Below are 44,703 nucleotides of genomic sequence, written 5' to 3' on the forward strand. Positions count from 1 at the left end.
GACGCGAAATCTTCCGCCTGGGGGACCGGGTGCGCGCTATCCTGCTGGAGATCCAGCCGGAAGCCCGCGGACCACAGCTGATGCTCAGCCGTTCCTGCCGGGAAATGCTGGTGGAGCTGTTCCGTATCGAAGTGCCGGAAATTGCCGAACAGGTTATCGAAATCAAGGGCGCAGCGCGGGATCCGGGCCTGCGCGCCAAGATCGCCATCACCACCAATGACGGTCGTATCGATCCGGTGGGGGCCTGTGTGGGTATGCGTGGCGCACGCGTTCAGGCGGTTTCCAACGAGCTGTCCGGCGAGCGGGTGGACATAGTACTGTGGGACGAGAACCCGGCTCAGTTTGTGATCAACGCCATGGCGCCGGCCGATATCGAGTCCATAGTCGTGGATGAGGATGCGGGTTCCATGGACGTTGCCGTCGCTGAGGAAAACCTCGCTATGGCGATTGGGCGCAGTGGCCAGAATGTGCGTCTGGCCTCCGATCTGACCCAGTGGCAGATCAACGTGATGAGCATCGAAGAGTGGCAGACCAAGCAGGAAGCCGAGTCCGGTGGCATCATGGAGACTTTCATGGCGCGCCTGGATATCGACGACGATGTGGCCGCCGTACTGGTGGAGGAGGGCTTCACCACACTGGAAGAGGTGGCCTATGTGCCGCTGGAGGAAATGCTGTCCATCGAGGGATTCGACGAGGAGATTGCGGAGGAGCTGCGCGCGAGGGCCAAGGATGCGTTGCTGACCCAGGCACTGGCTTCCGAAGAGCAGTTGGATGCGCTGGAACCGCAGGAAGACCTGCTCGGCCTGGAAGGTATGGATCGACAGCTGGCTTTCCAGCTGGCCAGCCGAGGTATCGCCAGCATGGAGGATCTGGCTGAACAGGCAGTGGATGACCTGCTCGATATCGAAGGTTTGGATCCGGAGCGCGCCGCCGCGCTGATTATGAAGGCACGTGAACCCTGGTTTGCGGGCGACAGCGACGAACAGGCATAAGCGGGCGGGTGAACGAATAATAGAATCCCCTCCGAGCAGCGAATTTTAGGAGAGAGAATGGCCGAAGTAACAGTTAGTGAACTCGCCAAATCGGTTGGTGCCACCGAGGATCGTCTGCTCAAGCAGATGCGAGATGCGGGTTTGCCTCAAACCACTGCGGATGCGGTGGTTTCGGATGAGGAAAAACAGGTCCTGCTCAACTTCCTGAAAAGCAGTCACGGAGAGCAGAGTGTCGCACCGCGCAAGATCACTCTGAAGCGTAAGACCACCACTACGCTGAAAACCGGCTCTGGAACGGGGCGCAGGACCGTAAACGTGGAAGTGCGCAAGAAGCGCACCTACGTCAAACGCCCGCAGGAAGAGGCGGCCACCGAAACAGTTGCAGAGCCGGCGCAGGCAGAGCTGGACCGGGCTCTGGAAGAGCAGTCGGCGATGGAGCAGGCCCGCGCCGAGCGGGTGCAGGCGGAAGCCGAGCGCGCCCAGCGGGAATCCGAGCAGCAGGCCGCACAGGAAGCCGCGCAAGCGGAGCAGCAGAAGTTAGAGGCCGCGGCTGTGGAGGAAGAGGCGGTGGCCACTGAGCCCGCCAGCGGCGCAGCCGAGCCACAGCCCTCTGCTGCAGCGACCCGCTCCTCCTATACAGATGACGTCGAAGCCATACGTATCGCTGCGATGGAGAGACGCAAACTCCAGGCCCAAGAGGAAGCCAAGGTGCTGGAGGAGAAGAAGGTGCGGGTCGAGGCCGACCGGCGCGCAGAGCTGGAAAGGCAGCAGAAAGCCAAGACCGAGACGGTCAAGCCGGCACTGCGGCGCAAGCTCGAAGCTGAAGCCGCTGAAGCGGGGACGGAAGCGGACGAAGGGGTGCGCAAGCGCCGCGGTCGCCGCGGAACCAAGAGCGGCCCGAAAAAATCCAGTAAGACGGCACTCTACGAGGAGGCGCTGGAGGTTTTCTCGGATGAGGAAGGCGGTGCGGGCGGTCGCCGCTCTCTACAGCGTCCGACACTGAAGGTAAAGAACACACACGGCTTCAAGAAACCGACGGGAAAACAGGTGTATCAAGTCCAGTTAGGCGAAACCATCACCGTAGGTGACCTGGCCAAGCAGTTGAATATGAAGGCCGGCGAGCTGATCAAGCATTTGATGAAGATGGGCGAGATGGTCACCATCAATCAGAGCCTCGATCGCGATACCGCCTCCCTGGTGGTAGAGGAGCTGGGCCACAAAGTGGTGTTGCGCTCTGAAACGGCGCTGGAAGACGAACTGGTGGCGCAGGTCGAGCAGGCCGAGGGCCGCAAGGTTGTCCGCGCGCCGGTGGTCACAGTCATGGGCCATGTGGACCACGGCAAGACCTCGCTACTGGATTATATCCGCAAGACCAAGGTTGCCTCCGGCGAAGCCGGCGGTATCACCCAGCACATCGGTGCCTATCGGGTGAAGACCAGCCAGGGGGAGATTGCCTTCCTGGATACCCCGGGGCACGCGGCGTTTACCGCCATGCGGGCCCGCGGCGCCCAGGCCACTGATGTTGTGATTCTGGTGGTGGCTGCCGACGACGGGGTAATGCCGCAGACCGAGGAAGCGATTCAGCATGCCAAAGCCGCCGGTGTACCCCTGGTGGTGGCGATCAACAAGTGCGACAAGGAGGGCGCCGACCCGGACCGGGTGAAAAATGAGCTTGCGGCCAAGGAAGTGATTCCCGAGGACTGGGGCGGCGATACACAGTTTATCGAAGTCTCCGCCCACACCGGCCAGGGCATTGACGATCTGCTGGAGGCGGTCTCCCTGCAGGCGGAACTGCTGGAACTGCAGGCCGAGGTGGATGTGCCCGCCCGCGGTGTGGTGATTGAGTCGCGCCTGGAAAAAGGACGTGGTGTGGTGGCGACGCTGCTGGTTCAGAACGGCGAGCTGAAACGCGGTGATATCGTGCTGGCGGGCCAGAGCTATGGCCGCGTGCGCGCCATGACCAACGAGTTGGGGAAGAGTGTCAAAGAGGCCGGCCCCTCCACGCCGGTGGAACTGCTGGGCCTGGATTCCACGCCCAATGCCGGCGATGACTTCATGGTGGCGGCGGACGAGCGCAAGGCCCGCGAAGTGGCCGAGCAGCGCGCCGACAAGGAGCGCCGCGAGCGTATGCAGAGGCAGCAGGCGGCCAAACTGGAAAATATGTTCGCCGACATGGCCGCCGGTGAGCGCAAGGTTCTGCCGGTGGTGATCAAGGCCGATGTGCGGGGTTCCCTGGAAGCCATCCTGTCCGCGCTGGCGGATATCGGCAACGAGGAGGTATCGGTCAATGTGGTGTCCAGCGGCGTCGGCGGCATCGCAGAGAACGACGTCAACCTGGCCCTCACCTCCGGCGCTATCATCATCGGCTTCAATACCCGTGCCGATGTTGCAGCGCGCAGGCTGGCCGAGGCCGAGAGTGTTGAAATCAGATACTACAGTGTGATCTACAGCCTGCTGGATGAAGTGAAGCAGGCTCTGTCGGGCATGTTGGAGCCGGAGGTGCGGGAGGATATCGTCGGCATCGCCGAAGTCCGCGACGTATTCCGGTCACCCAAGTTTGGCGCCATCGCCGGTTGCATGGTGATCGAGGGCACCGTCTACCGCAACAAGCCGATCCGTGTCCTGCGCGACAATGTGGTGATCTACCAGGGCGAACTGGAGTCCCTGCGCCGCTTCAAGGACGACGTGCAGGAGGTGCGGAACGGAATGGAGTGCGGTATCGGGGTGAAGGATTACAACGATGTCAAATCCGGAGACCAGATCGAGGTCTACGATATCGTCAAGGTGGCGCGCGAGCTTTAATCTCGAGCCAGACCCCGCCAGGGCCCGGCCCTGGCGGCAAGCAGCCATTGGAAATAGGTAACAGATGGCAAGAGAATTCCACCGCGCGGAGCGGGTCGCCGATGCCATGCGCCGGGAGCTGTCGCTGCTGATTCAGCGGGAAGTGCGCGATCCGCGCCTCGGCATGGTCAATATCAATGACGTGGAGGTCAGTCGCGACCTCACTTCGGCCAAAGTGTTTGTCACGCTGGTCGGCGAGGATGACGCGGCGGCGATTAAGACCTCCATGGAAGTGCTCAACAAGGCTGCGGGCTTCCTGCGCAGCCAACTGGCGCGGGAAATCCAGATGCGAACCATCCCCCGCCTGCAGTTCCGCTACGACGAGACATCGGTGCGAGGCCAGAAATTGTCGGCGCTGATCGACAAGGCGGTGCAGCGGGATCACTCCCTGGATACAGACAAAGACGACGGCGACAAGCAGTAGTTATGGGCCGCAGACCAAAATGGGGCCGACCGGTAGACGGGGTACTATTGCTCGACAAGCCGGCCGGTATCACCGCCAATGACGCCCTGCAACAGGCCAAGCGATTGTTTTTCGCCAACCGGGCCGGTCACACCGGAGCGCTGGACCCCCTGGCGACAGGGCTGTTGCCCATTTGCTTTGGCGAGGCGACCAAGTTTTCCCAGTATCTGCTGGACGCGGATAAACGCTATCGCAGCAGCTTTCGTTTTGGCATGACCACCGCCAGCGGTGACGCCGACGGCGACGTCATTGCCACTGCCGACGCCTCCGCCGTGACGGAAGCCGCTGTGCGAACCGCCATGGCGCAGTTTCAAGGCCGTATCGAGCAGGTACCCTCCATGTACTCGGCGCTCAAGCATCAGGGGCAGCCGCTGTACCGGTTGGCGCGCCAGGGGCTCGAGGTGGAGCGTGAGGCCCGGCCGGTGGAAATTTTCCAGTTTGAGCTGCTGGGATTCAGCGGCGGAAGCCGGCCCTGTGCCGAGGTGGAGGTGCACTGTTCCAAGGGCACCTATATCCGCAGTCTGGCGGAGGACCTGGGGCGGGCGCTGGGTGTCGGTGCCTATGTGGAGCAATTGCACCGGAGCGCTGCCGGTCCCTTCGATGAATCCGGCAGTGTGACGCTGGAGGAACTGGCGCAGGAGCGGGGCCAGGGCCGGGCGGAACTGCTGGACCATCACCTGTTGCCGGTGGATGCACCCGCCGCCGGGCTGCCGAAACTGACCCTGCCGGACAATGCCGGTTACTATGTGCGTCAGGGACAGCCGGTAATGGATCTGCGGGTCTATCGTATTGGCACGGAAGGTGATATGGTGCGCCTCTTCCTGGAAAGTGGTGATTTTCTGGGCATCGGGGAAATTACCGACGACGGGTGTGTGGCACCCCGGCGTCTGGTGAAAAGCGGTGACTGACCGACCCGTCGGCAGTCCCCTATCGCAGGCGGCCAAAGAGTGCGCCGCCAGCCGGCAAAGGCCGGTACTGGTCCGCTGGAGGAGGCAGTTTGTGCCGTCTCCGGCTGGCGGGGATTGAAAACGGCCAGGATGGCGATTTCGATCATTTGACGTTAGCTGGCCTGTAAATATGCGCGGGCCAGCCGAATATCCACCGCATATTGCAACGAGGTATTTCGTTATGGCACTGACTGCATCTGAAAAAGCAGCCATCCTTCAGGAACACGGCCAGTCTGAAAGTGATACCGGTTCTCCGGAAGTCCAGGTAGCGCTGCTGACCGCCAACATCAACAAGCTGCAGGGGCACTTCTCTGCGCACAAGCAGGATCACCACTCCCGTCGTGGTCTGATCCGCATGGTAAACCAGCGTCGCAAGCTGCTGGACTACCTGAAGAAAAAGGATCTTAACCGTTACGCACAGCTGATTGCCAAACTCGGCCTGCGTCGCTAAGACTCCTGAATGCCCGCCTCCTGGCGGGCATTCTTTTAATTGCCGGTTGCAATTCCACCCAGGTGGCGGCGCAACCGGTGTTTCGTTATGCCGACGGCGTTATCGATGCACTCGGCATAGCGGCCCGCGCTTCACCACATGCACTTAACAGGACGGTGAAGCTGCGGGGCGGGCTCTGCCCGCATTGCAAGTAGGGGTTGCTGGAATGGGCCAGTAACCGTAGGAAACAGGAAAAAACTAGTGAATCCAGTAAGCAAGACATTTCAGTACGGACAACAGCAGGTCACCATTGAAACCGGCCGCGTCGCCCGCCAGGCCACCGGTGCCGCATTGGTCACCATTGGCGAAACCGTGGTGTTGTGCACCGTTGTCGGTGCCAAAGAGGCCAGGCCTGACCAGGGCTTTTTCCCACTGTCCGTGCACTATCAGGAAAAGGCCTACGCGGCCGGCAAGATACCCGGCGGCTTCTTTAAGCGTGAAGGCCGCCCATCTGAAAAAGAAACCCTCACCTCCCGCTTGATCGACCGCCCGATTCGCCCGCTGTTCCCCAACGGCTTTATGAACGAAGTACAGGTGATGATCACTGTTCTGTCCGCAGAAAAGGATGTGGATCCGGATATTGCCGGAATGATAGGAACTTCCGCAGCATTGTCAGTATCCGGTATCCCCTTTGCGGGCCCCATCGGCGCTGCGCGTGTGGGGTACACCCAGCAAGAGGGTTACCTGCTAAACCCGAGCTATAGCGCTCTGAAAACTTCTGAGCTGGACATGGTGGTTGCGGGTACCAGGGACGCGGTACTGATGGTGGAGTCTGAGGCTAAGGAACTGCCGGAAGATATCATGTTGGGTGCGGTGCTGTATGCGCACCAGGAGATGCAGGCCATTATCCAGGTCTGTGAAGAGCTCAAGGCTGAAGCTGGAAAGCCCCAGTGGGACTGGCAGCCAGAAGCGGAAAACACTGAACTCAAAACCGCTCTGGAAGGGCAGTTTGGCGACAAAGTAGCCGAGGCCTACCGCATTACCGATAAGCAGCAGCGCACTACCCGTCTAGCCGAACTGCGCAATGAAGCGGTAGAAGCTCTGGGCTCTGAGGAAGTCGATGCAGGCGATGTAAAGAATTACTTCGGCAAGCTGGAAAAGAAAATCGTTCGTGGTGCAGTAGTGCGCGGCGAGCCGCGTATTGACGGTCGCGATACCAAGACAGTACGCCCGATCAGCGTAGAAGTTGGCGTGCTGCCAAAAGGCCATGGGTCTGCACTGTTCACCCGCGGTGAAACCCAGGCCCTGGTGGTTGCCACCCTCGGTGCTACCCGCGATGCGCAGATCATCGATGCCCTGGAAGGGGAGCGCAAAGACTACTTTATGCTGCACTACAACTTCCCGCCCTATTCAGTGGGGGAAGCGGGTCGAGTGGGCGCCACTGGCCGCCGCGAAATCGGTCACGGCCGCCTGGCGCGGCGCGGTATTGCTGCAGTGCTGCCGGATCCGGAGAGCTTCCCCTACACGGTGAGGGTGGTTTCCGAAATCACCGAATCCAACGGTTCCAGTTCTATGGCTTCGGTATGTGGTTCCAGCCTGGCACTGATGGACGCCGGTGTGCCCCTGAAGGCGCCGGTGGCCGGTATCGCCATGGGTCTGGTGAAGGAAGACCATGGTCACGCAGTTCTGACCGACATCCTCGGCGACGAGGACCACCTGGGGGACATGGACTTTAAGGTGGCGGGGACCGCCTCCGGTGTAACCGCGTTGCAGATGGATATCAAGATCGAGGGGATCACCGAGGAGATCATGGAAACTGCCCTGGAGCAGGCCTTGCAGGCGCGTCTGCATATCCTTGCTGAAATGAACAAGGTGATCGACTCTTCCCGCTCCAGTGTGAACGAGAATGCACCCCGTTACGCGACCCTGAAGATCCACCCGGACAAGATCCGCGATGTGATTGGCAAGGGCGGCGCCACTATCCGTTCCATCACCGAAGAGACCGGTGCCTCCATCGATATCGAGGATGATGGCACCGTCAAGGTGTTTGGTGAGGACGGGGAGAGTTTGGAAGCGGCGGTCACCCGTATCGAGGAAATCACCGCGGAAGCCGAGATTGGCGCCATCTATGAGGGAACAGTGGTGCGTATCGTGGACTTCGGTGCCTTTGTCAACTTTCTTCCCGGCAAGGACGGGCTGGTGCATATCTCCCAGATTGCCGAGGAGCGCGTTAACGCGGTAACCGACTATCTGAGCGAAGGCCAAAAAGTGTTCGTCAAGGTACTGGACGTCGATCAGCGCGGCCGTATCAAGCTCTCCATCAAGGAGGCCAAGGCAGAGCAAGCCGACCAGGCGGAGGCATCGGAGCAGCCCTCAGGCGAAGCCTGACAGCCCCCGGCCTAATCAGCCAGAAGAACCCCGGCCAGGTCCGGGGTTTTTTGTGCCCAGTAATTAGGGCTATCTCAGTTAGTGTGGACAGGCCCTAGTGAAGCTGAAAAAGCCTTCCCTGGCTGTCCGCAAACCCTCCACCGCAAATCAAGCCGTTAATGCTTGATTTGGACACAGAACATCCCTGTCGGGATAAGACGCTGTTGAAGGCTAGTTTCCAGCAGCCTGGTAAATTGGCTCGACGAGAAAATTTTCATCGCAAATGTTAACCGGCAACCTATTTAGTTGTCGGGTTGCTAGCACAGATTTCAGCCCAGAGCGCTGGAATTTTTGGAATAGATTATGCGTCAAGCGTTGTAAGCCTCTCCTTTCTTTTCTTTTGAATAGTATAAAAAACAAACAAGCGTAATGGTCGCGAATTCCCAGTCAATTTTATTCTGTATAAATATCGATCGATTTTGCGGCCCAAATGAGAACCTGTTCATATTCCTGGTCGATTCTTTGCAGACCAAAACTGTCTAATTGAACAAAAATTCTGCTTTCGCAGCTTTTTTTAATTTTTTCATCGATTAAAGCTCGCGAATAAAAAATCTTTGAAGCACAATAGGTGCATGGAATAATATATTCCACCCAGGGAGATGTGGGTACATAAAGTATTTGGCTTGAGCACTGGGGGTCTCTCGGCCCCGGGACGTCGTCGGAGTGGCGCCTGCTCAAGGGGGGACGTCGGGAAACCTGGCCAGTCAGCAGATTCTTGCTGCCAGGGTTTCCGGCATCGACAGATAAATATTATAACCGTCTGGGAGACATCCTCATGTTTGAGAAGAAAAAGCTGAGCCGTTCCGTCGCGGAACAAAGGGGGGCGTCACTCATGTCCCGTGTGGCCATTGCCACAGCGGGAGCGCTCTTTTCCATATCTGTGGCAGCACAGCAGTCCGGCAGTATCGAGGGGCAGGTATTCCTCGACAGCCAGGGTGCAGAGGCTGCCGGTATCACCGTCACCGCCACCAGTAATGTTATGCCGCGGGCGCGTACCGCCACCACTGACGCCGATGGCGAGTTCAGGCTGCCGGCCCTGATCCCCGGTACCTATACCCTGACATTTACCAATGATGATGGCCTTACCCGTACCGTGACAGCTCGAGTCTTACTGGATCAGCAGTCCAATGTCACTGTGGTCATGGTCCCCGAGCAGGGCATGGAGGAAATTCAGGTCTTTGGCGAGGCAGCAACCCTGACGGGTAACGGTGCGCTGTCCAGTGCCATCGGTGCGGATGTCATTGGCGGACTGCCGGTGGGGCAGGACTTCCGGGATATGATGAAACTGATTCCAGGCGTCCAGTACACGGAAAATGGTGTGCGTGGTGTCAATGCGGGCGGCAGCGGGCAGGACAATGTATACAAGTTTGGTGGTGTGAACGTCACACTGCCCCTGTTCGGTGTGCTGTCCGCCGAGCCCTCGAGCCAGGATGTGGAGCAAATGTCGGTGGAACGCGGCGGGGCCCGCGCTATTGGCTTTAAGCGTTCTGCGGGCGTTGAGGTCAACACAAAAACCAAGTCCGGTACCAATGAGTTCAGGAGCAGTGTGGAATACCAGTTCCAGACCCCGGGCATGCGCGAAAAAAACAAGGAAGGGATCAAAGACGAGACCAGCCGCAGCTGGCTGACCGCCAATGTGGGTGGTCCGATTATCGAGGATCAGCTGTTCTTTTACGGTTCTTATTATGGTCCTCGTCAAGAACGGGACAATAAAGAGACCGCTTACGGACCCACCAAGGACTTTACCAGTGAGCGGGATGAGTACTTTGGCAAACTCACCTACGCGCCTATCGACAATCTGCTGTTCAATGTGTCCTATCGTACCTCTGAGCGGGTGAACGAAGGGGATTCGATTTCCTTCACCGAGATCGATTCGGTCTCTCGGGGTTCGGTGTCTAACCAGGATATCTTCTCCCTGGATGGTTCCTGGGTTATCAATGATAGGACCACACTGACATTTCAGTATAGCGACTATGCGCTCGAGGGTTCCGATGTGCCGGATAATCCCCTCGATTTACAGCCTGCTTATGATCAGCCGCTGGATCTGGCCAACCTGGATTCCCAGGGCTATTTTGAGGTGCCGAGCACGCGCGCGAATGATCCGGGCTGGAATGCCTTTGTACAGCCCTTTATCGATCAATATGGCTATATAGGGGACGATGGCTCCCGGGTAGGTGGCGGTGCTGTCGGAGGATTTTTCCAGTACAGTGAAGGAAATTATTACAACCGTAGTTTTGAAATAGCGTTAGATCATAGTTTCGATCTCGGTGAAACCAGCCACGAACTCCACTTCGGCTATCAATACTCCGAGGGTGAGGAGCAGTTGGCCAGGACTTCGAATGGATGGGGCATTATTGAAGTCATCGATGGTTCAGAAGATGCGGATGCGCCCAACAACGCCAGGTTTTTAGGCAGAACGGAACAAATGAGCTTCCTTGGGGAGGATGGTTCCCGGGTACCGAGCATCGACTCATTTGTGGAAACACAAAACTTCGAGATCAACGATTCCATCAGCTGGGGGGATTTTACCTTCGATGTGGGAGTCCTGATCAGCCAGGATACACTCTATGGCCAGGGTCTGAGGCGCAACTCTGCGACGGTTTCCGGCTACGTCGCTGATTTGGGCCGCAAATACGAGATGTATCAGACCGACTGGAAAGATATGATCCAACCGCGGCTCGGTGTTACCTGGGCCTACAATGGCAACGACACCATATTCGCCAATTTTGCGCAGTACAATCCGGATGTCTCGTCTCTTGCCCGGGCCGCCTCTTGGGATCGAAACACACGGGCAGTGCTCGATGTCTACTGGGATGAAGATGGTAACTTTATCGAGTCGACGCCACGCGCGGGCTCCTCGGGTAAATTCTTCCAGGAAGACCTTACTCCCCGCCGCCTGGATGAGCTGACCATCGGTACCACCAAGGACTTCGACAATGGTATCAGCCTGCGCTCCCATATCCGCTATAGCGAAAGCTCCCATTTTTGGGAGGATACCTGGAACGGGTCGCGGCTATACGGCTGCTACGCCAGCCCTCAAGGGGAGACCTGTGTGCCGGATCATATCGCCGAAAAAGGACTCTATATTCCCGAGCTGGATGATTATCGTGCGCAACTGGGTGGTTCTTCCTATGTGATTGCGGAGCTGGACGATGCTTATACCAAGTATTGGGAATTCAGTATGGAGGCCACCTGGGTGGGTGAGCGCACCTATTTGAATGCCTCCTATACCCGTAGCCGCTACCGCGGTAATTTTGACCAGGACAATACTAGCGGCGTCAATGACCAGGCTACCTTTGTCGGCTCCTCAAACCTGGCCGATGGGATCGGGCGCCAGGTCTGGGATCTGAAGGACGGCACCCTGCGCGGTGACAAGCCCAATGTATTCAAGGTGTTCGGTCAGTATACGCTGGACTGGCAGGCCAACCTCGGGGCCTTCCTGGTGTACCAGTCCGGTGAACCCTGGGAGGCCTGGGATGGTTCCCTCTACGGCTATTCCAGCAGCACCAACCGTTATGCAGAACGGGCCGGCAGCCGCCGCAGCCCCTCCCACTGGCAGTTGGATCTGAACTACACCCAGAACTTCCAGGTGTTTTCGGATTACACCTTGAAGTTCCGTGCCGATCTGTTCAATGTGTTCGACCGCCAGACAGGCTATAATTTCGACCCCTTTGTTAGCAATGAGACCTTCGGCGAACCGCGTAACTATTATGCACCGCGCCGTTTGCAGCTGTCCCTGGGGGTAGATTTCTAGTACTGGCCGGCAGTTGCCTTAACCGGCTTCGAAGGCAGGAAGAGGCCCGGGTTTTACCCGGGCCTCTTGGTTTGTGGTGACCACTTCGGGAAAGTTTTCTGCCGTCGTGTCCGCTAAAGTGTGCTTAACGCGGTTAAGGGGTATTCAATCCAATGAATTACTGGCTGGCAGAGTTGGTATTGGCCGTTTCCGCCCTGCTGGTGTCTGGACACTTCTGGTCCACCGGCCGTGATCGCCACCAGTCTCCGGCACTGTTGATGGTGGCGGGTTTGTGTTGCCTGGCACTGGCCGCTCTGGCCGGTGCCTACCGATACGGCGTAGATCCCTGGGCGACAGACCTGCACCGGGCGCTGTCACATCTCTCCGGCTATATTTCCTTTCCGGCCATCGGGATAGCCCTGTTATGGGTTTCACTGGGTTTGCCCGCCGGCGATCAAAGTCGTGCGCCGGCCTATGTCATCCTGGTTCTGGTGACCGGTGCGGCACTAGGTATGTCCGGTCACGGAGGTGTAACCCCAGCCGAAGTCAGCAGCTTTTTCTCCGCTCTCGGGCTGCTGCTCTGGCTGGCGGCAGCAGTGCGACAGTTGCTTGTACCCGGACGGTTGTCGCGGGTCCAGGCGGTGCTGCTGAGCCTGGGAGCCCCACTGGTGATTATTGCGGGTTTGCTGGTGGGCACCGATTCCGCCCCACTGTGGGGCCTCGCACGCATCAACTGGTTTCATCTGCTATTGGCGGCGGCGCTGTGGCTGCTACTCTGCGGCCGTCCGCTCTTTGCCCATCGGGCCCGGTGAAACAGGCGGGTGGTGCAGGTGATAGGGTTAGCCGGACGCGGCTGGCTGCCGCGCTGACAAAAAGAAGTTGGGGAAGTGAATGACCGAGCCAGAGCTTCGGGGCTATATCAGAAATACGGACAGTGGTGCCCTCTACGGCAAGCCTGGATTGAGCCTGCTACTGGTGCAGACACCTCTGTGCCGCGCAGTGATTGCGCCCCAGGGGGCGCAGATTCTCGAGTTTCAGGGGCAGGGTCGCGAACCTTTGCTTTGGCTGAGCCCTCTGGCCAGGTTTGCACTGGGGCAATCGATACGGGGGGGTATTCCTGTATGCCTGCCCTGGTTTGGTATCAACCGCGACGATCCGTCAAAGCCCAAACATGGGCTGGTACGCACTGCGTTGTGGCGACAGGGGGAAACTAGCATCCTGGCCGATGGAACACTGGAGTTGGTGTTCACTTACCGCCATCCGGGGGACCAGTTGTTCGCCACCCCTTTCCTTTGCCAGGTGAAGTTTCAGCTTGGCAGGGTTCTGCAGCTGCAGCTCATATTGAACAATCTGGGTGCGGAGCCGGCCGCCTTCAGCTGGGCCTGGCACAGTTACTTTGCTGTGGGCGACGCCAGTAAGATTGCTGTTGAGGGACTGGAGCATTGCGAATACCTGGACAATACCCGCAATCTCCAGCGGTACAGGCTCAGTGGCCTGCTCAGCTTTCCCCACCAGGTGGACCGGATATTCGAGCAGGCACCAGCCAGGCAGCGGCTGGTCACCGAAAATCCCATTACCGCTGTGAGTGAGAACTGCCACAGTGTGATTGCCTGGAATCCGGGCCCGGCCGCCGGCCTGGAGGATGTGGGTGAACACCATCGAGAGTTTGTATGTGTGGAGCACGGTAATGCGTTTGCCGACAGCTGGACTATTCCCGCGGGGGAAGCCCTATCTGCCGGGCTGATGCTGGAGCGTTGAGGCTGGTCTATGCCTAGCAGGTTGTTGAAAAAGGCATCCTGCCTGTTTCAAAACACGAAAAGCGAAAAATGTGATTTTCACTTTTCTTCCAAAATCAACGACTTAGGCGTCGTCGATTTTGCCGGAACATCCATATTCCGGTACCGGGCGTCGAAATTCTGCGAATTTCAACAGCCTGCTAGGCCAACAATTCTGGGTTAGGGCTTACTTTAGTATCAACAGACCTTAACCAAAAACAGCCACCGTCTGCCGGGTGAATGCCACCAGTTGCCCTCCGGCGCTCCAGAGCCTCGCCTGGATAACACTGTAACCGTCTGCAGCCTGTTTTACTTCAGCGAGGTACTGCCACCAGGTCCCGGCGGTTTCTCGCGGCCGAGGCCCCACAAATTCCAGGGTCCATGTGAGGGAGCTGGCGGGCGCCAATTCCTTAAGCATGGGCAGCACCGCCGGCGGCCAGGCGTCGATCAGCGCCAACAGGTGACTGACGCCCACCGGTTCTGAAGCCGTTTGCCCACTGGGCTCGCGAAATCTCACCCAGCCGCCAAAGCTGGTGCTATCGCTGTTGGAGTAGGGCAGGTCGCCCAGGGCGATGCGATAATCGAAATGCCGGGTAAACTCCGGTACCAGCCCCTCAATATAGGGGAGCGCCTGGGACTCCTCGGGCGCGGGCATCGGTGGAGCTGGTGGACTGGCAATGGAAATGGACGATTCCCGCGGCTTGCCAAAGCTGGCCAGGGCGGCGAGGACCACTTTACCCTCCTGGCACAGACGCCCTTCCACCTGAGTGACAGAGCGCCCTCTGCGCAGGACATCTGTGTGGATATCCACTTTGCCAGGACTGGCCGGGGCGACAAAGGAAACCGTCAGAGAGCGCAGATCCGCGTCACTATCCAGTTGTGTGGCCATTCTCTCGTAAAGCATGGCCGCCACCAGGCCGCCAAAGGTGGCTCGACCCTGCTGCCAGCCGGCGGGGATCTTGGGTGGGTTGTCGCCGCTGCGCAACTGGGTCAGCAACTGCTGGAATTGGCTGGCTGTTTCCTGCTGCATGGGTTCAGCCAAATGTATGGTTGTCATCGGGAAAGATGCCGTTTTTCACATCTTCGGCATATTTGCGCAATGCACCGGGAATATCCTCGGCCTCGCGGAGGAAATTCTTGGAAAATTTGGGCGGACGTTCGGTCAGGCCCAGAATGTCGTTGATCACCAGTACCTGGGCGTCGGTTTCCCGCCCGGCGCCGATGCCGATGGTGGGCATGGAAACAGAATCGGTGATGCGCTTGGCCAACCCCGACGGCACACACTCCAGCACCAACAGATCCGCTCCGGCCTCGTCCAGCAGTGCGGCGTCATCGATGATTCTGCCCGCCTGCTCGTCATCGCGACCCTGTACCCGGAACCCCCCCAGTTTGTGCAGCGATTGTGGTGTCAGGCCGAGGTGTGCGCACACGGGAATACCGCGGTCCGCGAGCATAGACACTGTTTCGGCCAGCCAGGCGCCGCCCTCTATCTTCACCATATGGGCGCCGGCCTGCATAACGCGGGTGGCACTTTGCAACGCCTGTTCCGGGGTGGCATAGGTCATAAATGGCAGGTCGCCTATGATCAGAGATTTCTTGTTGCCCCGGGCCACCGCTTCCACGTGATAGATCATTTGTTCCATGGTGACGGGAATGGTGCTGTCGAAACCCAGCACAGTCATGCCCAGGGAGTCGCCGACCAAGACAACCTCCACACCGGTCCTCTGTGCCATGGTGGCCATGGGGGCATCGTAGAGGGCGACGGTTATAAATTTCTCACCGTCTATTTTCATTTTGCGCAGCGTTTGTACGGTAATGGGTGTTGGCCGTTCAGTGGATGCGTAAGTCATGCGAATCAGCTCCCCGGATTGTAGTAGTGGCGACCGCTTTTGACGGTCAGCAGATATTCCACCAATTGTCGGTAGTGTTCTGGCCGATCTACGATATCGATGTCTTCGCTGTTGACGATCAACAGCGGCGCCTCGTCATAGTAGTGGAAGAAGTTAGTGTAAGCGTCGTTCAGGGTGGCGAGATAATCGTTGCTGATTGAACGCTCCGCGGCGATGCCGCGGGTCCGAATTCTCTCCTGCAACACCGTCAGGGGAGCCTGCAAATAAATCACCAGATCGGGTTTTGGTGCCTGCAGGGTCATGTGTTGATAGACCTGCTGGTAAAGTGCCAGCTCGTCCGCATCGAGTGTAACTTCGGCGAACAGGTAATCCTTTTCGATCAGAAAGTCTGCTACACGCACCGGTTTAAAGATGTCGTTCTGGCGTAAGGCCTGAATTTGCTGCGATCGTTGCAGCAGGAAATACAACTGTGTCGGTAGGGCGGCATTCCTGGGGTCGCGGTAAAACCTTTGCAGGAAGGGGTTGTCTTCCGGCAGCTCCAGCAGTGTATCGTAGTTAAAACTGGCGGCAAGCTTCTTCGCCAGAGTGGTTTTTCCCACGCCGATATTGCCTTCCACCGCAATGAATCGCGGCGGTGTCACTCCGGACAGATCCAGCGGCGCTTGTTCCAGTACTTCGCGCTCGGCTATGTCTATCGCCACGACGGTTGCTCCTTGTTTTTCGGCGATTGCTATTCGGAAACTTTCTGCAGGCGGTTTTGCGGACACTGTTGCAGCAGCGCCAGAACAGATTCCCCCCCGGGCAGCAGCAATTGTGGGTCCAGTTCCACCAGTGGCTGTAGGACAAAATTACGCTCCGCCATACGCGGATGCGGCACCTGCAGGCGGGGGAGGTCAATCCTCTGCTGACCGAACAGCAGTATATCCAAATCGAGGGTGCGGGCACCCCAGCGGAGGCTGCGTTCGCGGCCTTGGGCCGTCTCGATAGCCTGTAACTGATCCAGTAGCCCCAATGGCGGCAGGTCGGTATTCAGTTCCGCTACGGCATTGATATAGTCCGCCTGCCCGGCGGGTCCCACCGGTGCGCTGCGGTAAAAGCCGGAACAGCGGACCAGGCGCACCTGCGGGAGCTTACGCAGGGCTTTCAGTGCGCTGCGAAGCTGTTGGGCCGGGGCCGCAAGGTTGCTGCCGAGCCCGATAAACACACGCTGCACGGATTACCCGGCGGCCTTTGGGCGCCGGCGGCGTCTGCCACCACGCTGCTGCAGCCGGCGCACCATCTCCTGGCGCTGGTCTTCGTCGGCCTGCTGGAAGTCGGTCCACCAGGTGCCGAGGCCCGGCTGGATTTCTCCACACTGCTCCCGCAGCAGCAGGAAGTCATAGGCGGCTCTGAAGCGGGGGTGCTGGCTCAGCCGCTGTGCCCGCTCTCCATTGCGGCGGGGCAGACGCAGTTGCATGTCCCAGATTTCCCGCATTGGCAGCGAGAAGCGTTTTGGCAGAGCGGTGTGAGCCAGTTGCGAACTGGTGGCTTTCTGTGCCGCCTGAGCCAGGGCGGGAACCGCGGGGGTACCCTGGTCCATCAGTCTCCGCTGCTCTACAACTACCCCCGGCCACAGCAGGGCCGCGAACAGAAATGCCGGCGTCACGTGCTTGTCTGCATGAATACGCGCGTCGGTATTGCGCAGTGCGAGGCGCGCCAGTTCCAGCATCGCCGGGTCCTCCAGCAATGCGGCGTTGTCCGGGAACAGCTGCGGCCAGAGCTGATACTGGCGCAGCAACTCGAAGGTGCGTTCGCCGAAACCGCCCATCAGCAGTTTCAGTACCTCGTCAAACAGGCGCGCCGGTGCGACGTTCCGCAGCAGGGGGGCCAGAGCGGCCAGGGGGGTTGCCGTGTGTTCCTCGATGGAAAAATCCAGCTTGGCGGCGAAGCGCAGTGCCCGCAGCATTCGCACCGGGTCTTCCTTGTAGCGCGTCGCGGGGTCGCCAATCATGCGGATCTGGCGCTGCTCGATGTCGGTGACGCCGCCAGTGTAGTCGTGAATGGCAAAGCCCCTGGTGGTGTAGTAGAGGGCATTGACGGTGAAATCCCGACGCGCGGCGTCGCTGGCGAGATCTCCGTAGACGTTGTCGCGCAGCAGCATACCTTGCTGGGACTGTTGCGCCTCATGCTCCGCGCCATTGGAGTGGTGTCCGCGAAATGTCGTCACTTCGATGACCTCACGGCCGATGCGCGCGTGCAGGATGCGGAAGCGCCGCCCCACTATGCGCGAGCCGCGAAACAACTGCTTGGCATCCTCGGGGGTGGCATCGGTGGCAATATCGAAGTCTTTGGGATGGCCGCCGAGCAATAGGTCGCGCACCCCTCCACCCACTATATAGGCTTCGAAGCCGGCTTCCTGCAGACGCTTCATCACTGTCAGCGCCGCACGGCTGATATCGCGGCGGGAGATCGAGTGTTCACTGCGGGGAATGATGCGCGCTTTCGGCTGAGGGGCCGGCTTGCGCCAGCGTTTGATACTGCTGAGCAGGGAGTTCAACATACGGCTGTCTGTCTTGACTGCGGCCAAGGCCTGTGAACGGGGAAGTCCCGTTGATCATGAGGGCGCATTCTACCACAAGACAACACAGAGTCAGACGGTCGCCTCAAATGAGGAAACCCCTGCGACCGGTTACTGGTGACAGTATGAAAAATGAGGGGTCATAATTACCGGGATCAAGGTAGCGGCTTCCCTGCGCTTTCAATTTGCCGTATGGCAAACACCCTCTCCCAGGCACAATCAGTCAGTTTGTAACGTGCTTGTCGTTATTTTTTTACGATCTGCTTATTGTTATTGTTTATTGTTGTTGTTCTGCTGGTTTTGGTCGTTAATTGCTCTTTTTCGACCTTTCCATTTATTTTTATTGTGTTGCGCCCACTTATTGTCAGTTTTTATTAGGGCTTTAACAGTCATTTATTTTTATTTTTGGCTGTTCTTCATAGTTGCACAGGTTTAAATAGCATTTAGTGTGCCAACTTTAAAAAAACGCGGTAAATCAATAAGTTAAGAAGTGTAAGCGAAATGCGGGCCCAATGCCGGAGATGAATCCGTTACGGATGGTGCAGCAGTTGTTACTCTCAGCGCGACTTGGGTAACACTTTCACTTGTAACTATTTGACGTTACCCGGTGTCATCATCGGTTCTGGCCGTGGGAATGGAGGCGGAGTGCCCCTGGCGGATGGCGTCTGAGGGCGCTGATGGAGGCTGCCGGAAGTCAGGCCTCGGCCACTGCGCGGCGGGTTTTCTTGCGCGGTATACCGAGCTTCTGGCGGCGCTCCCACAGGCACTTGCGGCTCACTCCCAGTTTCTTCGCCAGGTCCGTCTCACTCATGGTGTCCTGGTGCTCCAGCACAAAGCGGGCGAAATAGTCCTCCAGTGACAGGTCCTCGCGGGGGTCCGTATGCAGGCTGGGCCGGCGGCGGTCCGGGTCCGCTTCGTCCACGGGCACCAGATCCAGGTCGATGTCCAGGGTGCGGTGGTCTATCTCGTCGCTGACGCCCTCGGTCAGAATGACGGCGCGCTGGATGGCGTTCTCCAGTTCGCGCACATTGCCGGGCCAGCTGTAGGTGGTGACTGCCTGTATCGCCTCCGGGGACAGCTTGAGGGTGGGCCGGCCGATACGGGTACAAAACCTTTCCAGCAGGTGTTCGGCGATGGCAAGTACGTCCTTGCCCCTGTCCCTCAGGGGTGCCACGGTCATCTGCACCACGTTGATGCGATAGTAAAGGTCCTCGCGGAATTTGCGCTCGCTGGCTAGCAGGCGCAGATTGCGGTGGGTGGCAGCCACCAGGCGCACGTCAACTTTGCGCGATTCCACCGCGCCCAGAGGGCGTACTTCGCCCTCCTGCAGCACCCGCAGCAGGCGGGCCTGTGCTTCCAGCGGCAGTTCGCCGATTTCATCCAGAAACAGAGTGCCGCCATCGGCTGCCGCCACCAGTCCGTCGCGGGCGGATTGGGCACCGGTAAAGGCCCCTTTCTCGTGACCAAACAGCTCCGCTTCGATCAGGGTTTCGGGGATGGCCGCGCAGTTGACCGAAATAAGCCGTTTGCTGGCGCGGCGGCTCTCCTCGTGGATAGCGCGCGCCACCAGTTCCTTGCCGGTACCCGTCTCCCCGTAGACCAGCACGGTGGCGTCGGTGGGAGCCACTTTGTGGATGCGGCTGTAGAGGCTGCGCATGGCCGGACTGTCGCCGATCATGCCGGCAATGGCGCGGCTTGACCCGGTGGTGCTGGCGGCCACAGCACGGCTCTGTTCCGCCTTGCCGATGACCCGGCGCACAGTGGCGATCATCTCATCGTGGTCAAACGGCTTGGCGATATAGTCGGCGGCACCCATGCGCATGGAATCCACCGCGGAGCGCAGGCTGGCGTAGCTGGTCATGATAAGCACCGGCACGTCACCGGCCAGTTTCAGCAGGTCAGTGCCGGGGGCCCCGGGCAGGCGCAGGTCGGAAATAATCAGGTCGGTTTCCTGGAGCCGGTACTTGGCCGTCGCTTCACGCACCGAGCCGGCTTCGCTGACCCGGTACCGGTGCCGCTCCAGCAGCTTGCGCAAGGCTGTGCGGATGATGACTTCATCCTCGACGATCAGGATATGGCTCATACGTTACGCCTGGTTACAAAACGCTCAGTAGGTGCGTAGTTTTACCTGTGGAACGTTTCGATGCAACTCAAACCGGCGCAGTTATTCAAAATTTGTGTGATACCTGGCCCTGTTTCGGTGTATCTAACCCGTTTGCGGCAGCTGCACGATAAAGGTTGCTCCGCGCCCTGTGGCGGCGTTGGCGGGGCTGACCAGCTCCAGCTGGCCGCCGTGCTCCTCGACGATGCTGTACACCATCGCCAGGCCCAGACCGGTGCCCTCACCGGGCTCTTTGGTGGTGAAGAAGGGTTCCAGGATGCGCTCGCGGTGTTTGAGGGGAATGCCCGGGCCCTCATCGGTCACGGCGACACAGGCGTAGCCGTTGGCGGAATAGCCGTCGATACGGATGTGACCACCGTCGGGGCTGGCGTCGCGGGCGTTGCTGAGCAGGTTGATAAATACCTGTATCAGGCGCTGGTTGTCGCCGGGGGCCATCAGGTCCGCCGGTACCGCATTGTCGAACGTGGTTTCGGTCTTGTCCCGCTGCAGCGCGAGCAGTTGCACCGCCTCCTGCACACAGGCGTAGAGGTCCACTGGGGCCCAGTCGCTTTTCTCCTGGTTGCCGCTGTGGGAGAAGTTGACCAGGGAATGCACGATACGGCTGATGCGCTGGGTCTGGCTGATGATCTGGTTGGCGGTGTCGCGCACCTCTTCGCTGTCGGATTCGTACTGCAGGTTCTGGGCCAGGCAGGCGATGCCGGTGACCGGATTGCCCACCTCGTGGGCCACACCGGCGGCCAGGCGGCCCAGGGAGGCGAGGCGCTCGTTGTGGATCAGCTCCTGCTCCAGCACCTGGGTTTCGGTGATGTCCTCGACCAACAGCATCTGTCCGTCCCGGCCCTCCCCCGCAACCCCGCCGCCACGGCTGTTTTTCAGGTGGGTCTTGTGCAGGTTGAGCCAGCGCCTGTCGTCCCCCAGGCTGATCTGCTGCTTGAAGCGGCTGCCCTCGTCGGACAGGGCGAAGTCCATCAACAGGGACTGCCAGGGCTCCGGCAGATAGTCCAGTTTGGAGCCGATAACCTCGCTGGCGGCAATGCCAGTGAGATCCTGCATGGCGAAGTTCCACAGCAATATTTCCCCGTCGCGCCCCAGGGAGCAGGCGGCCACCGGCAGCTCCTCCAGCATCTGCCGGTGATAGAGGCGCAGATTGTTGAGCTCCGCGGCCAGCCCGGTGAGCTGGTTCTTATAGCGGGACAGGCCGGATTCGATCAGGTGGATATCCTTGTTTGCCGGCAGGCCGCTGTCTTTGAAGGGCAGGTGCCGCTCGATGATCTGGCCGGCGAGTACCCGCCCCAGGAGCCCGGACAGGTTGGCTTCCAGCTTGTCCCGCAGTTGGCGCAGGGCGAAAGGGCGCCGCTCTTCCTCGGGCAGGTTCAACTGGCGCAGGGCGCGATTGACTTCCTGGCTGGCAGTGGCGGCTCCGAGGCTTTCCGCCAGGCGCAGGCGAAAATCCGCTGCGGACTGGACGTCCAGTTCCAGTCGCAGTGCCTGACCGATGGTCTCGTCTCCGCACAGGTTGGCGGCGTATTGTTCCAGGCTGCTGGTATCCGTGGTCAGGGACAGGAGCACGAACAACAGGATATTCACCGCCAGGGAAAGGGTGGTGACCTGGGTCCAGATAGTCATTCCCAGTGGGATCTGCAGTTCGGTGCCCGGGATGGTCACGCCGCTGAGCCCCAGGATCGCGGGTAGCAGCAGGCCGCCGGCCCATATCAACATGCCCGCCAGCAAGCCGGCGATAAAGCCCCGCCGGTTGCCCTGGGGCCAGTGAATCACGGCAAAAATACCCGGCAGAAACTGCAATGAGGCGATAAACGACAAAATGGCCAGGTCCGAAAGCGACAAACGGTTGTTCAGCAGCAGGTAGAAAGCGAATCCGGCCAGATACAGTGCAGCCACCAGTGTCCGGCGCAGCCACAGCAGTTGCCGGTACATGTTGTCCTCGGAGTGCCAGCGGGTGCCCGGCAGCAGCCAGTGATTCATAACCATGGTGGAGAGTGCCAGTGTCATCATTACCAGCGCGCCTGTGGCGGCCGCCAGGCCGCCGATAAAGGCCAGCACGGTTAAGAGAACTGAGCCGCTGGCCCTGGGCACCGCGAGGGTGAAATACTGTACCGGCTCGGCCACATCGAGGGCGAAGCCGGCCCACATAATGGGGAATATGGGCAGCGCCATCAGCAGCAGGAAGAGTGGAAAGCCCCAGCTGGCTACGCGCAGATGGCGGCTCGCCGGGCGGCCGGCAATACTGAGGTAGAAAATGTGTGGCATGGCCACCGCGGTGGCGATAAACACCAGCAGCAGCGTGTGGGAAGAGCCCTCCTTGATTGGCGCGTAAAGCAATTGCTGCATGCTGCTGTGTTCAGCCAGCCATAGATCCAGCCCGGCAAATCCATTGAACACCCCGTACACGGCGTAGCCGCCGACCGCCAACAGCGCCACCAGCTTAACCACCGACTCCAGTGCCAGTGCGCCGGTGAGGCCCAGGCGGTGCTTGCGCGAAGTGCCGAAGGTGCTGGTGAAAAGTGCCAGCAGAACACAGTAGACAAAGGTGGTCAGATCCTTGTTGGTGACGCCGCTGTCCGGCAGCGCCAGTATGGTCACACTGTCCCGCGACAACAGTGCCAGTGTCTCCGACACCGCCTGGATCTGCAGCGCGATCAGTGGCAGCAGCCCCAGCAGCATAAACAGGGTGGTGAAAGTACCTGCCGCCCGGCTGTGATAGCGAAATACCAGCAGGTCCGCCGGCGAGGTCAGCTGGTAGCGCTGCGCCAGCCGCGCCAGCGGTTCCAGGGCGAAGGGGGCGAACAGGAACATAGCACCGGTGCCCAGATAATACGCCAGTACGCCGTAGCCGTATTGCCAGGCCAGGTCCACCACACCGTAAAAGGTCCAGGCGGAGAGGGAGACCCCCAGCGACAGTACAAACACCAGGGGGTGGCGGACCCAGCGCACCGGCAGCCAGCCTTTGGACGTGGCCAGGGCGAAGCAAAACAGCGCGGCGATGTAACCGACGCCGATCAGGGCAATATGGCCGACTTCAAAGTTCACTGGTGTTGCGCCGCATCTGTACCACCACTGCCAGCAGGATCAGCAGTAGCCACAGGATAAAAGGGCGATACCAGGCGCCGGCGGGGTTGATCAGCCAGGTGAAGACCGTCGGTGAAAAGACGTAGCTAACCAGGACCAATAGAATCAGAAGGGTGCGATTACTCATAAATACGTGGTGCTGGGGTATTGGGGGAACCTTGCCGAAAAATCTTAATTGTCACCGGGCGCTAGTGCAATTGCCGGTTGTGACGATCCACCTGCCGGCGCTGCCAGCGGGCGGTGGCCCAGGACAGTATGGCGGGCGGTGCTTCGGAGCCCAGTTCCGCCGGCGGGTGGAAGCCAAGAAAGCGCATTGCCTGGATCAGATTGTCGCCGGCGCGGTGGTCATCGATCGCCGGGGCACAGCTCTGCTTGCTCAACTTTTGTCCGGCAGTCCCCAATACCAGCGGCAGGTGGCCGAATTGGGGTGCCTCGGCGCCCAGTAGTCGAAACAGCCGCTGCTGGGCACCGCTGCTGTCCAGCAGGTCGGCGCCGCGCACCACATGGGTCACACCCTGGTCGATATCGTCCACGACCACCGCCAGTTGATAGGCATAGAGACCGTCGCGCCGTCTCAGCAGGGTGTCGTCGCGGATCTGCTGGATCTGGGTGCCCCGCCAGAGGTCGGTGAAGCGCTCTTCACCACCGGAACAGGCGACCCTCAGTGCGCTGGGCCCCTGTGCGTCGGTTCGCGCGCGGCAGCCCCGGTTGTCGTGGCCACCGGCGCGGCGAATCTGTGCCCGCGAGCAATGGCAGGGATAGGTCAGCCCGCGCGCGGCCAGGTCGTCGAGCACTTCGTCGTACAGGCGGTGGCGCCGGCTCTGCCATTCCAGCGGGCCGTGCCAGTGGAGCCCGTGGGCCTCCAGGGACCTTACAATGCGCTGTGCTGCGCCCGGCTCCTCCCGCGGCGGGTCCAGGTCTTCCATGCGTACCAGCCATTGGCCGCCGTGGGAGACGGCATCAAGATAGCTGCCCAGCGCACAGGCCAGGGAGCCGAAGTGCAGTGGCCCGGTCGGGGAGGGGGCGAAGCGCCCGGTATACGGATTGGACTCGCTCAAAATCAGATCCTGGCGGCGGCTGTCGCGGCGCACCGCCGGGGCGATCGCGGGGATCGCCGCTGGGGGATTAGCTGCGCCTGCGGACGCTCAGCCGGAGATCTGCTTTTCTTTGATTTCGGCCAGGGTCTTGCAGTCCACACACAGGGTCGCGGTGGGTCTGGCCTCCAGCCGGCGGATGCCGATTTCCACCCCGCAGGCCTCGCAGTAACCATAGTCGTCCTGGTCGATCAATTCGATAGTGGCATCGATCTTCTTGATCAGCTTGCGCTCGCGGTCGCGAGTGCGCAGTTCCAGGCTGAACTCCTCTTCCTGGCTGGCGCGGTCGGCCGGATCCGGAAAATTGGCGGCCTCGTCCTTCATGTGGGAAACGGTGCGGTCCACCTCTGCCATCAACTCGGCCTTCCATGCCAGCAGCAGCTTGCGGAAGTGCTCCTGCTGCTTCTCATTCATGTACTCTTCGCCCTTTTTCTCCTTGTAGGGCGCTAAGCCGTGCAGAGAATCGGTGCTCGCAGCAGTTTTGGGCATAGTCTTTGCCTCGCGTTACTTTACTGGCCCTCCTACATGAGGGCTGTACCACCAAATTCAACCTAGCCTAGACCGGTATCCACCGGAGCGGTGTACTTTAGTTCGCAACACCCGGGTAGCTACGGCAGGCAGTTCCCCAAACCGGCACCGGCAAACCCCGGTGACCGAGAGCGTGGAAGCTATCAAATCTCGGTTGTTCGCGCCACAAAATGTTGTCTGGTATCTTGTGGCGTTTAGTTGATCCACGGGGGCCAGAGTGAAGTTTAATCCGCCGTTGCAGCGCGGCACGTTGATCAGGCGCTATAAGCGTTTTCTCGCCGATATCGAAACGGAATCGGGCGATTTGTTGACCATTCACTGCCCGAACACCGGCTCCATGAAAAATTGCTGGGTCGAAAACAGTCCCTGCTGGTATTCGGATTCCGGCAATCCCAAACGCAAATACCGCCATACCCTGGAAATCACCACGACGCCGGAAGGGGCCAGGGCGGGGGTGAATACCGGTCGCGCCAATGCGCTGGTTGCGGAGGCCATCGAAAACGGGATGGTGACGGAGCTGCAGGGCTATACCGGGTTGCGCCGCGAGGTGCGTTACGGCGATGAAAACAGCCGCATCGATCTGCTGCTGTCGGGGCAGGAGGGCGACTGTTACGTGGAGGTGAAGAATGTCACCCTGGCCGAGGGTGACAGCGGCAGCTTTCCGGACGCGGTCAGCAGCCGCGGCGCCAGGCACCTGCGGGAGCTGCACAAACTGGTGGACAGGGGCGTTCGTGCAGTGCTGTTTTACTGTGTGCAGCACACCGGCATAGAAACTGTCGCAGCGGCGCGGGAGATAGATCCGGAGTATGCCGAAACACTGGATAGGGCGGTGGCCGCCGGGGTCGAGGTGCTTGCCTACAGAGCGACTGTGGGGGCAGAGGAGATACGCCTCAGCGAGCCCCTGCCGTTTCTCCAGCCGCGCAAACAGTGATAAGCGTGATTTAAAACCTCGGAGCCACTGCCTGGGTTGGCAGACTGTCAGTCCGCCAGTAGTACATACAGCCCCTCGGGTGAGTGTTCCACCGGCACCGGGGTCAGTGCATCGCCGGTGCAGGGCCCGGCGATACACTGGCCGGATTCGATCAGGAACAGGGCGCCATGGGATGCGCACTGGATGAGGGCGCCCTCCGCATCGAGAAACTGGTCCGGCTGCCAGTCGAGCCCGATACCGCGATGGGGGCAGCGATTCTTATACACGTACACCTCGCCATCCTTCATCACCGCGAAGACGTTGGCCGTATCCGCAGCTGTGTCCCCGAGGGAAAAGCCCTTCGACTGCCCTTCGCTCAGTTCGCCGTAACCACAGAGAAAATACTTCTGCACAAAAAGTCCCGCCTGGTTCTGGCAAATCACTCGGGAGCGGCCAAGGTAATGTCCGCCTGCCGCTCCTGCCCGTCACGCAGAAAGCGGAGTTGTACCCGGTCGCCGGCGCGGTGATTCTCCAGCACATTGAGCAAATCATCGTAATTGCGCACTGGCTGCCGGTCGACCGCCACAATCACATCCCCAAGCTGCCAGCCGCCGCGGTTGGTGCGGAAGACGCCGCGCAGGCCGGCGCGCTCGGCGGGCATACCCGGCTTGGTGCGCAGTACCGCAACCCCTTCAAAACCATAGCGGCTGGCCCACTGGTCCGGTGCTGATTCAATCCCCAGCACCGGGCGCACCAAACGGCCGTAGGCAATCAGTTCCGGGACAATCTTTTTTACCGTGTCCACCGGGATTGCGAAACCGATACCCACACTGGCGCCGCTGGGACTGTAGATGGCGGTGTTGACGCCGATCAGCCGCCCTCTGCTATCCAGCAGTGGTCCGCCGGAATTGCCGGGGTTGATGGCGGCGTCGGTTTGGATCACATTGCGGATAGTGCGGTTGTTGGCCGCCTCAATCTCGCGGCCCAGGGCGCTGACCACGCCAGTGGTCAGGGTGGTATCGAGGCCGAAAGGATTGCCGATGGCAAGTACCTTGCGGCCCACTGCCAGGTCGCTGGAGGAGCCCGGCACCAGGGGTGTCAGCCGCTGGGGCGGCGCGTCGATTTTCAGTACCGCGAGGTCCTTTTCCGGTGCCGAGCCCACCAGTTGCGCCGGCCACTCGCTGCGATCCTGCAGTGTGATAGTGACTTTGCGTGCGCCCTCGATGACGTGGAAATTGGTCACCACATGTCCCTGGGCATCCCAGATAAAACCACTGCCGGCGCCTTTGGGCACTGAGTGCAGGCGCAGCGTAAAGCGGTCCCGCACCAGGGTTTCATTGGTCACATACACCACCGAAGGGCTGGCGAAGTTGAACACCTGCATGGTGTTCCGCTCGTCGTCAGTGGAGAAGTCCGGGGGTGTTTGCGCCTGGGAAAACGGTGCTGACAACAATAGCACCACACACAACAACAGGGATTGCAGCTTGTTCATGATCGGTGGGTCGGGCTCACGGAACTCGGTGAGGCTTATTGTGCAGCAACCGGAGGGGTGGCACCAGATGCTGCAGCGGTCGCAGAGCCCGGTACCGGGGAAGGTGCCGGGCCCCACGGGTGGTCAGGCGCCGGTGGGGTTTTGCAACGCCAGGATGCGGTCCTCCAGCGGCGGGTGGCTGGCCAGCAGCGCGCCCATGTTGCCGTAGATACCGAAGGCCTTCATGTTGCTGGGCAGCGGTTCCTCGCGCCCGGCTTCGGATTCCGCCTTGAGGCGCATCAGCGCGGCGGCCATGGCATTGCGGGTAGTCAGGTGCGCGCCGGCGGCGTCGGCGCGGTACTCGCGGCGCCGGCTGAACCAGGCCACTACCATCATGGCGAAGACGCCAAAAACCATGTCCATGATGATCGAGGTAACGAAGTAACCGATACCCAGGCCCTGTTCGTTCTTCAGGATGACCCGATCGACGAAGAACCCCACCAGGCGCGCGAAGAACATGACAAAGGTATTCACCACGCCCTGGATCAGCGCCAGAGTAACCATATCACCGTTGGCAACATGGCCTATCTCGTGGCCGATTACCGCTCTCGCTTCGTCGCGGTTAAAGCGTTGCAACAGACCGGCGCTGACGGCCACCAGGGCGCTATTGCGATTCCAGCCGGTGGCGAATGCATTGGCCTGGGGCATGGGGAAAATACCCACGTCGGGCATGCCGATACCGGCCTTGGCGGACAGTTCCCGCACTGTGTCCAGCAGCCACTTTTCATCGGCATTGCCCGGCTGGCTGATGATCTGGGTGCGGGTGCTCATCCGCGCGATGGATTTCGACAGCAGCAGGGAAATGAAGGAGCCACCGAAGCCGAACAGGGCGCAGAGTATCAGCAACCCGGACAAATTGAGGTCTACACCATTGGCGTCGAGAATCCCCTGGATACCCAGGAGGTTAAAGACAATGCCAACCAGTACCAGTACCGCCAGGTTGGTCAACAGAAACAACCCAATGCGCAACATTGGCAATCTCCCAAAAAAATATCCGTTATGAATTATGGTAGATAAGGGCGTCGGGTCCACTTTCAAGCCGCGTGCGGCTGCTGCCGCGGACATTTTCAGTTGTCGGGCAATGGCCATGTGGGATTGAGCGGGGAACCGGGCCCTGTTTGAGCCAGGGCCCGAGCTGGTCTCTCAGGTGTGGATCAAGGCTGGGTGCGTTGCTCCGTCAGTTGACGATCCGCCTCACTGACCAGGCGCTGTTTCAGGTCCGGGTCCAGTTCGTTCCAGTGAACGTCGAGCAGGGCGCCCTGCAGCGCGTAAAGCATCACTCGCGAGGCATTGATGCCGCGGTTGCGGATACTGATAAAAGCCTCCACCGGGCCTATGCGGCGCAGGTCGTCATAGGAGCGAATACCGATAGAGTGCAGGATGTTGACTGACGCCAGTCCCAGGTTTTTGAGCTTTAGCAGCTCGGATTGGCTCGGGTTCATAGAAAATTTCCCCAAGAAATTCTACGTCCATGTTGATAGCGGCTCATTCCTTTGGCCGGCCCGAGCAAAATAGCATAAGCCTCCGCAAATACCAGAGCCGGTTCACCCTATAGGGTGGTTACTGTCCGGGATTGCGGTCAGATCACCGGTTAACCCATCAATCCAATAAATGGTCCTTCATCGATTGGATTGCCCCCGGAAAAACTGCGCAACTACGCGCAATCGCTTGCTTATCGGGGGCTTGCGCCGGCCTCCGCCGGGTTGCAGCACGTCCCTGTGCGCGGCAAATGGTTGAGCTGCCAAGTTTATAGCTACACTTCCGCCCGAGGCAGAGCGGGATTGTTCACCCGACTGCCAAACAAGTATATTGCCACCGCAATCTGGTGTGGTCCGCTACCACCGGCCGGCAACTATCAGCGGCATCAGTGAAGCGGGCGCCAGCGGGGACGGGCAATGGCTCTCCCGTTCAATCATAGTTGCTGCGTTTGACAGGTGCCGCGCGCCGGCAGTGCTTCGCTTTTGTCGCGGCCCCTGTTTGGTCGCTATGCTCCCGATATTTATTACGCAGTAACGACTGACCCGGATGAGGGGCGCGGATTTTGGCAGATACTATTCGATCTATGCTGTTCGGCTTGAGCGATGACCATGTGATACTGGAACCGCGCTCCGGTCAGTTGTTGCACCCGGAGGCGCTGGTGGCGTTTCAGCGCCTGTGTGCCGATGCGCAGGTGGCGGGTTTCGATCCGGCGATTGTTTCCGGGTTTCGCAGTTTTGACCGCCAGCGCGTCATCTGGGACGGCAAGGCAATGGGCCGGCGACCGCTGCTGGACAGCAGCGGCGAACCCATGGATATATCGCAGTTGTCGCCGAAGCAGAGGGTATTCGCTATATTGCGATGGTCTGCGCTGCCCGGTGCCTCCCGCCACCACTGGGGTACCGATTTCGATCTGGTGGATGCGGGTGCCATGCCGGAAGATTACCAGCCGCAACTGGTGCCGCGGGAAGTGGCGGATGAAGGTATCTTCGGAGCCTTCCACCGCTGGCTGGATGAACAGATTGCCTGTGGCCTGAGTCACGGGTTATTCCGCCCCTATGGGGAGGATAGCGGCGGCATTGCACCGGAGCGCTGGCACCTGAGTTATGCGCCGCGCGCGCGGGAGCTGGAGCAGCTGCTGACTCCGGAAAATCTGCGCACCCTGATGCAGAGCTGCGGCCTGGCACTGTGCGACACAGTGTGCGAGCACCTGCAGGAGATTTTTGTGCGCTTTATCCGGGTTCCGGACCACTGCTACCCCCAAAATCACCGGTGACTGAGGAATTGACCATCAACGGCGAAATTGAATCGAGGGATCTCTGGGAGGCGATGTGCGCCGAGGCGAGTGCGATGGCGGCCGATGAGCCGGTGTTGGCCAGTTATTTTCACAACACGGTCCTGCGCCACAAGCATCTCGACGATGCGCTGGCCTACCAGCTCGCCTCGGTGCTCGATCACGCGGCCCTGACCGCCACCACCCTGCAGGAGGTGATTGCGGAGGCGCTGCAGGACGATGCTCAGCTTTCCCGCTGTATACGGGCAGATATCTGCGCCTGGTATGACCGGGATCCCGCCTGTGACCAGTACCTGATGCCGTTTTTGTATTTCAAGGGTTTTCACGCGCTGCAGTCGCACCGCATCGCCCACTGGTTGTGGGGGCAGGAGCGGCACACGCTGGCACTGTATTTTCAGAGCCGGGTTTCAGAACAGTTTGCGGTGGACATTCACCCCGCCGCCCGCTTCGGCTGCGGTATTATGATCGATCACGCCACCGGTTTTGTGGTGGGTGAAACAGCCACCGTGGGCGATGATGTATCAATTCTCCACTCAGTGACCCTGGGGGGCAGCGGCAGCGGTCGCGGCGTGCGCCACCCGAAGATAGGGCCTGGGGTGATGATCGGCGCGGGAGCCAAGGTCCTTGGGCCGGTCGAGGTGGGCGAAGGGGTCAAGGTGGCGGCGGGCAGTTTAGTGCTCACGGATGTGCCGGCCCACACCACCGTAGCCGGCGTGCCGGCGCGGCCGGTGGGTGGCAGGACTGCCGGGGCCCCCGCCTACACCATGGATCAGACCCTGGACGGGGATGAATAGCCGGCGTATGAAGCGTATAAACCAGTAACCGGGGGGCAAGCAGTGTCGGACCTGCGCTATCAAGTAATTTTCCGCGGTGATCTGGTGGCCGGATTCACCGCCGCCGACGTCAAGGCGAATATGGCGCGCCTGTTCAAGGCCGGGCCGGAAACCATTGCCAAGCTGTTCAGCGGCCGCCCACTGGCGATCAAGAAGGGGCTGTCACAGGCACAGGCGGAGCAACTGCAGGCGACACTGGCCAAAATCGGTGCCCAGTCGAGCCTCAGGCCCGAGGGCGCGGTGCCGGCAGCTCCCCCGGCGACGCCGGCGGATAGGGCCCCGGTGGGCTCGGACGCCTGGACGCTGGCACCCATGGAGGGCAATCTGCTGCAGGAGCATGAGCGGGAGCGCACTGAGGCAGTGCAGGTAGAGGTGAGTCACCTGAACCTGAAACCGGCACAGGGGAACTTGCTCGAGCAGGGCGAGCGGAAAAAGGTGCAGCCGGCACCGGTGACGGTGCCCGACTGGCAGTTGGATTGAGTCCGGCCGGTTTGCCCGCCGCCGGCAAAGAAACCGGCTCTGGAACCGGTTACCGGGCGGGCCCTCAGCCCTGTTCTTTCAGGTAGCGCTCGCGGGAGGCCAGCACTTCGCTGCGCGCCGCGTCGGCATCGGCCCAGCCGTCCACTTTCACCCACTTGCCCGCTTCCAGGGCTTTGTAGTTTTCAAAGTAGTGTTCTATCTGCTTGATCAGCAGTTCCGGAAGGTCGTCTATTTCCTGTACATGGTCGTACAGCTTGGTCAGTTTCGTGTGGGGCACCGCCAGCAGCTTGGCGTCGACACCGGACTCATCGGTCATATTCAGTACGCCGACTACCCGTGAACGGATGACGGAGCCCACCATGACCGGGTAGGGCGCCACCACCAGCACGTCCAGGGGGTCGCCGTCCTCGGACAGGGTCTGGGGCACATAGCCGTAGTTGGCCGGGTAGAACATAGGTGTGGCAACGAAACGGTCCACAAACACTGCGTCAGTGTCCTTGTCCACTTCATATTTGATGGGGTCGTGGTTGGCGGGGATCTCGATGATGACGTTGATGTCGTCGGGCAGATCATTACCCGCGGGAATCTTATCGAAGCTCATTGCTGGTCCTGACGAGTGCTTGGGTGTCGCGAGACGACCCGGATTACTGAATTTCGGGAGCGCGGATTATAAACCCGACGGGTGCGCGGATGAAACGCCCGCTCCTTGTCTATCCTGTAGCAGGCTGTCGAAAAAACGTCGCGCGGCCTGCCTCGACCCGGGTCGGCGGTGCATATCCGCGAACCCTGGACGACGAATCGAGCCGTAAACGGCTCGATTTGCGGCCCGAACGCTCCTGTTCGGGCCGGCGGACTGCTGGCCCAACCACTCCGAAAACAACAATGTCGGGGGATCTATGCTCAAACCGCGGGAAGTGCGCTCCGCCACCGATGCCCGCGCAATCGTTGAAGAGCGGGACCTGAGGCACGTAAAGGTGGGGCTGTTCGACAACGACGGCGTCATGCGCGGCAAATACCTGTGCCGGGAAAAGTTCTTTTCCTCCCTGGAACACGGTTTCGCATTCTGCGACGTGGTGTTGGGCTGGGACGTCAAGGACCAGCTGTATGACAACGCTGATTACACCGGTTGGCATACGGGCTACCCGGATGCCCCGGTGCGTATCCTGCCGCAGAGTTGCCGCGAGATTCCCTTCGAGGAGCCGATGCTGCTGTTTTTGGCCGAGTTCGATCGGCAGGCCGCGGCGGTCTGTCCGCGCGCTGTGTTGCGCCGAGTGGTAGAGCGCTGCCGGGGCGCGGGGTTCGAACCGCGGGCGGCGCTGGAGTACGAATTTTTCCTGTTCGACGAAACCCCGCACTCGGCGCGGGAGAAGGGTTTTCGCAACCTGAAACCCTTTACGCCGGACTGGTTTGGCTACTCGGTGATCCGCAACTCGGTGCACGCCGAGCTGTACCGGCAGATTCTGGACCTGGGCGAGCGGATGGATTTCCCCATCGAAGGCCTGCACACGGAGACGGGCCCCGGTGTGCTGGAGGCGGCCATCGCGGTGGACGATGCCGAGGCGGCCGCCGACAAGGCGGCGCTGTTCAAGACCTTTATCAAGGTGTTGGCGCAGCGCCAGGGCCTGATGGCCAGCTTTATGGCCAAGTGGTCGCCGGATTACCCGGGTCAAAGCGGCCATATCCACCTGTCGTTGCGCCAGCGGGATTCCGGCAGATCGGCTTTTTTCGACCCGCGACAGCCGCACAATATGAGCGCGGTGCAGCGACATTTTGTGGCCGGCCAACAGCGCCTGATGCCGGAGTTCCTGTGCATGTTGGCCCCCACGGTCAACAGCTATCGGCGCCTGATCCCCGGCTTCTGGGCACCCACCGACGCCACCTGGGGGATCGAGAACCGCACCGCGGCACTGAGGGTGATTCCCGGTGACGAAAAATCGCAGCGACAGGAGTACCGGCTCGGCGCCGCCGATGCCAACCCCTACCTGGCCCTCGCCGCGGCCCTGGGCTCCGGCCTCTACGGGGTGCTGCAGCGGTGGGAACCGGGGGAACCGGTGGCCGGCAACGCCTACGCCCTCACCCAGACCGCCGAACTGGCCCTGCCGCGCACCCTGTGGGATGCGGCCCAGCGTTTAAAGGCCTCCGAGGTGGCCCAGGAACTATTCGGCAGTGAATTTGTGGATCATTTTGCCGCCAGCCGCTTCTGGGAAGAGCGTGAGTACCGCCGTCACATCAGTGACTGGGAGCTGGATCGCTACTTTGAAATTATCTGAAAGACAGTTGAAAAAGCCTTCCCCGGCTTTTCTCAACCCGGGCTTGTGGGCCGTCCCCGCAAATCCGCCACGGCAAATCGAGCGGCGACACGCTTGATTTGCGGCCCGAACAGACCTGTTCCGGACAGCACGCTGTTGAAGGCTGTTTTTTAACAGCCTGTTAGGGCCTGGAGCCAATGGTGCAGCCTATGGATATATTGCAGTGCATTTCCCCTATCGATGGCTCCATTTATGTCGAGCGGGAGCTGGCCTCAGAGGCGCAGATTCGCGCAGCGCTGGACCTGGCCGGGGGCGCCCAGCGGGCCTGGCAGCTCACCCCGCTGGCGGAGCGGGAGGCGATAGTACGCCGCGCGGTGGAACTGCTCTGGGGGCGTCGCGGGGCGCTGGGGACGGAACTGTGCCATATGATGGGGCGGCCGATCCGGTACGCCGCCGGGGAACTGGACGGCTTTGCCGAGCGCGCCGGTTACATGGCGGATATCGCCGCAGAGGCGCTGGCGGATATTCCTGCGCCGGACAGGAGCGGCAGTATCTGCTTTATCCGGCGTCAGCCGCTGGGCATGGCACTGGTGCTGGCGCCCTGGAACTACCCCTACCTCACCGCCGTCAACGCGGTGGTGCCGGCACTGTTGGCGGGCAACACGGTACTGTTAAAACACTCGGCGCAGACCCCCCTGTGCGCCGAGCGCATGGTGGAGGCATTCTGCGAGGCGGGGCTGCCGCGGGGGGTATTCCAGTTTTTACATCTGCGCCACGGCGATATCGACCGGTTGATCCGCGCCGGAGAAGTGGATCATATCGCCTTCACCGGCTCGGTGGCGGGTGGTCGGGCCATAGCACAGGCCGCCGCCGGCCGGTTTGTTCGCGTGGGGCTGGAATTGGGGGGCAAGGACCCGGCGTACATTCGCGCCGACGCGGATCTGGCGCAGGCGGTTGCGTCGGTGATCGATGGGGCCTACTTCAACTCCGGCCAGTCCTGTTGCGCGATAGAGCGTATTTATGTGCACGCGGAGGTGTACGACGCATTCGTCGAGCAGGCAGTGGCGCTGGTGCGCGGCTATCAGCTGGGGCGTCCGGACGTTCCGGACACTACCCTGGGCCCGCTGGTGCGCGCCGAGGTGGCGGATTTTGTCCGCGCCCAGATCGACGAAGCCGTCGCTGCCGGCGCCCGCGCCCACCTGTCCCCCGCCGACTTCGCCATGGATTTCCGCGGCACCCCCTATATGGCGCCGCAATTGCTGACGGAGGTGGATCACAGTATGCGTTTGATGCGGGAGGAGTCCTTCGGCCCGGTGGTTGGGGTGCAGAAAGTTCATGATGACGCCGAGGCGCTGGCGTTGATGAACGACAGCGATTTCGGCCTCACCGCCGCTATTTACAGCCGCGATGCAACGGCGGCCCAGATGCTCGGCGACCAGCTGGAAACCGGTACAGTGTTTCTCAACCGCTGTGACTACCTGGACCCGGCTCTGGCCTGGACCGGGGTCAAGCTTTCGGGTCGCGGTTGTACCCTGTCCGGTATCGGCTATGAGTATCTGACCCGTCCCAAATCCTTCCATTTTAGGGTGGAGCCATGAGCATCGATCACCTGCGGGCTGACTGGCACTACCCTACATCCATGCGCGTTGGCCCGGGCCGGGTGCGGGAACTGCCGGACCTCTGTGGTGAACTCCATATGCGCACTCCCCTGCTGGTTACCGATCCCGGGCTGGCGCAGCTGCCCCTTGTAACCCAGGCGGTGGCGCAATGTCGCGCGGCGGGGCTGGAGGTCGCCGTGTTTTCGGCGGTAAAGGGCAATCCCAACGGCCGCAACGTGGCCGACGGGGTTCAGGTACTGCGTGACGGTGGGCACGATGGCGTTATTGCCTTTGGTGGGGGCTCCGCCATGGATGCGGGCAAGGCCATTGCGCTGATGGCCGGGCAGCGGCGGCCGCTGTGGGATTTTGAAGACGTCGACGACAATTTCCAGCGGGTGGATGTGGCGGGCATGGTGCCGGTGATAGCTGTGCCCACCACCGCCGGCACTGGCTCGGAAGTGGGCAGGGCTGCGGTTATCACCGATGACGGGTCACGGGTCAAACGCATTATCTTTCACCCGCGCATGTTGCCGGCAGCGGTGATTCTCGACGCGGAACTGACCCTGGCGCTGCCGCCCCTCATCACCGCGGCCACAGGTATGGATGCGCTGGCACATAACCTGGAAGCCTACTGTGCGCCGACCTATCATCCCATGGCGGAGGGCATAGCCCTGGAAGGGGTGCGGCTGGTGAAGGAGTACTTGCCCATTGCGGTTGCCGATGGCGGCAATCTGACCGCGCGCCAGCAGATGCTGGTGGCCTCCGCCATGGGGGCGACCGCCTTTCAGCGCGGCCTGGGGGCCATGCATGCGCTGGCGCACCCGCTTGGGGCCCTGTACGACGTGCACCACGGGCTGCTCAATGCGGTGCTGATGCCCTATGTGTTGCGGGCCAACGGCGCTGCCATTGCCGGGCCCATGGAGCGCCTGGCACGCTATATAGGGCTGTCCGAAACAGGCCCGGATGCGGTGCTGAACTGGGTGCTGGCGCTGCGCGAGCAAATCGGTATTCCCCACTCTTTGCAGGATGTGGGTATCGATGGCGAGCAGCTTCCCCGGGTGGGGCAAATGGCCGCGCAGGACCCTTCGGCGGCGACCAACCCGGTGCATTTAAACGCGCGGCAATACAGCGAATTGTGCGCGCGGGCGTTGCGCGGCGCACTCTAATGCCGCGCGACATTTGCTGTAACAAACGTCACCGATGCCCCGACAAAGGGCCACATGGAAACACTGGCAGGAGTAACTTATGCGCTGGCTTTTGATTCTCTCTTTTGTGTTTGCGGGGGCCTCTGCGGCTGCCCAGGACGATGCCACCAATATCCGCACGGCGGTATTCGCGGGGGGCTGCTTCTGGTGTATGGAGCCACCTTACGACAAGCTGGACGGGGTGCTGGAAACCACTTCCGGGTACAGCGGCGGTAAGGTTGAGAACCCCACCTATGAGCAGGTATCCGCGGGCGTCACCGGACACGCGGAGGTGGTGCAGGTCAAGTACGATGCGGACAAGGTCAGCTACGAAAAACTGCTGGAGGTGTTCTGGCGCAATGTGGACCCGCTGGATGCGGGCGGACAGTTTTGCGACCGCGGGGATCAGTACCGCACTGAGATTTTCTACGCCAACGAAGAGGAGAAGCGCCTGGCAGAAGCCAGCAGGGCGGCGGCGGAGCGAGAGCTCAACAAGAAAATCGTGACAAAAATCGTGCCCGCAGCCACCTTCTATCCTGCAGAGGGCTATCACCAGAATTACTATCAGCGCAATCCGGTGCGCTACAAGTACTACCGCTACCGCTGTGGCCGCGACCAGCGCCTGAAGGAACTCTGGGGCTGACCGGCTGCCGACCGCTGGCGGTGGTTAGTGTCAACAGGTACTAGGCTGGGTCAGGCCTGGAAGTCCTCCGCCAGTTTTTTCTCCGCCAGTACTTTTTTGAGGCGCGCATACTGGGGCACCCCGTTCTTGTAAGGGGGATAGTCCTCGCCCTGGATCAGCGGCAACAGGTAGTCGCGGCCGGCCTGGGTGATGCCGAAACCGTCGGCGCGGATGAACTCCTCCGGCACCGTCTGCTCCACATTGGCTACCTGGGACAGGGGCGCCTCGCCGATTGACCAGCTATAGTCGGGGCCGCTACCGCGCACTATGGTGGGCATGACGGCATTTTTGCCGGCCAGTGCCATTTCGACCGCGGCGCGGCCGACCGCGTAGGCCTGGGCCACATCGGTTGCCGAGGCGATATGGCGGGCGGCGCGCTGCAGATAGTCCGCCAGTGCCCAGTGATATTTGAGGCCCAGTTCGTTTTTGATTAGGGCGGCCAGGGTGGGCGCCACGCCCCCCAACTGCTTGTGGCCGAAGGCGTCGACACTGCCGGCATCGGCGAGGAAACTGCCATCGGCGTAACGGGTACCTTCCGAGGCGACGATCACACAGTAGCCCTGTTGTTCCACGGTATCCCGCACCTTGGCCAGGAATTTTTCGCGGTCAAAAGCGACTTCCGGAAACAGGATGATATGGGGCGGGTCGCCGTCCTGCTCCTGGGCCAGTGCCCCGGCAGCGGCGATCCAGCCCGCGTGGCGGCCCATCACCTCCAGGATAAAGACCCGGGTGGAAGTGGCGCACATGGAGGCCACATCCAGTGCGGCCTCTTTGGTGGACACCGCCACATACTTTGCCACCGAGCCAAAGCCCGGGCAGTTGTCGGTTTGCGGCAGGTCATTGTCGACGGTTTTGGGGATGTGAATAGCCTGGATCGGATACCCCATTCTTTCCGACAGTTGCGAAACTTTCAGGCAGGTGTCGGCGGAGTCGCCGCCGCCGTTGTAAAAGAAGTAACCGATGTTGTGGGCCTTGAACACCTGGATCAGGCGCTCGTACTCGGCGCGGTTCTGTTCCAGGCTCTGCAGCTTGTAGCGACAGGAACCGAAGGCGCCGGAGGGTGTGTGGCGCAGGGCGGCGATGGTCGCGTCGCTCTCACAGTCGACGTCGATCAGCTCTTCGCGCAGGGCGCCCAGGATGCCGTTCAGGCCCGCGTACACTTTGCCGATCTGGTCCCGGTGTTCGCGTGCGGTTTCTATTACCCCGCAGGCGGAGGCATTGATCACGGCGGTGACGCCGCCGGACTGGGCATAAAACGCATTCTTTTTGGACATGGTCATCCTACAGAGGGACTGAGATGGGCAATTTCGGGGGCGGAGTCTAAAGGAATCGAAGAGTAATTGCACAGAATAAGGGCGGATCGGCAATTATTCCGCACTGGCGCCGTGATAAGCTTTCCCTCCACCGAGCAGGAGTAGCCGAAATCGCTATGCATATTCACATTTTAGGTATTTGCGGCACCTTTATGGGTGGCCTGGCCCAGCTGGCTGTGGCGGAGGGGCACAGGGTCACCGGCAGCGACGCCAATATCTATCCGCCGATGAGCACCCAATTGGAACAGGCGGGAATCCGGCTTACCGAGGGCTATGATCCGGCACAGCTGGAGCCAAAGCCGGATCTGGTGATCATCGGCAATGCCTTGTCCCGGGGCAACGCCGCGGTGGAGGCGGTACTGGAGCGAGGCCTGCCCTATGTTTCCGGGCCCCAGTGGCTGTGTGACCACTTCCTCACTGAGCGCTGGGTGCTGGCTGTGGCCGGCACCCACGGCAAAACCACTGCCTCTAGTATGCTGGCCTGGACCCTCGACTACGCGGGTATGCAGCCGGGTTTCCTGATCGGCGGCGTACCCCAGGATTTTGGTGTGTCCGCGCGCCTGGGAGAAACACCCTTCTTTGTGGTGGAGGCGGATGAATATGACACGGCCTTTTTCGACAAGCGTTCCAAGTTCGTGCACTACCGCCCGCGGACCCTGGTGATCAACAATATCGAGTTTGATCACGCGGATATATTTCCCGATCTGGCGGCAATTCAGCGACAGTTTCACCACCTTGTGCGCACTGTGCCGCCGGGGGGACTGATTGTTGCGGCGGCCGAGGAGGCGGTGGAAGAGGTGCTGGACCAGGGCTGCTGGAGCCAGGTGCAGAGGTTCTCCACGGAGAAAGAAGAGGATGTACGGCTCGGGGACTGGCGCGCGGTGGACATAGCGGCGGACGGCTCCAGCTTCGCGGTATCATTCCGCGGCGCCGAAGTGGCTCGGGTGAGTTGGGCGCACACGGGGCTGCACAATGTGCGCAACGCCCTGGCGGTGATTGCCGCGGCCCGCCACGTGGGAGTGGAACCGCAGGTGGCGGTAGAGGCGCTGGCGTGTTTCCAGGGTGTGAAACGCCGTATGGAATTTCTGGGTGAGGTGGGGGGGGTGCGTGTATATGACGATTTTGCCCACCATCCCACAGCGATTGAACACACCCTCAGCGGCCTGCGCGCCAAGGTGGGGAGCGGCAAGATCATCGCCCTGATCGAGCCGCGCTCCAACAGTATGCGTATGGGGGTGCACCGGGAACGCTTGTCCCGCGCCTGTACCGGTGCCGATCTGGTACTTTGGTATCAGCCGGACGAAATGGATTGGTCGTTGCAGGACGTGGTTCACCATTCCACTGTGCCCGCGAAGATTTTCGACAATATCGAGGTTGGGGTAGAATCCGCGGTCAACCTGGCGCCGCCGGGCAGTCACATTGTAGTGATGAGCAACGGCGCTTTTGGCGGTATTCAGCAGCGGTTGCTGCAGGCGCTGGCGAACAAGCGCGACAACGCCTGTTAATTGACCCGGCAAAGTACCCTTTACACGGAATTGATTTTGGCTCAATCAGCTTTTCGCAAGACGGTCACCCTGGCTATTACCGGCGCCTCCGGGGCCCAGTATGGCCTGCGCCTGCTGCAGTGCCTGCTGTTGGCGGACTGCCGTGTATGGCTGCTGCTGTCCGACGCCGCCCGGGAGGTGATCAATACGGAAACGGATTACCAGTTGCCGCCCGGAAATGAGGTTTTACTGGAGGCTTTTTTCAGCGGCCGGTTTGATGCAAAGGCGGGACAGTTGCAGCTGTTCGGCAACAGGGACTGGTTTTCCCCGGTTGCCTCCGGTACCGGCTGTCCCGCCAGTATGGTCATCTGCCCGGCCAGTGGCGGAACCCTGTCGGCCATCGCCTGCGGCGCCTCTAACAATTTGATCGAGCGCGCCGCCGATGTGGCCCTAAAAGAGCGCCGTCAGCTGATACTGGTGCCGCGCGAAGCGCCCTACTCAGAGATTCACCTGGAGAACATGCTCAAGCTGACCCGCATGGGGGCTGTGGTGATGCCGGCCAGTCCCGGGTTTTACCAGCGTCCGCAGACAGTGGAACAAATGGTGGATTTCATAGTGGCCCGGCTGCTGGACCAGTTGGGTCTGGATCAGGCGCTGCTGCCTCGATGGGGGGAGAAGCGGGCCAAGGTGTAGAGGTTTCCACAGTATTCAGAGATGCTTTTACCATTGTGCGGTTCCCATGACGCCGCCGCCGGCTGTGTTCTGCCGGCAAAAACCACCGACAGACTTCCGGTGGCGGGAGTCTAAAGCGCGAAATGAATTGTTATCCACGGTCTGCTGCGTAATGCGCGGAACAGGTTTCCGCAGCGGCAACTCGCCCCTGCTGAGCACTGGCGGACAGTCGTTATTAGAGAAATTTCACAAGTAGATTTTATGTTGTCAGCTTTCAAGACCTTTTACGAAAACCTGGTTACCCGGCGCCCCAAACTGGTGCTGTCGCTGGTGGCGCTGGTGGTAGTGGCGGCGGCCCTCGGCTTGCCCCGCTTCAAGCTGGACGCGTCCGCCGATTCCCTGACGCTGGAAGCGGACAAGTCGCTGGATTATTTTCGCGAGATTTCCGCGCGCTACGCCAGTGGTGATTTTCTGGTGGTGACCTATCGCTGGCGGGACGGGGACCTCTTCAGTGACGCCTCACTGGACGCTTTGCGCAGTCTGCGCGACCGGCTGGCGCAGGTGGACGGGGTCGAAAGTGTACAGTCGATACTGGATGTGCCACTGCTCTACAGCCCCAAGCCAACCATCGCGGAAATTGCCGAGGGTCTCCGCACCCTGTCTACACCGGGTACCGATCGGGATATGGCACGGCGGGAATTTCTCTCCAGTCCCATCTATCGCGAACTGATCCTGAGCCCGGATGCCTCCACCACCGCGCTGCTGGTCAACCTAAAACTGGACCGGCAGGGGCTGGCGCTGGTGCGGGAACGCGATGCCCTGCGCGGCAAGCGCAACAGCGAAGGGCTGAGTTCAGCGGAGGCGGTGCGCCTGGAGCAGGTATCCAAGGTCTATCTGCAACACCGCACCCAGGCGGAACTGGACTCCCGCGCCAGGGTGAAGGAGGTGCGCGGTATCCTCGACAGCTACCGGGGTCAGGCGGAACTGTTCCTGGGCGGTGTGTCCATGATCACCGCCGATATGATCGCGTTTATCCAGAGCGACCTGGTGGTATTTGGAACGGGCATCCTGCTGTTTATCATCGCCACATTGCTGATTATCTTCCGCCAGGTGCGCTGGGTGCTGTTGCCCCTGACAACCTGTGTGGTCACCGCGGTGGTTATGCTGGGACTGCTGAGCTGGCTCGACTGGCGCCTGACGGTGATCTCCGCCAATTTCGTCGCGCTGCTGCTGATTATCACCCTGGCAATCACCATCCACCTGTCGGTGCGCTACCGTGAATTCGCCGCGCAGAATCCCGACTGGGACCGCCGCCGCCTGGCACTGGAGGCGGTGCGTTTTATGGCCAAGCCCTGCCTGTACACCACACTGACCACCATTGTGGCTTTCGCGTCGCTGGTGGTCAGCGGTATCCGCCCGGTGATCGACTTTGGCTGGATGATGACCATCGGGGTTTCTCTGGCGCTGGTGCTGTCTTTTCTGATTATTCCCGCCGCGTTGATGTTGCTGCCCAGGCGCAGCGACGGTATCAGTCGGGACAATTCACGCGCTTTTACACTGATGTTTTCCCGCTTCGCCGAGCGGCACCGCGCGCTGGTGCTGGGTATCGCCGCCGCTGCCGCCATAGTGAGCGGTGTGGGCGCCACACAACTGCGGGTGGAAAACCGCTTTATCGACTATTTCGACAGCTCTACCGAAATCTACCAGGGCATGCTGGCCATCGATCAGCGCCTGGGTGGGACCGTCACGCTGGACATCATTCTCGACCAGCCGGAGGTGGAAGAGCCGCTCTTCGAGGGGGAAGAGGATCCGTTTGCAGCGGATTTGGGCGACGGCGAACTGGCGGGCGAGGACCCCTTTGCGGACGATGACGCCTCCGCGGGCGGGGAGGCGGCAGCGGCGCCCAGCTACTGGTTCACCGTAGCGGGGCTGGCCGAGATAGAGCAGTTGCACGACTATCTGGAGCGGCAGCCGGAAATCGGCAAGGTACAGTCGCTGGCGACTCTATATAAGGTGGCGCGGGACCTCAACGGCGGACCGCTCAATGATTTCGAATTGGCGGTGGCGCGCAACAGTCTGCCGTCGGAGATCAACCAAGTGCTGGTGGACCCCTACCTGTCAGTGGAGCACGGCCAGACCAGAATCGCTTTACGGGTGAAGGAGACGGATCCCAACCTGCGGCGGGACGAATTGATCCAGCGGATCTACGATTATGTCCACGACGACATGGGCGTGGCGCCGGGGAGGGTGCACCTTACCGGGCTGCTGGTGCTTTACAACAATATGTTGCAGAGCCTGTTCAAGTCGCAGATTCTGACCTTGGGCGCGGTGTTTCTGGGCATACTCTTGATGTTCCTGGCACTGTTCCGTTCGCTGCCACTGGCGCTGATCGCGCTGACGCCCAATATCCTGGCGGCCTCTGTGGTGCTGGGAGGCATGGGCCTGGCCGGTGTTCCCCTGGATATGATGACGATTACCATTGCCGCCATCACCGTGGGTATTGGTGTGGATCACGCTATTCACTACCTGTACCGGTTCCGCAGCGAATTTGCCAAAGACGGCGACTATGTCGCCACCATGCACCGCAGTCACGCCACTATTGGCCGGGCCATGTTTTACACCGCGATCACCATCATTGCCGGCTTCTCGATTCTGGCGCTGTCCAAGTTTGTGCCGTCCATCTACTTTGGTCTGCTGACCGCGCTGGCCATGTCCGCGGCGCTGCTGGGTTCGCTAACGCTGCTGCCGCTGTTGCTGCTGATCTTCAAACCGCTGAAGGCGCCGGAGAACTCGCCGGAAGTGACAGAAGAGGAAACATCCCGCTATCTAAATTCTTAAATACCCTGGACAGCTGAAAAGCCGGGCATTATGCCCGGCTTTTTGGTAATTGAAGAGGCTGGCCTTTGATTCAGGGTGGGTGTAAAAGCGAGGGTGCTTATCGAAGTATATTCTCAAACCCCTTGTTTGAAACTTTCCATAGTTTAGCTTTCGGGTTGAGGTATTATTAGTGCAGCTCTCTTCGGCAAGAGTAGACAATTCTAACTTGGTTTATCTCGTTGAAGTGGATTACTGCATAGAATATGGTTTTGTGGCCTGAAAAGGTTCTAGTGGTGGTGTTCTAAACAGGAATGCCGCCAGAATGGACGACCATCATCCCATCTTTTGTTTGAGATAGTTACACTTGGCCAGTCCGACGTTCAAAAAGTGTTTTTGCTTGCACGCGGTATTATCGATTTTAAGTCAAGTGGCTATAAAGTGGCAGGCATTCTTGCCTGCTTTTGCGAAAGTAAAATAACGGCAATAACCCCCATGCCCATAGTCAAGCAATAAACCTTGCTGACCAGAGTTCCTTCATGCAGAACGGCAACCAATAGAAAGGCCACACTTGCTAGCCCATCCAGCAATAAGTGAAATTTATATGGTAGTAGTTTTAGTAAAGAAAATTGATAATCTGTCAGTAAGCTATAGAGCGCCAGTCCTACGCCTGTGCCAATAGAAAACCAAGCTACAAAAATCGAATGTTCTTTCAAGCTTAATAAAAAAGGCATGACAATCAATGCGATAGCTGCAGTGTAATCCAGGAATCCATGTAGTTTCGGTGTGATAAACTTTAGGTTCACTCAACTCTCCATTCAATACTTATGCTTGTTAATGTAGATGCTAATTTTCCATAGTGGGTACGACAAATAAATATTGAAGCTTATAGCATAACTTCTGAATCGTATTTTTATCGCTAGGAATTTTTATGATGCCACCGTAAGTAATTTTTACTGCTTAATTGGAGTTGGAGTTGGAGGCCGCTTTTGTGCGCAGTAAAACGCAAAAAATAATACATATGAAAGTGGGGTTGTGGTTAAAAAGTGATCGGCGATGTAAAGCTTTTATTTGTTCTATTCTTATTTATGTGAAATTCAATTTGTATTCTTGGACTCTAGTTCGCTAACGCTTGCCTGGATTTAGTTTGGCTCACGCCCTGGCACTTTATTTTAAGTTGCTCATACTTTCAATTTATCGGTTAATAAGGGAGCTTCTGATTAAGTTAGGGAACCTCTGAAAAACTGCTTCAGTCTGGCATAATTTACCCCATTTCCAACATACACAGATTCAATCATGAGCCAACTGACCTTCGCCGAAGCCGAATACACTATCAA

General features: G+C 60.0%; 37 protein-coding genes (1 of these 37 cut by a window edge). 20 read left to right on the forward strand and 17 right to left on the reverse strand.

All coding sequences use genetic code 11. The annotated features are described in order from the left end of the window. From nusA to ABVT36_RS13385, 9 genes are all read left to right on the forward strand, one after another. Nucleotides 1-992, forward strand: partial view of a transcription termination factor NusA gene (gene nusA / locus ABVT36_RS13345; RefSeq protein ID WP_367150690.1) — the 3' portion only. Its footprint begins 511 nt before the window's first position; only the last 992 of its 1,503 coding nucleotides appear in the window; its start codon lies beyond the left edge, outside the window; its stop codon occupies nt 990-992. A 57-nt stretch (nt 993-1,049) separates the two neighbouring features. After that, nucleotides 1,050-3,794, forward strand: a complete 2,745-nt coding sequence (gene infB / locus ABVT36_RS13350) for a translation initiation factor IF-2 (protein ID WP_368457010.1) — start codon at nt 1,050-1,052, stop codon at nt 3,792-3,794. Nucleotides 3,795-3,858: 64 nt separating this feature from the next. Further along, nucleotides 3,859-4,257, forward strand: coding sequence for a 30S ribosome-binding factor RbfA (rbfA, locus tag ABVT36_RS13355; RefSeq protein WP_367150688.1), 399 nt, complete (start codon nt 3,859-3,861; stop codon nt 4,255-4,257). Between the two features lie 2 nt (nt 4,258-4,259). Then, complete coding sequence (gene truB / locus ABVT36_RS13360) at nt 4,260-5,204, forward strand: tRNA pseudouridine(55) synthase TruB (protein ID WP_368457011.1); 945 nt, start codon at nt 4,260-4,262, stop codon at nt 5,202-5,204. A 220-nt stretch (nt 5,205-5,424) separates the two neighbouring features. Continuing rightward, a complete protein-coding gene (rpsO, locus tag ABVT36_RS13365) occupies nt 5,425-5,694 on the forward strand; it encodes a 30S ribosomal protein S15 (RefSeq protein WP_367150686.1) in 270 nt (89 codons plus the stop codon). Between the two features lie 240 nt (nt 5,695-5,934). Further along, the gene (gene pnp, locus ABVT36_RS13370) at nt 5,935-8,061 is read left to right on the forward strand and encodes a polyribonucleotide nucleotidyltransferase (RefSeq protein WP_367150684.1); all 2,127 of its coding nucleotides are present in this window, start codon (nt 5,935-5,937) and stop codon (nt 8,059-8,061) included. A gap of 814 nt (nt 8,062-8,875) precedes the next feature. Continuing rightward, complete coding sequence (locus ABVT36_RS13375) at nt 8,876-11,854, forward strand: carboxypeptidase regulatory-like domain-containing protein (protein ID WP_368457012.1); 2,979 nt, start codon at nt 8,876-8,878, stop codon at nt 11,852-11,854. A 152-nt stretch (nt 11,855-12,006) separates the two neighbouring features. Further along, nucleotides 12,007-12,645: a hypothetical protein gene (locus ABVT36_RS13380; protein ID WP_368457013.1), complete on the forward strand. Its 639-nt coding sequence runs from the start codon at nt 12,007-12,009 to the stop codon at nt 12,643-12,645. Nucleotides 12,646-12,724: 79 nt separating this feature from the next. Then, nucleotides 12,725-13,591, forward strand: a complete 867-nt coding sequence (locus ABVT36_RS13385; protein WP_367150680.1) for a D-hexose-6-phosphate mutarotase — start codon at nt 12,725-12,727, stop codon at nt 13,589-13,591. 225 nt (nt 13,592-13,816) lie between these two features. Here ABVT36_RS13385 and ABVT36_RS13390 read toward each other — a convergent pair whose 3' ends face one another. The 10 genes from ABVT36_RS13390 to dksA all read right to left on the reverse strand — a co-directional run bounded on the left by ABVT36_RS13390 (nt 13,817) and on the right by dksA (nt 24,807). After that, entirely contained in the window at nt 13,817-14,665 is an 849-nt protein-coding gene (locus tag ABVT36_RS13390) for an acyl-CoA thioesterase (protein WP_368457014.1), read from the reverse strand. Next, on the reverse strand, nt 14,643-15,458 hold the full coding sequence (gene panB, locus ABVT36_RS13395) for a 3-methyl-2-oxobutanoate hydroxymethyltransferase (protein ID WP_368457015.1): 816 nt from the start codon (nt 15,456-15,458) through the stop codon (nt 14,643-14,645). Before panB ends, ABVT36_RS13390 begins: the two co-directional genes overlap by 23 nt. Before the next feature lie 5 nt (nt 15,459-15,463). Continuing rightward, nucleotides 15,464-16,147: a deoxynucleoside kinase gene (locus ABVT36_RS13400; protein ID WP_368457038.1), complete on the reverse strand. Its 684-nt coding sequence runs from the start codon at nt 16,145-16,147 to the stop codon at nt 15,464-15,466. A 41-nt stretch (nt 16,148-16,188) separates the two neighbouring features. Beyond that, complete coding sequence (gene folK / locus ABVT36_RS13405) at nt 16,189-16,671, reverse strand: 2-amino-4-hydroxy-6-hydroxymethyldihydropteridine diphosphokinase (protein ID WP_368457016.1); 483 nt, start codon at nt 16,669-16,671, stop codon at nt 16,189-16,191. Nucleotides 16,672-16,674: 3 nt separating this feature from the next. Continuing rightward, entirely contained in the window at nt 16,675-17,997 is a 1,323-nt protein-coding gene (gene pcnB, locus ABVT36_RS13410; protein WP_368457017.1) for a polynucleotide adenylyltransferase PcnB, read from the reverse strand. A gap of 712 nt (nt 17,998-18,709) precedes the next feature. Continuing rightward, nucleotides 18,710-20,098, reverse strand: a complete 1,389-nt coding sequence (locus ABVT36_RS13415) for a sigma-54-dependent transcriptional regulator (RefSeq protein WP_368457018.1) — start codon at nt 20,096-20,098, stop codon at nt 18,710-18,712. A 123-nt stretch (nt 20,099-20,221) separates the two neighbouring features. Next, entirely contained in the window at nt 20,222-23,185 is a 2,964-nt protein-coding gene (locus ABVT36_RS13420) for an ATP-binding protein (RefSeq protein ID WP_368457019.1), read from the reverse strand. Then, nucleotides 23,175-23,351, reverse strand: a complete 177-nt coding sequence (locus ABVT36_RS13425) for a hypothetical protein (protein ID WP_368457020.1) — start codon at nt 23,349-23,351, stop codon at nt 23,175-23,177. Before ABVT36_RS13425 ends, ABVT36_RS13420 begins: the two co-directional genes overlap by 11 nt. 61 nt (nt 23,352-23,412) lie before the next feature. After that, nucleotides 23,413-24,282 carry a tRNA glutamyl-Q(34) synthetase GluQRS gene (gene gluQRS / locus ABVT36_RS13430; RefSeq protein ID WP_368457021.1) on the reverse strand — a complete coding sequence of 290 codons (870 nt, stop codon included), beginning with the start codon at nt 24,280-24,282 and terminating at the stop codon, nt 23,413-23,415. An 87-nt stretch (nt 24,283-24,369) separates the two neighbouring features. After that, complete coding sequence (gene dksA, locus ABVT36_RS13435) at nt 24,370-24,807, reverse strand: RNA polymerase-binding protein DksA (RefSeq protein WP_367150670.1); 438 nt, start codon at nt 24,805-24,807, stop codon at nt 24,370-24,372. Nucleotides 24,808-25,063: 256 nt separating this feature from the next. On the opposite strand from dksA, the gene sfsA reads away from it, so the two are divergent. After that, entirely contained in the window at nt 25,064-25,777 is a 714-nt protein-coding gene (sfsA, locus tag ABVT36_RS13440) for a DNA/RNA nuclease SfsA (RefSeq protein WP_368457022.1), read from the forward strand. Nucleotides 25,778-25,824: 47 nt separating this feature from the next. On the opposite strand, the gene ABVT36_RS13445 is transcribed toward sfsA, so the two are convergent. From ABVT36_RS13445 to ABVT36_RS13460, 4 genes are all read right to left on the reverse strand, one after another. After that, complete coding sequence (locus tag ABVT36_RS13445; RefSeq protein ID WP_368457023.1) at nt 25,825-26,169, reverse strand: Rieske (2Fe-2S) protein; 345 nt, start codon at nt 26,167-26,169, stop codon at nt 25,825-25,827. A 26-nt stretch (nt 26,170-26,195) separates the two neighbouring features. Further along, the gene (locus tag ABVT36_RS13450; RefSeq protein WP_368457024.1) at nt 26,196-27,248 is read right to left on the reverse strand and encodes a S1C family serine protease; all 1,053 of its coding nucleotides are present in this window, start codon (nt 27,246-27,248) and stop codon (nt 26,196-26,198) included. A gap of 123 nt (nt 27,249-27,371) precedes the next feature. Further along, a complete protein-coding gene (gene htpX, locus ABVT36_RS13455) occupies nt 27,372-28,259 on the reverse strand; it encodes a protease HtpX (protein ID WP_367150665.1) in 888 nt (295 codons plus the stop codon). Nucleotides 28,260-28,441: 182 nt separating this feature from the next. Further along, nucleotides 28,442-28,729, reverse strand: a complete 288-nt coding sequence (locus tag ABVT36_RS13460) for a TfoX/Sxy family protein (protein WP_367150663.1) — start codon at nt 28,727-28,729, stop codon at nt 28,442-28,444. Nucleotides 28,730-29,328: 599 nt separating this feature from the next. Between ABVT36_RS13460 and ABVT36_RS13465 the strand changes: the two genes are divergently transcribed. From ABVT36_RS13465 to ABVT36_RS13475, 3 genes are read left to right on the forward strand one after another with little or no spacing between them, the layout of a single operon-like run. Continuing rightward, nucleotides 29,329-30,039: a M15 family metallopeptidase gene (locus tag ABVT36_RS13465; RefSeq protein ID WP_368457025.1), complete on the forward strand. Its 711-nt coding sequence runs from the start codon at nt 29,329-29,331 to the stop codon at nt 30,037-30,039. Nucleotides 30,040-30,092: 53 nt separating this feature from the next. Next, entirely contained in the window at nt 30,093-30,851 is a 759-nt protein-coding gene (gene cysE / locus ABVT36_RS13470) for a serine O-acetyltransferase (RefSeq protein ID WP_368457039.1), read from the forward strand. Between the two features lie 42 nt (nt 30,852-30,893). After that, nucleotides 30,894-31,370, forward strand: a complete 477-nt coding sequence (locus tag ABVT36_RS13475; protein WP_368457026.1) for a hypothetical protein — start codon at nt 30,894-30,896, stop codon at nt 31,368-31,370. Between the two features lie 64 nt (nt 31,371-31,434). On the opposite strand, the gene ppa is transcribed toward ABVT36_RS13475, so the two are convergent. Further along, entirely contained in the window at nt 31,435-31,971 is a 537-nt protein-coding gene (ppa, locus tag ABVT36_RS13480) for an inorganic diphosphatase (RefSeq protein ID WP_368457027.1), read from the reverse strand. Between the two features lie 295 nt (nt 31,972-32,266). On the opposite strand from ppa, the gene ABVT36_RS13485 reads away from it, so the two are divergent. The 4 genes from ABVT36_RS13485 to msrA all read left to right on the forward strand — a co-directional run bounded on the left by ABVT36_RS13485 (nt 32,267) and on the right by msrA (nt 37,044). Beyond that, nucleotides 32,267-33,640, forward strand: coding sequence for a glutamine synthetase family protein (locus tag ABVT36_RS13485; protein WP_368457028.1), 1,374 nt, complete (start codon nt 32,267-32,269; stop codon nt 33,638-33,640). A 188-nt stretch (nt 33,641-33,828) separates the two neighbouring features. Further along, the gene (locus ABVT36_RS13490; RefSeq protein ID WP_368457029.1) at nt 33,829-35,217 is read left to right on the forward strand and encodes an aldehyde dehydrogenase family protein; all 1,389 of its coding nucleotides are present in this window, start codon (nt 33,829-33,831) and stop codon (nt 35,215-35,217) included. Continuing rightward, complete coding sequence (locus tag ABVT36_RS13495) at nt 35,214-36,383, forward strand: iron-containing alcohol dehydrogenase (RefSeq protein WP_368457030.1); 1,170 nt, start codon at nt 35,214-35,216, stop codon at nt 36,381-36,383. The genes ABVT36_RS13490 and ABVT36_RS13495 overlap by 4 nt, the downstream gene beginning before the upstream one ends. 79 nt (nt 36,384-36,462) lie before the next feature. Beyond that, complete coding sequence (gene msrA / locus ABVT36_RS13500) at nt 36,463-37,044, forward strand: peptide-methionine (S)-S-oxide reductase MsrA (RefSeq protein ID WP_367150654.1); 582 nt, start codon at nt 36,463-36,465, stop codon at nt 37,042-37,044. 50 nt (nt 37,045-37,094) lie between these two features. Here msrA and ABVT36_RS13505 read toward each other — a convergent pair whose 3' ends face one another. Next, nucleotides 37,095-38,357, reverse strand: a complete 1,263-nt coding sequence (locus ABVT36_RS13505) for a 6-phosphofructokinase (protein ID WP_367150652.1) — start codon at nt 38,355-38,357, stop codon at nt 37,095-37,097. Between the two features lie 155 nt (nt 38,358-38,512). Here ABVT36_RS13505 and mpl point away from each other — a divergent pair, with 155 nt between their 5' ends. From mpl to ABVT36_RS13520, 3 genes are all read left to right on the forward strand, one after another. Next, the gene (gene mpl, locus ABVT36_RS13510) at nt 38,513-39,901 is read left to right on the forward strand and encodes a UDP-N-acetylmuramate:L-alanyl-gamma-D-glutamyl-meso-diaminopimelate ligase (protein ID WP_368457031.1); all 1,389 of its coding nucleotides are present in this window, start codon (nt 38,513-38,515) and stop codon (nt 39,899-39,901) included. A 36-nt stretch (nt 39,902-39,937) separates the two neighbouring features. Beyond that, nucleotides 39,938-40,573, forward strand: coding sequence for a flavin prenyltransferase UbiX (locus tag ABVT36_RS13515; protein WP_368457032.1), 636 nt, complete (start codon nt 39,938-39,940; stop codon nt 40,571-40,573). 240 nt (nt 40,574-40,813) lie between these two features. After that, nucleotides 40,814-43,390 (forward strand): RND family transporter, encoded by a 2,577-nt coding sequence (locus tag ABVT36_RS13520; RefSeq protein ID WP_368457033.1) that lies wholly within the window; start codon nt 40,814-40,816, stop codon nt 43,388-43,390. A gap of 410 nt (nt 43,391-43,800) precedes the next feature. Here ABVT36_RS13520 and ABVT36_RS13525 read toward each other — a convergent pair whose 3' ends face one another. Continuing rightward, nucleotides 43,801-44,172, reverse strand: coding sequence for a hypothetical protein (locus tag ABVT36_RS13525; protein WP_368457034.1), 372 nt, complete (start codon nt 44,170-44,172; stop codon nt 43,801-43,803). Nucleotides 44,173-44,703 lie beyond the last annotated feature (531 nt).

Origin of the sequence: Microbulbifer sp. TYP-18 (assembly GCF_040932045.1) — a bacterium.
Classification (GTDB): Bacteria; Pseudomonadota; Gammaproteobacteria; order Pseudomonadales; family Cellvibrionaceae; genus Microbulbifer.

Bases quoted from the DNA above. Each gene is read 5' to 3' on its own strand.
- infB (WP_368457010.1), top strand. From the start codon at position 1,050: ATGGCCGAAGTAACAGTTAGTGAACTCGCCAAATCGGTTGGTGCCACC.
- rbfA (WP_367150688.1), top strand. From the start codon at position 3,859: ATGGCAAGAGAATTCCACCGCGCGGAGCGGGTCGCCGATGCCATGCGC.
- truB (WP_368457011.1), top strand. From the start codon at position 4,260: ATGGGCCGCAGACCAAAATGGGGCCGACCGGTAGACGGGGTACTATTG.
- rpsO (WP_367150686.1), top strand. From the start codon at position 5,425: ATGGCACTGACTGCATCTGAAAAAGCAGCCATCCTTCAGGAACACGGC.
- ABVT36_RS13375 (WP_368457012.1), top strand. From the start codon at position 8,876: ATGTTTGAGAAGAAAAAGCTGAGCCGTTCCGTCGCGGAACAAAGGGGG.
- ABVT36_RS13380 (WP_368457013.1), top strand. From the start codon at position 12,007: ATGAATTACTGGCTGGCAGAGTTGGTATTGGCCGTTTCCGCCCTGCTG.
- ABVT36_RS13385 (WP_367150680.1), top strand. From the start codon at position 12,725: ATGACCGAGCCAGAGCTTCGGGGCTATATCAGAAATACGGACAGTGGT.
- ABVT36_RS13390 (WP_368457014.1), bottom strand. From the start codon at position 14,665: ATGACAACCATACATTTGGCTGAACCCATGCAGCAGGAAACAGCCAGC.
- panB (WP_368457015.1), bottom strand. From the start codon at position 15,458: ATGACTTACGCATCCACTGAACGGCCAACACCCATTACCGTACAAACG.
- pcnB (WP_368457017.1), bottom strand. From the start codon at position 17,997: ATGTTGAACTCCCTGCTCAGCAGTATCAAACGCTGGCGCAAGCCGGCC.
- ABVT36_RS13415 (WP_368457018.1), bottom strand. From the start codon at position 20,098: ATGAGCCATATCCTGATCGTCGAGGATGAAGTCATCATCCGCACAGCC.
- ABVT36_RS13425 (WP_368457020.1), bottom strand. From the start codon at position 23,351: ATGAGTAATCGCACCCTTCTGATTCTATTGGTCCTGGTTAGCTACGTC.
- dksA (WP_367150670.1), bottom strand. From the start codon at position 24,807: ATGCCCAAAACTGCTGCGAGCACCGATTCTCTGCACGGCTTAGCGCCC.
- ABVT36_RS13450 (WP_368457024.1), bottom strand. From the start codon at position 27,248: ATGAACAAGCTGCAATCCCTGTTGTTGTGTGTGGTGCTATTGTTGTCA.
- htpX (WP_367150665.1), bottom strand. From the start codon at position 28,259: ATGTTGCGCATTGGGTTGTTTCTGTTGACCAACCTGGCGGTACTGGTA.
- ABVT36_RS13460 (WP_367150663.1), bottom strand. From the start codon at position 28,729: ATGAACCCGAGCCAATCCGAGCTGCTAAAGCTCAAAAACCTGGGACTG.
- cysE (WP_368457039.1), top strand. From the start codon at position 30,093: ATGTGCGCCGAGGCGAGTGCGATGGCGGCCGATGAGCCGGTGTTGGCC.
- ppa (WP_368457027.1), bottom strand. From the start codon at position 31,971: ATGAGCTTCGATAAGATTCCCGCGGGTAATGATCTGCCCGACGACATC.
- ABVT36_RS13485 (WP_368457028.1), top strand. From the start codon at position 32,267: ATGCTCAAACCGCGGGAAGTGCGCTCCGCCACCGATGCCCGCGCAATC.
- ABVT36_RS13490 (WP_368457029.1), top strand. From the start codon at position 33,829: ATGGATATATTGCAGTGCATTTCCCCTATCGATGGCTCCATTTATGTC.
- ABVT36_RS13495 (WP_368457030.1), top strand. From the start codon at position 35,214: ATGAGCATCGATCACCTGCGGGCTGACTGGCACTACCCTACATCCATG.
- msrA (WP_367150654.1), top strand. From the start codon at position 36,463: ATGCGCTGGCTTTTGATTCTCTCTTTTGTGTTTGCGGGGGCCTCTGCG.
- ABVT36_RS13505 (WP_367150652.1), bottom strand. From the start codon at position 38,357: ATGTCCAAAAAGAATGCGTTTTATGCCCAGTCCGGCGGCGTCACCGCC.
- mpl (WP_368457031.1), top strand. From the start codon at position 38,513: ATGCATATTCACATTTTAGGTATTTGCGGCACCTTTATGGGTGGCCTG.
- ABVT36_RS13520 (WP_368457033.1), top strand. From the start codon at position 40,814: ATGTTGTCAGCTTTCAAGACCTTTTACGAAAACCTGGTTACCCGGCGC.